At 73.3% G+C, this 55,611-nt stretch carries 54 protein-coding genes, 1 tRNA gene and 2 pseudogenes (1 of these 57 only partly in view); 35 read left to right on the top strand and 22 right to left on the bottom strand.

The genetic code is table 11. The features are described from left to right. The 3 genes from tmk to ACWFR1_RS26535 form a co-directional block, all read left to right on the top strand. Positions 1-1,841 carry the 3' portion of a dTMP kinase gene (gene tmk, locus ACWFR1_RS26545; protein ID WP_453555252.1) on the top strand. Its footprint begins 1,489 nt before the window's first position, so only the last 1,841 of its 3,330 coding nucleotides appear in the window; its start codon lies off the left edge, out of view; the stop codon is at positions 1,839-1,841. A gap of 77 nt (positions 1,842-1,918) precedes the next feature. Continuing rightward, the gene (locus tag ACWFR1_RS26540) at positions 1,919-2,764 is read left to right on the top strand and encodes an ABC transporter ATP-binding protein (protein ID WP_453555250.1); all 846 of its coding nucleotides are present in this window, start codon (positions 1,919-1,921) and stop codon (positions 2,762-2,764) included. Next, a complete protein-coding gene (locus ACWFR1_RS26535) occupies positions 2,761-5,226 on the top strand; it encodes an FtsX-like permease family protein (protein WP_453555248.1) in 2,466 nt (821 codons plus the stop codon). Before ACWFR1_RS26540 ends, ACWFR1_RS26535 begins: the two co-directional genes overlap by 4 nt. 108 nt (positions 5,227-5,334) lie before the next feature. On the opposite strand, the gene ACWFR1_RS26530 is transcribed toward ACWFR1_RS26535, so the two are convergent. Both ACWFR1_RS26530 and ACWFR1_RS26525 read right to left on the bottom strand, forming a co-directional pair. After that, the gene (locus ACWFR1_RS26530; RefSeq protein WP_453555246.1) at positions 5,335-5,979 is read right to left on the bottom strand and encodes a LuxR C-terminal-related transcriptional regulator; all 645 of its coding nucleotides are present in this window, start codon (positions 5,977-5,979) and stop codon (positions 5,335-5,337) included. Further along, complete coding sequence (locus ACWFR1_RS26525) at positions 5,967-7,253, bottom strand: sensor domain-containing protein (protein WP_453555244.1); 1,287 nt, start codon at positions 7,251-7,253, stop codon at positions 5,967-5,969. Before ACWFR1_RS26525 ends, ACWFR1_RS26530 begins: the two co-directional genes overlap by 13 nt. A gap of 154 nt (positions 7,254-7,407) precedes the next feature. Between ACWFR1_RS26525 and ACWFR1_RS26520 the strand changes: the two genes are divergently transcribed. The 6 genes from ACWFR1_RS26520 to ACWFR1_RS26495 all read left to right on the top strand — a co-directional run bounded on the left by ACWFR1_RS26520 (position 7,408) and on the right by ACWFR1_RS26495 (position 11,975). Continuing rightward, positions 7,408-7,593 (top strand): hypothetical protein, encoded by a 186-nt coding sequence (locus tag ACWFR1_RS26520; protein WP_453555242.1) that lies wholly within the window; start codon positions 7,408-7,410, stop codon positions 7,591-7,593. A gap of 67 nt (positions 7,594-7,660) precedes the next feature. Beyond that, on the top strand, positions 7,661-8,863 hold the full coding sequence (locus ACWFR1_RS26515; RefSeq protein ID WP_453555240.1) for a DNA polymerase III subunit delta': 1,203 nt from the start codon (positions 7,661-7,663) through the stop codon (positions 8,861-8,863). 85 nt (positions 8,864-8,948) lie between these two features. Continuing rightward, on the top strand, positions 8,949-10,511 hold the full coding sequence (locus tag ACWFR1_RS26510) for an alpha/beta hydrolase (RefSeq protein WP_453555238.1): 1,563 nt from the start codon (positions 8,949-8,951) through the stop codon (positions 10,509-10,511). 85 nt (positions 10,512-10,596) lie between these two features. Beyond that, positions 10,597-10,670 (top strand) — tRNA-Thr (locus ACWFR1_RS26505). 280 nt (positions 10,671-10,950) lie between these two features. Further along, positions 10,951-11,229, top strand: coding sequence for a 4'-phosphopantetheinyl transferase family protein (locus tag ACWFR1_RS26500; RefSeq protein ID WP_453555236.1), 279 nt, complete (start codon positions 10,951-10,953; stop codon positions 11,227-11,229). A 122-nt stretch (positions 11,230-11,351) separates the two neighbouring features. After that, on the top strand, positions 11,352-11,975 hold the full coding sequence (locus ACWFR1_RS26495) for a pyridoxamine 5'-phosphate oxidase family protein (RefSeq protein ID WP_453555277.1): 624 nt from the start codon (positions 11,352-11,354) through the stop codon (positions 11,973-11,975). Between the two features lie 44 nt (positions 11,976-12,019). Here the strand turns inward: ACWFR1_RS26495 and ACWFR1_RS26490 are convergent, their stop codons facing one another. Both ACWFR1_RS26490 and ACWFR1_RS26485 read right to left on the bottom strand, forming a co-directional pair. Next, on the bottom strand, positions 12,020-13,084 hold the full coding sequence (locus tag ACWFR1_RS26490) for a sigma factor-like helix-turn-helix DNA-binding protein (RefSeq protein WP_453555235.1): 1,065 nt from the start codon (positions 13,082-13,084) through the stop codon (positions 12,020-12,022). 55 nt (positions 13,085-13,139) lie between these two features. Further along, positions 13,140-13,532, bottom strand: coding sequence for a DUF6479 family protein (locus tag ACWFR1_RS26485; protein ID WP_453555233.1), 393 nt, complete (start codon positions 13,530-13,532; stop codon positions 13,140-13,142). A gap of 154 nt (positions 13,533-13,686) precedes the next feature. Here ACWFR1_RS26485 and ACWFR1_RS26480 point away from each other — a divergent pair. Together ACWFR1_RS26480 and ACWFR1_RS26475 are read left to right on the top strand one after the other, a co-directional pair. Continuing rightward, positions 13,687-14,191 (top strand): annotated as a pseudogene (locus ACWFR1_RS26480) (SigE family RNA polymerase sigma factor). Positions 14,192-14,259: 68 nt separating this feature from the next. Continuing rightward, entirely contained in the window at positions 14,260-15,576 is a 1,317-nt protein-coding gene (locus ACWFR1_RS26475) for a hypothetical protein (protein WP_453555231.1), read from the top strand. 117 nt (positions 15,577-15,693) lie between these two features. On the opposite strand, the gene ACWFR1_RS26470 is transcribed toward ACWFR1_RS26475, so the two are convergent. From ACWFR1_RS26470 to ACWFR1_RS26460, 3 genes are all read right to left on the bottom strand, one after another. Continuing rightward, the gene (locus ACWFR1_RS26470; protein ID WP_453555229.1) at positions 15,694-17,385 is read right to left on the bottom strand and encodes a bifunctional 3'-5' exonuclease/DNA polymerase; all 1,692 of its coding nucleotides are present in this window, start codon (positions 17,383-17,385) and stop codon (positions 15,694-15,696) included. Between the two features lie 66 nt (positions 17,386-17,451). After that, on the bottom strand, positions 17,452-17,937 hold the full coding sequence (locus ACWFR1_RS26465) for a LuxR C-terminal-related transcriptional regulator (RefSeq protein WP_453555227.1): 486 nt from the start codon (positions 17,935-17,937) through the stop codon (positions 17,452-17,454). After that, the gene (locus ACWFR1_RS26460; RefSeq protein WP_453555225.1) at positions 17,895-18,695 is read right to left on the bottom strand and encodes a hypothetical protein; all 801 of its coding nucleotides are present in this window, start codon (positions 18,693-18,695) and stop codon (positions 17,895-17,897) included. The genes ACWFR1_RS26465 and ACWFR1_RS26460 overlap by 43 nt, the downstream gene beginning before the upstream one ends. Positions 18,696-18,851: 156 nt before the next feature. Between ACWFR1_RS26460 and ACWFR1_RS26455 the strand changes: the two genes are divergently transcribed. Beyond that, the gene (locus ACWFR1_RS26455) at positions 18,852-19,781 is read left to right on the top strand and encodes an NADP-dependent oxidoreductase (RefSeq protein ID WP_453555223.1); all 930 of its coding nucleotides are present in this window, start codon (positions 18,852-18,854) and stop codon (positions 19,779-19,781) included. A 106-nt stretch (positions 19,782-19,887) separates the two neighbouring features. Beyond that, a complete protein-coding gene (locus ACWFR1_RS26450) occupies positions 19,888-20,460 on the top strand; it encodes a GNAT family N-acetyltransferase (protein ID WP_453555275.1) in 573 nt (190 codons plus the stop codon). 220 nt (positions 20,461-20,680) lie between these two features. On the opposite strand, the gene ACWFR1_RS26445 is transcribed toward ACWFR1_RS26450, so the two are convergent. Together ACWFR1_RS26445 and ACWFR1_RS26440 are read right to left on the bottom strand one after the other, a co-directional pair. Then, entirely contained in the window at positions 20,681-22,798 is a 2,118-nt protein-coding gene (locus ACWFR1_RS26445; protein ID WP_453555221.1) for an FtsX-like permease family protein, read from the bottom strand. Between the two features lie 242 nt (positions 22,799-23,040). Continuing rightward, positions 23,041-23,772 (bottom strand): annotated as a pseudogene (locus ACWFR1_RS26440) (ABC transporter ATP-binding protein); the annotation flags it as partial. A 237-nt stretch (positions 23,773-24,009) separates the two neighbouring features. On the opposite strand from ACWFR1_RS26440, the gene ACWFR1_RS26435 reads away from it, so the two are divergent. From ACWFR1_RS26435 to ACWFR1_RS26425, 3 genes are read left to right on the top strand one after another with little or no spacing between them, the layout of a single operon-like run. Continuing rightward, entirely contained in the window at positions 24,010-24,138 is a 129-nt protein-coding gene (locus tag ACWFR1_RS26435) for a hypothetical protein (protein WP_453555219.1), read from the top strand. Then, positions 24,135-25,256 (top strand): DUF2786 domain-containing protein, encoded by a 1,122-nt coding sequence (locus tag ACWFR1_RS26430; RefSeq protein WP_453555217.1) that lies wholly within the window; start codon positions 24,135-24,137, stop codon positions 25,254-25,256. Before ACWFR1_RS26435 ends, ACWFR1_RS26430 begins: the two co-directional genes overlap by 4 nt. Positions 25,257-25,316: 60 nt before the next feature. Continuing rightward, entirely contained in the window at positions 25,317-27,383 is a 2,067-nt protein-coding gene (locus ACWFR1_RS26425; protein ID WP_453555215.1) for an FUSC family protein, read from the top strand. Positions 27,384-27,506: 123 nt separating this feature from the next. On the opposite strand, the gene rpsN is transcribed toward ACWFR1_RS26425, so the two are convergent. Both rpsN and rpmB read right to left on the bottom strand, forming a co-directional pair. Next, a complete protein-coding gene (gene rpsN, locus ACWFR1_RS26420; RefSeq protein ID WP_453555213.1) occupies positions 27,507-27,812 on the bottom strand; it encodes a 30S ribosomal protein S14 in 306 nt (101 codons plus the stop codon). Continuing rightward, the gene (rpmB, locus tag ACWFR1_RS26415; protein WP_453555211.1) at positions 27,812-28,048 is read right to left on the bottom strand and encodes a 50S ribosomal protein L28; all 237 of its coding nucleotides are present in this window, start codon (positions 28,046-28,048) and stop codon (positions 27,812-27,814) included. Before rpmB ends, rpsN begins: the two co-directional genes overlap by 1 nt. Positions 28,049-28,122: 74 nt before the next feature. Between rpmB and rpmG the strand changes: the two genes are divergently transcribed. The 5 genes from rpmG to ACWFR1_RS26390 all read left to right on the top strand — a co-directional run bounded on the left by rpmG (position 28,123) and on the right by ACWFR1_RS26390 (position 30,284). After that, positions 28,123-28,287 (top strand): 50S ribosomal protein L33, encoded by a 165-nt coding sequence (rpmG, locus tag ACWFR1_RS26410; RefSeq protein ID WP_024758461.1) that lies wholly within the window; start codon positions 28,123-28,125, stop codon positions 28,285-28,287. Between the two features lie 6 nt (positions 28,288-28,293). Next, positions 28,294-28,548: a type B 50S ribosomal protein L31 gene (locus ACWFR1_RS26405; protein WP_453555209.1), complete on the top strand. Its 255-nt coding sequence runs from the start codon at positions 28,294-28,296 to the stop codon at positions 28,546-28,548. Further along, positions 28,548-29,681: a CobW family GTP-binding protein gene (locus ACWFR1_RS26400; protein WP_453555207.1), complete on the top strand. Its 1,134-nt coding sequence runs from the start codon at positions 28,548-28,550 to the stop codon at positions 29,679-29,681. Before ACWFR1_RS26405 ends, ACWFR1_RS26400 begins: the two co-directional genes overlap by 1 nt. Positions 29,682-29,684: 3 nt before the next feature. Then, a complete protein-coding gene (gene rpsR / locus ACWFR1_RS26395) occupies positions 29,685-29,924 on the top strand; it encodes a 30S ribosomal protein S18 (RefSeq protein ID WP_453555205.1) in 240 nt (79 codons plus the stop codon). 147 nt (positions 29,925-30,071) lie between these two features. Continuing rightward, positions 30,072-30,284: a DUF397 domain-containing protein gene (locus ACWFR1_RS26390; RefSeq protein ID WP_453555273.1), complete on the top strand. Its 213-nt coding sequence runs from the start codon at positions 30,072-30,074 to the stop codon at positions 30,282-30,284. Positions 30,285-30,488: 204 nt separating this feature from the next. Here the strand turns inward: ACWFR1_RS26390 and ACWFR1_RS26385 are convergent, their stop codons facing one another. Next, positions 30,489-30,989: an ATP-binding protein gene (locus ACWFR1_RS26385; protein WP_453555203.1), complete on the bottom strand. Its 501-nt coding sequence runs from the start codon at positions 30,987-30,989 to the stop codon at positions 30,489-30,491. A gap of 341 nt (positions 30,990-31,330) precedes the next feature. Here ACWFR1_RS26385 and ACWFR1_RS26380 point away from each other — a divergent pair, with 341 nt between their 5' ends. The 7 genes from ACWFR1_RS26380 to ACWFR1_RS26350 all read left to right on the top strand — a co-directional run bounded on the left by ACWFR1_RS26380 (position 31,331) and on the right by ACWFR1_RS26350 (position 38,396). After that, on the top strand, positions 31,331-32,203 hold the full coding sequence (locus ACWFR1_RS26380; RefSeq protein WP_359674972.1) for a helix-turn-helix domain-containing protein: 873 nt from the start codon (positions 31,331-31,333) through the stop codon (positions 32,201-32,203). A gap of 62 nt (positions 32,204-32,265) precedes the next feature. Beyond that, on the top strand, positions 32,266-33,723 hold the full coding sequence (locus ACWFR1_RS26375) for an aldehyde dehydrogenase family protein (protein ID WP_453555201.1): 1,458 nt from the start codon (positions 32,266-32,268) through the stop codon (positions 33,721-33,723). A gap of 131 nt (positions 33,724-33,854) precedes the next feature. Beyond that, positions 33,855-34,397, top strand: a complete 543-nt coding sequence (locus ACWFR1_RS26370) for a DinB family protein (RefSeq protein WP_453555199.1) — start codon at positions 33,855-33,857, stop codon at positions 34,395-34,397. Positions 34,398-34,489: 92 nt separating this feature from the next. Further along, positions 34,490-35,200, top strand: coding sequence for a PadR family transcriptional regulator (locus ACWFR1_RS26365; RefSeq protein WP_453555197.1), 711 nt, complete (start codon positions 34,490-34,492; stop codon positions 35,198-35,200). Between the two features lie 91 nt (positions 35,201-35,291). Continuing rightward, positions 35,292-36,263 (top strand): ATP-binding cassette domain-containing protein, encoded by a 972-nt coding sequence (locus tag ACWFR1_RS26360; protein WP_453555195.1) that lies wholly within the window; start codon positions 35,292-35,294, stop codon positions 36,261-36,263. Beyond that, complete coding sequence (locus ACWFR1_RS26355; protein ID WP_453555193.1) at positions 36,260-37,024, top strand: ABC transporter permease; 765 nt, start codon at positions 36,260-36,262, stop codon at positions 37,022-37,024. The genes ACWFR1_RS26360 and ACWFR1_RS26355 overlap by 4 nt, the downstream gene beginning before the upstream one ends. A 289-nt stretch (positions 37,025-37,313) precedes the next feature. Beyond that, a complete protein-coding gene (locus tag ACWFR1_RS26350) occupies positions 37,314-38,396 on the top strand; it encodes a WD40/YVTN/BNR-like repeat-containing protein (protein ID WP_453555191.1) in 1,083 nt (360 codons plus the stop codon). 70 nt (positions 38,397-38,466) lie between these two features. Here the strand turns inward: ACWFR1_RS26350 and ACWFR1_RS26345 are convergent, their stop codons facing one another. The 3 genes from ACWFR1_RS26345 to ACWFR1_RS26335 all read right to left on the bottom strand — a co-directional run bounded on the left by ACWFR1_RS26345 (position 38,467) and on the right by ACWFR1_RS26335 (position 41,792). Continuing rightward, the gene (locus ACWFR1_RS26345; protein WP_453555189.1) at positions 38,467-39,885 is read right to left on the bottom strand and encodes a glutamate decarboxylase; all 1,419 of its coding nucleotides are present in this window, start codon (positions 39,883-39,885) and stop codon (positions 38,467-38,469) included. A gap of 153 nt (positions 39,886-40,038) precedes the next feature. Further along, positions 40,039-41,328: an ion channel protein gene (locus ACWFR1_RS26340; protein ID WP_453555187.1), complete on the bottom strand. Its 1,290-nt coding sequence runs from the start codon at positions 41,326-41,328 to the stop codon at positions 40,039-40,041. A 95-nt stretch (positions 41,329-41,423) separates the two neighbouring features. Further along, a complete protein-coding gene (locus ACWFR1_RS26335) occupies positions 41,424-41,792 on the bottom strand; it encodes a YbjQ family protein (protein ID WP_453555185.1) in 369 nt (122 codons plus the stop codon). A 150-nt stretch (positions 41,793-41,942) separates the two neighbouring features. Here ACWFR1_RS26335 and ACWFR1_RS26330 point away from each other — a divergent pair, with 150 nt between their 5' ends. Next, positions 41,943-42,671, top strand: coding sequence for a DedA family protein (locus ACWFR1_RS26330; protein ID WP_453555183.1), 729 nt, complete (start codon positions 41,943-41,945; stop codon positions 42,669-42,671). A 98-nt stretch (positions 42,672-42,769) separates the two neighbouring features. Here ACWFR1_RS26330 and ACWFR1_RS26325 read toward each other — a convergent pair whose 3' ends face one another. Together ACWFR1_RS26325 and ACWFR1_RS26320 are read right to left on the bottom strand one after the other, a co-directional pair. Beyond that, positions 42,770-44,446, bottom strand: coding sequence for a threonine/serine exporter family protein (locus tag ACWFR1_RS26325; RefSeq protein ID WP_453555181.1), 1,677 nt, complete (start codon positions 44,444-44,446; stop codon positions 42,770-42,772). Positions 44,447-44,567: 121 nt separating this feature from the next. Continuing rightward, positions 44,568-45,059, bottom strand: coding sequence for an inorganic diphosphatase (locus ACWFR1_RS26320; RefSeq protein ID WP_024758444.1), 492 nt, complete (start codon positions 45,057-45,059; stop codon positions 44,568-44,570). Between the two features lie 103 nt (positions 45,060-45,162). Between ACWFR1_RS26320 and dacB the strand changes: the two genes are divergently transcribed. From dacB to folE, 6 genes are all read left to right on the top strand, one after another. After that, entirely contained in the window at positions 45,163-46,614 is a 1,452-nt protein-coding gene (gene dacB / locus ACWFR1_RS26315) for a D-alanyl-D-alanine carboxypeptidase/D-alanyl-D-alanine endopeptidase (protein ID WP_453555179.1), read from the top strand. Positions 46,615-46,695: 81 nt separating this feature from the next. After that, positions 46,696-47,835, top strand: coding sequence for a zinc-dependent metalloprotease (locus tag ACWFR1_RS26310; RefSeq protein WP_453555177.1), 1,140 nt, complete (start codon positions 46,696-46,698; stop codon positions 47,833-47,835). Between the two features lie 207 nt (positions 47,836-48,042). Continuing rightward, positions 48,043-49,062, top strand: a complete 1,020-nt coding sequence (gene tilS / locus ACWFR1_RS26305) for a tRNA lysidine(34) synthetase TilS (protein ID WP_453555175.1) — start codon at positions 48,043-48,045, stop codon at positions 49,060-49,062. Between the two features lie 41 nt (positions 49,063-49,103). Beyond that, complete coding sequence (gene hpt, locus ACWFR1_RS26300) at positions 49,104-49,643, top strand: hypoxanthine phosphoribosyltransferase (protein ID WP_030219931.1); 540 nt, start codon at positions 49,104-49,106, stop codon at positions 49,641-49,643. Between the two features lie 203 nt (positions 49,644-49,846). Further along, positions 49,847-51,865: an ATP-dependent zinc metalloprotease FtsH gene (gene ftsH / locus ACWFR1_RS26295; protein WP_453555173.1), complete on the top strand. Its 2,019-nt coding sequence runs from the start codon at positions 49,847-49,849 to the stop codon at positions 51,863-51,865. 98 nt (positions 51,866-51,963) lie between these two features. Further along, positions 51,964-52,569 carry a GTP cyclohydrolase I FolE gene (gene folE / locus ACWFR1_RS26290; RefSeq protein WP_453555172.1) on the top strand — a complete coding sequence of 202 codons (606 nt, stop codon included), beginning with the start codon at positions 51,964-51,966 and terminating at the stop codon, positions 52,567-52,569. Between the two features lie 22 nt (positions 52,570-52,591). Here folE and ACWFR1_RS26285 read toward each other — a convergent pair whose 3' ends face one another. From ACWFR1_RS26285 to folP, 5 genes are all read right to left on the bottom strand, one after another. Then, positions 52,592-53,083, bottom strand: coding sequence for a DUF3180 domain-containing protein (locus tag ACWFR1_RS26285; protein ID WP_453555170.1), 492 nt, complete (start codon positions 53,081-53,083; stop codon positions 52,592-52,594). Positions 53,084-53,144: 61 nt separating this feature from the next. After that, a complete protein-coding gene (folK, locus tag ACWFR1_RS26280) occupies positions 53,145-53,744 on the bottom strand; it encodes a 2-amino-4-hydroxy-6-hydroxymethyldihydropteridine diphosphokinase (protein WP_453555168.1) in 600 nt (199 codons plus the stop codon). Then, the gene (gene folB / locus ACWFR1_RS26275; protein WP_017240053.1) at positions 53,741-54,100 is read right to left on the bottom strand and encodes a dihydroneopterin aldolase; all 360 of its coding nucleotides are present in this window, start codon (positions 54,098-54,100) and stop codon (positions 53,741-53,743) included. The genes folK and folB overlap by 4 nt, the downstream gene beginning before the upstream one ends. A 120-nt stretch (positions 54,101-54,220) precedes the next feature. Then, a complete protein-coding gene (locus tag ACWFR1_RS26270; protein ID WP_453555165.1) occupies positions 54,221-54,700 on the bottom strand; it encodes a nuclear transport factor 2 family protein in 480 nt (159 codons plus the stop codon). Further along, positions 54,697-55,557, bottom strand: a complete 861-nt coding sequence (gene folP / locus ACWFR1_RS26265; protein ID WP_453555163.1) for a dihydropteroate synthase — start codon at positions 55,555-55,557, stop codon at positions 54,697-54,699. Before folP ends, ACWFR1_RS26270 begins: the two co-directional genes overlap by 4 nt. Positions 55,558-55,611: the final 54 nt, after the last annotated feature.

Genomic DNA, 55,611 nt, shown 5'->3' with positions numbered 1-55,611 from the left:
GCGACGCGCTGCGCGGCTCCGACCCGGCCCAGGCGCCCTCCCCGACCGGCTTCTTCATCGCCCTGGAGGGCGGCGACGGCGCCGGGAAGTCGACCCAGGTCCAGGCGCTCGCCGAGTGGATCCGGGCGAAGGGCCACGAGGTCGTCGTCACCCGCGAGCCCGGTGCCACCCCGATCGGCAAGCGGCTCCGCTCGATCCTCCTCGACGTGTCGTCGGCGGGGCTCTCGAACCGCGCCGAGGCCCTGCTGTACGCGGCCGACCGCGCCGAGCACGTCGACTCCCTGGTCCGGCCCGCCCTGGAGCGGGGCGCGATCGTCCTCTCCGACCGGTACATCGACTCGTCCGTGGCCTACCAGGGCGCGGGCCGCGACCTGTCCCCGACCGAGATCGCCCGTATCTCGCGCTGGGCGACGGACGGGCTCGTCCCGCACCTCACCGTCGTCCTCGACGTCTCCCCGGCGACGGCCCGCGAGCGCTTCACCGAAGCGCCGGACCGGCTGGAGTCCGAGCCGCCGGAGTTCCACGCGCGCGTGCGGGCCGGTTTCCTCGCCCTCGCGGCCGCCGACCCGAGCCGCTACCTCGTCGTCGACGCCGGTCAGGAGCCCGAGGCCGTCACCACCGTCGTACGCCACCGGCTCGACCGGATGCTGCCGCTCTCCGAGGCCGAGGTGAAGGCCGCCGAGGAGGCCCGCCGGAAGGCCGAGGAGGAGGCGCGGCGCCTGGCGGAGGAAGAGGCAGCCCGCAAGGCCGAGGAGGAGCGCCTGGAGCGCGAGCGGCAGGCGCAGCTCGCCAAGCTCCGCGCCGAGGAGGAGGAGCGCAAGCGGCGCGAGGAGGAAGAGGCGCGCCGCCTGGAGGCCGAACGGCAGGCGGAGGAGGCCCGTCGCGAGGCCGAGGAGGCCCGGGTCGCCGCCGAGCTGGCGGCCGAGGAGGAGCGCAAGCGCCTCGCCGCCGAGGAGAAGGCCCGCCAGGAGGAGCAGGAGCGGATCCGCAAGGAGGCCGAGGAGGAGGCGCGGCTGCGGGCCGAGGCGGAGGAACGCCGCCTGGAGAAGCAGCGCAAGGCCGAGGAGGCCCTGCTGCGGGCCGAGGAGGCCCGCCGGATGGCCGAGGCAGCCGCCGCGGCGAAGGCCGCGGAGGAAGCCGCGGTGCAGGCCGCGGCGGAGAAGGTCGCCGCGGAGGCTGCCGCGAAGGCGGCGGCGGAGAAGGCCGCGGCCGAGCGTGCCGCCGCGGAGCAGGCCGCCGCTCAGCGCGCCGCCGCGGCGGAGGCGGCCGCGGCGAGGGCCGCCGAGGAGAAGCGGGCCGCGGCGGAGAAGCGTGCGGTGGCCGAGCAGCGGGCGGCGGCCGAGCGGGCCGCTCGGGCCACTCGGATGTCGGCGAACGAGGTCACCGTGCCGACGCCGATCGTGAAGCCGGATGCCAAGGCCGCCGGCGAGACCGAATCACCCACGGTCTCGCCCGACGAGGTCACCGTGGCCACGCCGATCGTGAAGCCGCCGGAGGCCGAGACGGCCGTCCTGCCGCAGATCCGGGACCCGCGCGCCGTCGACGAGACCGCCGTCCTGCCTCCCGTACGGGACACCAGGACGTCCGACCCCGTCGACCGGGTGCCGCAGGGCATCTTCCGCGACGAGCGGACGCAGCCTCGGTCGAGGCCGCAGGCCCCGTCGCAGCCCCACGGTGCGAACGACCGGACCCGTGAGCTGCCTCAGCTCGACGAGAACGGGCAGCCGCGCCGCCGCTCGGACTGGGCGGAGGAGACCCCGCTCGACGATCTGCCGACCCTCGCGGACGAACTGTTCGGCCCGCACGACGACGACGAGAACGACGGCCGCCGTCGCCGTTGAGGGTGTAGCCAGCTCCACCCTCAACCCGGCAGCCAGCTCCATACCGCCGTGACCTGCGGTTTTCTAGCGTTGTCGGCATGATGACGACAGCGGTGACGGAGAGCTCGGGGAGTACGGCGAGCGGTGGTGCCGCGCTCGCTCTGGACGGGGTGACCCGGACGTACGGAGGGTCCGGAGGGGCGCGTGGGTCCGGAGGGGCGCGTGGGTCCCGTGGGTCCCGTGGCGGAGTGCCCGCGCTCGACGGGGTGAGCCTCGTCGTGCCGCGGGGGCGTTTCGTGGCGGTGATGGGCCGGTCGGGCTCCGGGAAGTCCACGCTGCTGCGGTGCGCGGCGGGCCTCGAACGGCCCACGTCGGGCACGGTACGGATCGGGGGCACCGACCTCGCCACCCTGAAGGCGCCCGGGCTCACCCGCCTGCGGCGCGACCGCGTCGGCTTCGTCTTCCAGTCGCTGAACCTCGTGTCCGCCCTGAACGTGCGGGAGAACGTCACCCTGCCGCTGCTGCTCGCGGGTGCCCGCGAAGGCCGGGAGCTCGACGACCGCGCCCTGGCCGGTCTCGCGGCCGTGGGGCTCGCCGACCGGGCCGAGGACGCGCCGGACAACCTCTCCGGCGGCCAGCGGCAGCGGGTGGCGATCGCGCGGGCCCTCGTCAACGAACCCGAGGTCGTCTTCGCCGACGAGCCGACCGCCGCGCTGGACCCGGTCACCGCCGCCGGGGTCCTCGCCCTGCTGCGGCGCGCGGTGGACGAGCGCGGCCGGACCGTCGTCCTCGTCACCCATGACCCGGTGGCGGCGGCGTGGACGGACGAGGCGGTGTTCCTGGAGCGCGGCCGGCTGGTCGGCCGCCTCGACCGGCCGGACGAGGCCGGGGTACGGGCCGCCCTCGGCGCGCCGGCCGGGCAGCACCTGGCGGTGGCGCGATGAGCGCGGCGGTCGGCAATCCGGCGGTGAGGCTTCTCGCCGCACGGTCGCTGCGGGCCCACCGCAAGGCGTGGACGGCCGTGTTCGCGGCCGTCGCCGTCACCTCCGCGCTGCTCGGCGCGCTCGCCCTCGCCATCGGTTCGGTCGGACTCGGCCACGCGCGCGTGGAGCGGTACGAGGCGGCGCCCGTCGTCGTCGCCGGCGACCAGGAGGTCAGCTGGACCACCGATCCGTGGGGCAGCGAGCCGACGACCGTCTCTGCCGGGCTGACCGAGCGTGTACGGATCCCGCGTGCGGCCGTCGACGTCCTGCGCGCGGTCCCGGGCGTCCGGGCCGCGATCCCGGACGACACCTTCGTCGTACGGGAGCCGGGTGGCGGCCCCCGGTCCGGGGCGTACACCGGGCGGTCCTGGGAAGCCGCCGCGCTCGCGCCGTACGAGCTGCTCGACGGGCGGGAGCCCCGTACGGGCGGAGAGGTCGTCGCGGGAGGCGGAGGTGGAGGCGGAGGTGGAGGCGGGGCCGGGACCGGTGCCGGATCCGGGGTCCGGGTCGGGGACACCGTGGGCGGGCGGACCGTCGTCGGTGTGGCCGACGGGCCCGCCGCCCTGTACGTCACCGCGGGGGAGGCGCGGCAGCTCGCCGGGCACCCGGGCGCGTACGACGCCGTCGGGGTCCTCGCCGAGCCCGGCATCCCCGCGGACACCCTCCACGCGCGCGTGCGGGCCGCTCTGGACAGCGCCGGGCTCAAGGACACCGCGTCGGGACAGCCCCTGCGGGCGCTCACCGGCGACGGCCGGGGCGGCGCCGAGCAGCTCGCCGCGCCGCCCGCGCGCGCCGAGCTGCTCGAACTCCTCGCGGCCGTCTCCGGAACGCTCCTCCTCATCGCCGTTCTCGTCCTCTCCTCGCTCGTCGCGCAGGCGCTCGGTCAGCGCGGCCCCGAGCGCGAACTGCTGCTCGCGGTCGGCGCGACACCCCGTCAGATGCGGGCCGCCGCCGGGCGGGAGGTGACCCGGGTGGCGGGCGCGGCGGCTGTGCTGGGCGCGGCGGCGGCCGTACCGGCGTTCCTGGCCGCGTGGTCGCTGCTGAAGGGCCGTACCGGAGTCGTACCGGAGGGGCTCGTCCTGCCCACCCCGCCCTGGCTGTTCGCCGCCTCGCTCGTCGTCGCCGCGGTCGTGGTGGGCCTCGCCCGGCTCGTCGTCCTCTTCTCGACCCGCCGGTCGGGCGGCCGGGGGAAGGGACGCGCGCGCCGCGTCAGCGGGCTCGTCCTGCTCGTCCTGGGCGCGGGCGCGGCCGTCACCGCCACGACGCAGGGCGGCGAGGCGGCCGGTGCCGCCGCCGGCGCGGCCACGGTGACGCTGGTCTCCGGGTGCGCGCTGCTCGGGCCGTGGATCGCGCGGGGCGCGATGCGGATCCTGGAAGGGCCGTTCCGTCGACTCGGCGGGGCGCCCGGGCGGCTCACGGCAGCCGGTGCGACCGCGCACTCGCGGCGGATCGGTGCGGCCCTCACCCCGGTCGTCCTCGTCACCTCCTTCGCGCTGGTGCAGCTCGCCGCGGGAGCGACCACGGGCCTGGCGGCCGAGGCGCAGGCGAGGTCGGCGACCACCGCCGACCTCGCGGTCTCCGGCACGACGGCGGAGCGCGTACGGAAGCTGCCGGGCGTGACCGCGGCGACGGACGTGCTGCGGTCGACGGTCGTCCTGGCCCGCACGGAGGCCGGTTCGCCGCGCCTCGACCGGCTCCCGGTCCTCGGCGTGGACGCCGACGGCCTGCGGGGCACGCTCGACCCGGGCGTGGTCGCGGGTGACCTGGCCGGACTCGCCGGGCGCGGGACGGTCGCGGTCGGCGCGGACATGGCGGACTCGCTGGACGCGCGGCCCGGTTCGACGGTGGCCCTGCGCCTCGGCGACGGCACGGAGAAGCGGCTGCGGGTGGTGGCGGTGTACGCGCACTCGCTCGCCCTCGGCGAGTTCCTGCTGCCGAAGGCCGAACTGGCCCCGCACATGACCGACCCGTACCCCGCGCGCGTGCTGGCGGCGACGAAGGGCGACCCCGCCGGCTCCGCCGTCGTGCCGGAACAGGTGACGACGGCCGGGGCCGAGCTGAACGGGATCGTGTCGGCGGTGGTCGTCACCGCGATCGGCGCGCTCACCCTCCTCTCTGTCCTCAGCACTCTCACCCTGATCGGCGCGGGACGGCGCGGCGAGCTCGCGCTGCTGCGCCAGGTGGGCGCCTCGGCCGGTCAGGTGCGCCGGATGCTCGGACTGGAGGCCGGGTTCCTGACGGCCACGGGGCTGCTCCTCGGGGGCCTGGTGGCCGCGCTGCCGCTGACCGCCTTCGCCTGGGCCCTGACGGGCGGCCTGCCGTATCTGCCGCCCGCGCAGGCCGCGCTGATCGCGGGGACGGTGGTGGTCACGGTGGCGGCGGGGGTGTTCCTGCCGGTGGCGGGACGGCGGGGGAGGGGGTGAAGGGGGCCGGGGGCCGCGTGGGGGAGCTGAGCCACCCCAGGCGACTCGGCCATCTCACGGGCCTCGGCTGGCTCAGGCACCTCAGGCACCTCAGGCGCCTCAGCCGCCTCAGGCGTTGAGGTACGCGAGCACGGCGAGGACCCGGCGGTGGCCGCCGCTGTCGCTCGGCGGCAGGCCGAGCTTCGCGAAGACGTTCCCGATGTGTTTGTGCACGGCCCGCTCGGTGACCACCATCGAGCGGGCGATCGTGGCGTTGTCGTGGCCCTGGGCCATCAGTTCCAGGACCTCGCGCTCGCGCGGGGTGAGCGAGTCCAGCGGGTCGTCGCGGCGGCGGGCCAGCAGCTCGGCGACGACCTCCGGGTCCAGGGCCGTACCGCCGGCCGCGACCCGCTCCAGGGCGTCCAGGAACTCGTCGACCCGCCCGATCCTGTCCTTCAGGAGGTAGCCGACGCCCCGGGCGCCGCCGCCGAGGAGCTCGGCCGCGTACGTCTCCTCCACGTACTGGGAGAGGACGAGCACCGGAAGGCCGGGCAGCTCCTCGCGGGCCGCGAGCGCCGCCCGCAGCCCCTCGTCGCGGAAGCCGGGCGGCATCCGCACATCGAGGACGGCCACATCAGGGCGGTGCTCCACGAGCATCGGCAGGATCTCGGGGCCGGTGGCCGCGACCCCGGCGACCTCGTGGCCGGAGGAGGACAGCAGCAGCACCAGGCCCTCCCTGAGGAGGGCGTTGTCCTCGGCGATCACCACACGCACGGAAGCTCCACTTCGATCACGGTCGGGCCCCCTGGGGGGCTGGTCAGTCGTACGGTGCCGTCGAGCGCGGCGACCCGGCGGCGCATGCCCGTCAGGCCGGAGCCGCCCCGCTCGCCCGCCTCGGCCCCGCCGCGGCCCTCGTCCCGGACGAGGACGCGCAGACCGGCGGGGCGGCGGACGAGGGCGACGGAGGCGCGGGCGGCGCCGCTGTGCTTGGCGGCGTTGGTGAGGGCTTCGGCGACGACGAAGTACGCGGCGGCCTCGACGGCGGCGGGCGCGCGGGGGCCTTCGGGGCGCTGTCGGGCGGTGCGGGAGTCGACGGGGCGGGGTCGGGCGGTGCGGGAGTCGACGGGGCTGGGTCCGGCGGCGCGGCGGTCGGCGTAGTCCGCGCCGTCGTCCTGCCCGTCCAAGCCGTCCACCGACACCTCCACCTCCAGGCCGCTGCTCGCGGCGAGGGCCCTGACCGCCCCGGTGAGGCCGCGGTCGGTGAGGATCGGCGGGTGGATGCCGCGGACGACGTGCCGCAGCTCGGTCAGCGCCTCCTCGGCCTGGTCCTGGGCGTCGTCGAGCAGCTTGCGCGCGGTCGCGGGATCGGAGTCGTACGCCCGTCTGGCCAGGCCGATCCGCATGGAGAGGGCGACCAGCCGGGCCTGCGCGCCGTCGTGCAGGTCGCGTTCGATCCGTCGCAGCTCGGCGCCGTGCGCGGCGACCGCGCCCGCCCGGGTGGCGGTCAGCTGCTCGACACGGGCGGCGAGCACGGCGTCCCGGGCGGCGGACGGGGCCGGGGTGAGCAGCGCGCGCGACCAGTCGGCCTCCAGGTCGGCGAGCCTGCCGATCAGCGGCAGCACCAGCGGGCGGTGCCCCGCGAGCCCCGCCCACACGCCGTCGACCACCACCGCGCACACCCACACCACGAGCGAGGCGCACCACAGGAGCACGCCGTAGACGGCGTGCGCGGCGGCCCAGATCAGATCGCGGTGCGTGCCGGGGTCGATGACGGCGGTCCGCACGCGCGCGGGGAGGGGGCCTTCCAGCGGAAGGTACGCCTCCGGGACGGGCGTACCGGTTCTGGCGGCGGTACGGATCCGGTCCCGGCCCGCGAGCACGCGCAGCAGCAGCACGCTCTCGGGGAGGACGGCGGCGCCGATGACGGTGAGGGTGAGGACGGCGGTGAAGAGGACGACGCCGGCCATCAGCTGACAGAGCACGGCGAGCGCGGCCCCGGTCAGAAGATGCCACCAGGCCCGGGCCGCTTCCTTGATCGCCTCGCGCATCCCGCCAGGTTAGGCGGTGGCTCCTCGGCGGCACGGTGGTGCAGGCTCCACCATCGGTCCGGGTGCGGGCACCGCTGTGCGGCGACGGGGGCAGGACGAAGATCGAATCAGCACCTCGCGACGTCCCACGACCCCCACACCCCTGGAGATTCCCATGCGGTTCCTGCTCTGGCTGCTGCTCACGGCGGGCGTCCTCGCCAACGCCTACGTCAACACCTTCGCCGGCTGGACCGGCGCCGCGCACGTCACGGCGAGCGTCTGCTCGGGGGCGCTCGTGCTCGGTTCCGCGGTCGGCCTGTGGCTGACCCGCACCGGTGACGGGACCCGCGGCGCGGCCTGACGTCCGGTCGGCGGGGGTTGTCAGCGCACTGCCCCACAATGGAGGGCGTACCTGAGGAGGGGCAGACATGGCCGTATGGGACGACCTGGTCGGACAGGCGAAGGTCGAGGAACAGCTCGCGGCCGCCGCGCGCGACGCCGACGCGCTCGTGACCGCCCATGCCGCCGGAGCGCCCGCCCCCGAGGCGTCGAAGATGACCCACGCCTGGCTGTTCACCGGCCCGCCGGGTTCCGGGCGGGCGACGGCGGCGCGGGCGTTCGCCGCCGCGCTGCAGTGCGTGAGCCCCGACCGGGCCATGGGCGGGGTCCCGGGCTGCGGATTCTGCGACGGCTGCCACACGACGCTCGTCGGCACCCACGCGGACGTGGAGATCGTCCGTACGGACCTGCTGTCCATCGGTGTGAAGGAGACCCGCGAGCTCGTCCGGCGCGCCCAGCTCTCGCCGGCGGGCGGCCGGTGGCAGGTCATCGTCCTGGAGGACGCCGACCGGCTCACCGAGGGCGCGGGGAACGTGCTGCTGAAGGCCGTCGAGGAGCCCGCGCCGCGCACGGTCTGGCTGCTCTGCGCGCCCTCCCTGGAGGACGTGCTGCCGACGATCCGTTCCCGCTGCCGCCATCTGACCCTGCGGACGCCGCCGGTGGAGGCGGTGGCCGACGTGCTCGTGCGGCGCGACGGCATCGAGCCGGCGGCGGCGCAGGCCGCGGCCCGCGCGACCCAGGGGCACATCGACCGCGCCCGGCGGCTCGCCACGGACGAGCGGGCCCGGGCGCGCAGAGCCGTCGTCCTCAAGCTGCCGCTGCGGGTCGGGGACGTCGGCGGCTGCCTCAAGGCCGCGCAGGAGCTGGTCGACGCGGCGGCCGAGGACGCGAAGCAGGTCGCGGAGGAGGTCGACGTCAAGGAGACCGAGGACATGAAGGCGGCGCTCGGCGGGGGACAGGGCGGGCGGATGCCGCGCGGTACCGCCGGTGCGATGAAGGAGCTGGAGGAGCGGCAGAAGCGGCGCAAGACGCGTACCCAGCGCGACAGCCTGGACCTCGCGCTCACCGACCTCACCGGCTTCTACCGTGACGTCCTCGCGCTCCAGCTCCGCTCGCGCTCGGCCATCGCCAACGTGGACGTGCGGGACGCGCTGGAGCGGATCGCCGGGGACACGACCCCGGAGCGGACGCTGCGCCGCATCGAGGCGATCCTGGCCTGCCGGAACGCCCTCGACAGGAACGTGTCACCGCTGCTCGCGGTGGAGGCGATGACGATGGCGCTCCGCGACTAGGGCGTGTCTGACGAGCTGTGGACGTTGTCCACAGGCATCCCGGACGATTGGACACGTTCCGTACTCGTGCGGATACGCTCCGGGGATGGACTCCAGGCGTTTGCTCCGTACGTCCGCCACAGCCCTCGCGGCCGCCGGACTGATCCTCTCCGGTTGCACGGGCGGAAGCGACGCCGCCGCGTCCCGTACGACGACATCGGCCGCCCGCGCCTCCGGCTCGGCCTCGGCCGCGCCCGAGGGCGAGGCGCTGAAGAGGTACTACGGACAGCGGCCGAAGTGGCGGGACTGCGGTGTGGCGGGCTTCCAGTGCGCGACGCTGCTCGCCCCGCTCGACTACGCGAAGCCGGACGGCGGTGACGTCGAGCTGGCGGTCTCGCGGATCCGGGCGACCGGCCCGGGGAAGCGGCTCGGTTCGCTCCTGGTCAACCCCGGCGGGCCCGGCGGATCGGCCGTCGGCTACCTCCAGGGGTACGCGGGCATCGGCTACCCCGCACCCGTCCGCGCCCGCTACGACATGGTGGCCGTCGACCCGCGCGGGGTCGCCCGCAGTGAGCCGGTCGAGTGCCTGACGGGCCCGCGGATGGACGCGTACACGCAGGTGGACCAGACGCCCGACGACGCGGCGGAGACCAACGCGCTGAGCGCGGCCTTCAAGGAGTTCGCGGCGGCCTGCGAGAAGCGCTCGGGGAAGATCCTGCCGCACGTCTCCACGGTCGAGACGGCCCGGGACATGGACATCCTGCGGGCGGTGCTCGGCGACGAGAAGCTCTCCTACGTGGGGGCGTCGTACGGCACGTTCCTCGGCGCCACCTACGCCGAGCTCTTCCCCGGCCGTGTCGGCCGCCTGGTCCTCGACGGGGCGATGGACCCGTCCCTGTCCGCGCTCGACCTCAACCGCGACCAGACCGCCGGCTTCGAGACGGCCTTCCGGGCCTTCGCCGCCGACTGCGTCCGGAAGCCGGACTGCCCGCTCGGCACGGAGTCGGTCGCGGCGGCCGGCGAGGCGCTGCGGGCGTTCTTCCGCGACGTGGACGCGAAGCCGGTGCCGACGGGCGAGAGTCGCGAGCTCGGCGAGTCCCTGGCGACGACGGGCGTGATCGCGGCGATGTACGACGAGGGCGCCTGGCCCCAGCTGCGGGAGGCCCTCACCCGGGCGATCGGCGGCGAGGGCTCGGCCCTGCTGGCCCTGGCCGACAGCTACTACGAGCGGGAGGCGGACGGCACGTACGCCAACCTGATGCCCGCCAACGCCGCCGTGAACTGCCTCGACCTGCCGGCCGCCTACGCCGGTCCCGCAGAGGCCGAGAAGGCGGTCCCGTCCTTCGAGAAGGCCTCCCCGGTCTTCGGCGAGGGCCTCGCCTGGGCGGCCCTGAACTGCACCTACTGGCCCGAGCGGCCCACCGGCAGCCCCCACCGCATCACCGCCGACGGAGCCGCCCCGATCCTCGTCGTCGGCACCACCCGCGACCCGGCCACCCCGTACAAGTGGGCCCGCTCCCTGGCCGACCAGCTCTCCTCCGGAACCCTCCTGACCTACGAGGGCGACGGCCACACGGCGTACGGCCGGGGCAGCGACTGTGTCGACACGGCCATCAACGCGTACCTCCTGGAAGGCACTCCTCCGCAAGACGGAAAGCGCTGCTCATAGCCATGATCCGGAGGTGGTCGGAGCACCCCCGGAAACTGTGTAGACTTGGCGGCGCTGCTGCACCCAACATGGGTCTGCACGGCAAGCCGCCTTAGCTCAGCTGGCCAGAGCAACGCACTCGTAATGCGTAGGTCTCGGGTTCGAATCCCGAAGGCGGCTCGGAATTACCCCAGGACTCACTCGCCGTGACCTGGGGTTTTTTCATGCCCGGGCGGTGCGCGTCGCGTGTCGGGAACGCCGTGGGAACGGCTTGCGTGAGCGATGCGTGAGCGGAGGGGCTGGCAGCCCCTCTTCGCGGCCTTCTTGGCCTTGGCCTCCTTCTTTCGCTTGGCTTTCGCCTTCTGGGCCTTCTGGGCCTTCTGGGCCTTCTTTGCCTCCTTGGCAGCCGGATCGGCGGGAGGCCCGGCGGCCGTACCTACCCGACCGTCCCGACCTGGGCGTGAGCCTCTCGCATTCCTCCGGCTGGGTCGCCGCGGCCGTCGGCAGGAACCGCGACGTCGGAGTCGACGTACAGACCCCGGCGCCCGTGGGCGACCGCCTGCTGCGTTTCTGCTGCTCGCCCGACGACGCCGACGCGCTGTCCGCGCTGCCCGAGGCCCGGCGCAGACGCGAGCTCGCGAGCGGCGGGTGTTCCGACAGGTGGGCGCCGGTGGCGGTGGCGGATCGTGAGCCCGTAGAACACCAGGACAACCGGTCGGGGAACGAGAGGGCAGCATGAGCGCCACTGAAGAAGCCGTGGAAGCCGTGGAAGCTGAAGAAGGCGTGGAAGCCGTGGGAGCCGGCGGCGAAGCGGCGGGCGGCGGGTACCTGGGCGTCACCGAGCGGACCCGGCTGCGGCGGATGCGGGACAAGGGCAGTCACCGGCGGGCCGATCTGGACGCCGTGCTCGCCGCCGGCTTCCTCTGCCACCTCGGGGTGCCCGTCGACGGGACGACGATGGTCGTGCCCACCGTGTACGGCGTGGACGGCGACCGGATCTACCTCCACGGCTCGGTCGCCAGCCGCAGTCTGGTCCAGTCCCCCGACACCACCGTCTGCGTCACGGTCACGCATGTCGACGGTCTCGTCCTCGCCCGTTCCGTCTTCGAGCACAGTGTCAACTACCGCTGCGCGATGATCTACGGCATACCGCGGATCGTGACCGATCCGGACGAGAAGCTCCGCGGGCTGCGGGCGCTCACCGAGCAGAGCTCGCCGGGGCAGTGGGAGTACGTGCGGAAGCCCAGCCGCAAGGAGCTCGCCGCGACCTCCGTCCTCGCGCTCGACCTCACCGAGGCCTCGGTGAAGATCAGCAGCGGGCCGCCGGACGACGGTGAGTCCGAGGACGCGGCGCTCGGGCTGTGGGCGGGTGTCCTGCCCATCGTGACCACCTTCGGCGAGCCGGTCACCGACCCCGTCCTGCCGGAGGGCTTCGCCCCGCCCGCGCATGTCGCCGAGCGCGCCGGGCGCGTGCTGGGGGAGTGACGGCGTTCAGGTCGCGGCGGTGTTCTCCGCCAGGGCCTGGACGGTCAGGCGGCGGCGGTGTTCTCCGCCAGGTCCTGGACGGTCAGGCGGCCGAGGTGGCCCTCGTCCGCCAGGACGTCGACCGAGGTGACCCGGCCGTCGAGCACGGTGAAGGAGAAGACCGTGTCCGGCCGTCCGCCGCGGGTCAGGGCCAGGCCCGCCGCCCCGTCCACCAGGGCCGGGCGGGCCTTCCGGGCTCGCGCGGCGAGGGCCGGCGCCACCGCCCCCGCCCCGTGCGCGGGCCGGACCCCCGCCCGTACGGCGGAGGGGTCGGCCCGCAGCGCCACGTCCGGGTCGAGGAGCGCGCGCAGCGCCTCGGAGTCCCCGGCCCGCGAGGCCGCCAGGCAGGCGGCGACGGTCTCCCGTTGGCGTGCCGGGTCGGGTGCTGGCATCTCCTCGCTGCCTCGCACCCGCTGCCGGGCGTGGGCGGCGAGCTGACGGGCGGCGGCCGGGGTGCGTTCCAGGGCGCGGGCGATCTCCTCGTACGGGAGGTCGAACAGGTCGTGGAGGACGAAGGCGAGCCGCTCGGGCGGGGTGAGCGCGTCCAGGGCCGTCATGAGGGCGGTATCGGGGTCCGCCGGGTCGTGACGGACGGGGTCCGAGGGGTCCCAGGGATCCCAGGGGGCTGTCCGACGGGTCTCGCGAGCGCGGAGTCGTGCCAGGCAGATCCGGGCCAGGGCGTCGAGCACCTGCCCGCCGGTGACGGGCGGCCGGGCCGTCTCCCGTACGGGGACGGGGGCGGCCCGTACGGACGCCCCTGCCGACTCCCGTACGGACGCCCCTGCCGACTCCCGTACGGACTCCCCTGACGACTCGCGTACGGACTCCCCTGACGACTCGCGTACGGACGCCCCTGCCGACTCGCGTACGGACGCCCCTGCCGACTCGCGTACGGACTTCTCCGCCGGCTCGCGTACGGACGCGCGCACCGCCTCCCGCACCGCTTCCCGTACGGCGTCCCGCACCGCCTCCTCGGCCTCGTCGGGCGAGCCGAGCATCCGGTACGCGACGGCCTTCAGGCGCGGCTCGCGCTCCTCCGCGCGAGCCGCGAGGACCTCGTCGTCATCCACCGGTCGTGACCTCCGTGAGGGCGGCTCAGGGCCTGTACCGCGAACCGGGCGCCGACTAGTCGCCGTGGCCCGTGCCGCCGCTGCCGAAGCCGCCGCTGGAGATCCCGCCCCACTTGCGCTTCTCCTCGCTCGGCGGGTCCGGCGAGGTCTCGGTGCCCGAGGTGCCGGAGTCCTTGAGCTGGTAGGGCATGAGGCGGTGTTCGCCGTCGGTGTGCGGCATCTCCGCCGGCCTGCGGTACTCGGACATCTCGCCGGGCGGCCGTTCGGTCTCCGGCCGGTGCGGCTGTTCCTCCGGTTTCGGGGGCGCGGGCTCGCGGTTGCGGATCCGGTAGCCGAGCCAGAACGCGCCGATGAGGACGGCGACGAGGACGAGCCCGCCGAGGACCTGTCCCAGGCCTGCCTGCCAAACTCCAGCGGCCAGGACGTCTGCTGCGCCGAGAGTGTTCATACTTCAGGATTACCCGATTCCGCTTTTGGGACCCGTCGGGCGGGGGACCACCTCAAGGATTTCGTCGGCGATCCGCTGAAACATTTCCTCACCTCCGTCGCGTCAATGAGGTGTACGGCGACCACGCCACGTGACCGCGACAGAAGGGAGGGGCATGAGAAAGTCCCGCGCGGACGAGTTCCTGGAGTTCGCCTCCGCACGCACGGGGCACCTGTTCCGCATGCCTGCTGACCAGCGGCGACACCCACCTCGCCGAGGACCTCACGCAGGAGACGCTCGGCCGGATGTACGCCCTGTGGGGCCGCATGGCACGGATCGGCAACCCCGCCGCGTACGCCCAGACCGTGCTCGTCCGCACGTTCCTCAGCCACCAGCGGCGCCGCTCCGCCACGGAGCGCCCCCTCGGCGAGCTGCCCGACCGCGCCCCCGAGAACGGCGAGGACCCGGCACTCCGGATCGCGCTGCTCGACGCGCTGGCCGGGCTCGCGCCCAAGGACCGGGCGGTCGTGGTGCTGCGGTACTGGGAGGACCGCAGCATCGAGGAGACCGCCGACGCCCTGCACGTCAGCTCCGCGGCGGTCCGCACCCGCTCCGTACGGGCACTGGCCAAGCTGCGGGAACGGCTCGGCGGCAGCATCGCCGAGTTCGCCACGCGCTGACCCGCACGCCTCCGCTCCTCCCCCTCCATCAGACTTCTCACCCACGAACCGGAAACGGTGGTTTCGGCATGCCTCAGAACGAACGTTCCCCGCACGAGGGCTTCGAGGAAGAGCTCGGCTCGGTCCTGCGCAGCACGGGCGAAGCCTTCTCCGTCGACGGTCGGCAGGAACTCGTCTCCGGTGGACTCACCCGCGGCCGGCGCCGCCTGGCGCGCCGCCGCCTCGCGGTGACCGGCGGCGCCCTCGCGCTCGCCGCCGTCGGCATCGGCGGTGTGTACGGCGGGTCGCTGCTCGGCACCGGCGGCAAGTCGACAGCCGCCGATGTGGCCGCGGCCCCCAAGCCGACCACCGCCACCGCCGAGCCCACGCCGCTGAGCCCGGAGGAGAAGCGGCGCCAGGAGATGAAGATCCGGGAGGCGCAGCTCCCGGTCAAGGACATCGCGGCCGTCCTCCAGTCCAACACCCCCGCGGGGACGTGGCAGTTCGAGAACCTGGACGGCATGGGCCAGCACGCCCTCGGGATCTACGACGACGGCAACGGCAAGGCCTCCGTCTCCGTCGGTTTCCAGCGCGCCGCCCCGGGCGACGGCGAGGCCGGCTCGGGCCAGGTCACGTGCCCGAGCAAGGTCCACGTCGACTTCGACAGCTGCGACGAGGACAAGCTGCCGGGCGGTGGCCGGCTGATGGTCATCCAGGGGTACGAGTACCCCGACCGGCGCGAGGAGACCAAGAACTGGCGGGCGGTCCTGCTCACCAAGGACGGCTTCCTGATCAACGCGAGCGAGTACAACGCCGCCGCCGAGAAGGGCGCCGCGATCAGCCGCGAGAACCCGCCCTTCACCGCCGCCCAGCTGAAGGCCATCGTCACCGCCGACGACTGGGGGCCGCTGCTCGCGCGGCTGCCCGCGCTCCCGAAGACGGACACCTCCCCGGAATCGGCCTCCCGGGCACCCAAGGAGGCGAGCGGTCCCGCCATCCAGGCCACCCTGCGCGGCCTCCTGCCCGAGGGCCTTCAGGTGACGGACAAGGGCGGCGACTCCGGCTACGGCTTCATGGTCGTCGACGACGGCAAGGGGAAGAGCCTTCTGGAGATCAACGTCCAGCCGAACATGGGCGACGTGGCCGGCCACATCGCCGCCGGCGGCACCACCCTGCCCGACGGCCGCATGGTCAAGCTCACCCAGCAGGCCGGGGAGAAGGGCGGCGCCGGTGTCGTCTGGTGGAACGTCGACACCATCACCCCCGAGGGCTTCCGGGTCGTCGTCTCCGCCTTCAACACCGGTGCGCAGCACGACGACGCCACGCGCGCCGAGCCCGCGCTGACGATGGAGCAGCTGAAGACGCTCGCGCTGAGCCCGAGGTGGCAGACGCTGCCCTCGAACTGACACCAGGGCGAACGGGGGAGGGGGAGAAGGGGTGGTGGGCCGCGGGCCGCCACCCCCTTCTTCTTCCCCGTCTGCTTGGCGTCCGCGTACCGCTCTGTTCGGCGTCCCCGTACCGCTCTACTTGGCGTCCGCGTACCGCTCGACCGTCGCCGTCGTGAACGGGAACCGCACCGGCGTCTCCCCGAACGCGATCCGCCCCGCCTCGTCCCCGGCCTCCCTGATCGCGGCCGTGACCGCCTCCGCCTCCTCCGCCGGGCAGTGCACGATCACCTCGTCGTGCTGGAAGAAGACCAGCTCCGCCCGCATCCCCCGGAGGGAGCGCCGCAGCGCCGCCAGCATCAGCAGCGCCCAGTCGGCGGCGCTGCCCTGCACGACGAAGTTACGGGTGAACCGGCCGCGCGCCCGGGCGTTCCCCGAGGCGTACCCCGGGACGAACTCTCCGTCCTCCGACGCCGGTTCGCCGCCCTCCTGGGGCAGTCCCGCCTCGTCGTCGTCACCCGCGCCGACCGCCTTCGGGCTGGTCCTGCCGAGCCAGGTCCGGACGAGCCGGCCCTCCTCGCCCGCCTTCGCCGCGTCGTCGACATAGGCCACCGCGCGCGGGAAGCGGCGCCGCAGCGCCGCCAGGTTCTTCAGGCCGTCGCCGCTGGTCTGCCCGTAGATCGCGCCGAGCAGCGCGATCTTGGCGTGGTCGCGGTCGCCGGAGAAGGCCCGGTCCGACAGCCGTCTGTACAGGTCGTCGGGGTGGCCCGCGACCTCCATCAGGCCCGGATCCCGGGAGATCGCGGCGAGGACCCGCGGCTCCATCTGGTCGGCGTCGGCGACGACGAGCCGCCAGCCCTCGTCGGCGACCACCGCCCGCCGGATCACCTTCGGGATCTGCAGCGCCCCGCCGCCGTTGGTCGTCCAGCGCCCGCTGACCGTGCCGCCCGGCAGGTACTCGGGCCGGAAACGGCCGTCGCGGACCCAGTCGGCCAGCCAGGACCAGCCGTGCGCCGTCCAGATCCGGTAGAGCTTCTTGTACGCGATCAGCGGCTTCACCGCCGGGTGGTCGATCTCCTCCAGCTCCCAGCGGCGGGTCGACTTCAGCCGGATGCCGGCCTGCTGGAAGGCCTTCACCACATCGGCGGGCAGATCCGGCCGGACCCGCCGCCCGAACGCCGCGGACACCTCGTCCGCGAGCTCGGCGAGACGGCGCGGCTCGCCCCCGCCCGCGTACCGCTCGCCGAGCAGTTCGTGCAGCAGGTCCCGGTGCACGTCCGCCCGCCACGGCAGCCCGGCCTTGTGCATCTCGGCGGCGACCAGCATCCCCGCCGACTCGGCGGCCGTGAGCAGCCGCATCCTGCCCGGGTGCTCGGCCCGGTCGTGGCGGGCGAGCTGCTCCGCGTAGACCGCGAGGAGCCCCTCGAAGGGCAGGGAGACGACGGGCCTCGGCTCGAAGAGCGAGTCCTGCGAACCGGGCTCGGCGCTGCGCTGCGGCGGATCGGGCGGTACGGGAGCGTTCCGCAGGCGCGCCCAGGCCGCCGCCGCCGAACGCGGCTCCCCGAGCCGTCCCTCGTGCCCGAGGAGGAGCTGCTCGGCGTCCTCCATGTCGTAGCACCGCTCGACCCGTACCCCGGCGGCGAGCAGCCGGGGATACACCTCGGCCGTCGACCGCCACACCCAGCGGGCCACGTCGGGCCGGTCCCGCACGGCCGCCACCAGGTCCGGCTCGCGCCGCACCTCCCCGGCGGGCAGCCCGTCCCGGCCGAGGGGCACGAGCAGCGCTCCGTCCCCCTCCGCCTCGGCGGCCAGCGCCCACCTCTCGCTCATGGGTGCGAGTCTGGCACCCGCCACTGACAGCGCCCGTGAGGCAGGCCGGGACCGGTGCTCCCGCGCCTACGCCGCCGCGTGGAACAGCGCCGCGGCCTCGCCGCGCGAGCCGACGTCCAGCTTGTTCAGGATGTTCGCCACGTGGAACTTCACCGTCGACTCGCTGATGTGGAGCTCCTCCGCGATCCGCCGGTTCCGGTGCCCGAGCGCCAGGTGCCGCAGCACCTCCACCTCCCGCTCGCCGAGCCCGGTCAGCGGGTGCGCCGCCTCGACCGGCGCCTCCGGGGTCGCCAGCGGGACGACCGCCGTGATCGTCGTGCCCCAGCCCGGCACCGCGTCCATGTCGAGCCGCCCGCCGAGCACCTCCAGACGGTCCCGGATGCTGCCCGCGCCCAGGTCGCAGGGGGCCAGGGCGCCCGCCCCGTCGTCCCGCACCGAGGCCCTCAGCTCGTGCTCGGTGAGCTGCCAGCCGACGTGGACCCGGCGCACCGAGTCCTGCTCCAGGACGATCAGGAGCAGCGCCCGGACGATCGCCCGTGCGCTGTGCGCCACGTCCGCCGCGAGCGAGCGGTCCGGTCCGGCGCGCCCAGGTCGAGCCGGACCGCGCTGTGCCGCAGCATCGGCCGCAGCTCGCCGGCGAGCCGCTCGAAGGCGTCGCCGGCGGGCTCCTCCGCGACCTGCCGGTCCCGGCGCTGCTCCGCCCGCATCTCGATCAGCGCGGTGGCGGCCAGGTCGGTCGCGGTCGTCCGGGCCGTCGTGTCGTCGAGGGCCCGGCTGCGCAGCACCCCGAGGACACCGGAGAGCGCCGCCGCGTGCGCGGTCGACAGCTCCGCGATGACCCGGGCCCGGGTGTCGGCCGCCGCGCGCGAACGGGCCAGGGCCCCCGGCAGGGCCTCCGCCGCGAACCGGTCGAAGTGGCTGGTCACCAGGTGCCACAGGGCCTGCGCGACGGCCAGTCCGGCCGCGTCCGCCGGGGCGGCGCCGTCCTCCCGTACGAGCACGAGGACCGACCCGCGCCGGGTCGCGTCGCTCTTCACGGCGACGACCTCGCGCTCACGCCCGCCGATCGTCGCGACGCCCTGCCAGGGGCTCCCGGGGACGCCCGCCAGGAGCAGCGGCGTCAGTTCGGCGGCGGTCAGCCCCGCCGAACCGCCGAGGGCCTTGAAGGGGGAGTGCGCGCAGTGGGTGGAGAGTTCGGCGGCGTCCTCGTGCGGGATCAGCGGGGCGAGGGCGGCCGAGACCTTGGGGAGAATCTCGCCGAGCGGCTGCCGGAGGATCTCGTACGCGGAGGTCAGGGTGAGCGCGTCCATGCGATGCAGCGTAGTCGGCGGAGGGGCGGGCCCGGCCGGTCTTTCGGCCAGGTGGGACTGGCCGTTGGGAGGGCGGGGAGGGGAGGGTGTCGGGCGCAGGCTGGAGCACGTCGAGGAACGAACAAGAGACGTGAACGGGCAGCGCTGGAGGCTGACATGGAAGCGATCGTGTACGAGGAGTTCGGCGGCCATGACGTGCTGCGGCACGAGTCCGGGGTCGCGGTGCCGGAGCCGGGGCCCGGCGAGGTCCGGGTCAAGGTGGCGGCCGTGGGCGTCAACCCCGTCGACTGGAAGCGGCGTCACGGCTGGGTCGAGGCGTTCTACCCGACGACCTTCCCCGCCGTCCCCGGCCTGGAGTTCGCCGGCACCGTCGACGCGCTCGGCGAGGGCGTCACCGACCTGGCCGTCGGCGACGAGGTCCTCGGCTGGACGAAGACCGGCGCCTACGCCCAGTACGCCATCGCCGGCACGGTCGCTCCCAAGCCCGCCGGGCTCTCCTGGGAGGCCGCCGCGAGCCTGCCGGTGGCCGGGGAGACGGCCCAGCGGGTCCTGGACCTGATCGGGGCGCGGCGGGGCGAGACGCTCTTCCTGCACGGGGCGGCGGGTGTCGTCGGCTCGGTGGCCGTCCAGCTCGCCGTCGCGGCCGGGATCACGGTCGTCGGCAGCGCGTCGGAGTCCAACCACGCCTACCTCAGGGAGCTCGGCGCGACCCCGGTGGCGTACGGGGACGGTCTGGCCGACCGTGTCAGGGCCGCCGCGCCGGACGGCGTCGACGCGGTCTTCGACGCGGCCGGGCACGGCGTGCTGCCGGTCGCGATCGAGCTCCTGGGCGGGGAGGGGATCGCGGACAAGCGGCGGATCGCGACGATCGCGGCGACGGACGCGGCGGAGTACGGGATCGCCTTCTCCGGCGTCAGCGGCGCCCCGGACGCCGTACGCGCCGTGCTCACGGCCCAGGCCCGGCAGGCGGTGGAGGGCACCCTCGCGGTCCGGCTCGCCGACACGCTTCCCCTGAAGGAGGCGGCCCGGGCCCAGGAGCTGAGCGAATCGGGCCACGTGCGGGGCAAGTTGGTCCTGGTCCCGTAAGGGTGTCGCGCCCCGCCCGAATGTCGGTGGAGGCTGTCGGCGGAGGGTGAGACGATCCGTCCGCCGTGAGGCCAGGATCCGACCGTGGAAGGCGACGACGACGATGATGTACGCGATACCGCTGGGAGACGACGGCGCGGAGCTGCGCCCGCTCGAACCGTGGCAGGCCGAGGAGTTCCTGGCGCACATGGACCGGGGGCGGGAGTTCATCGGCGCCCGCAACGGCCTTCCCGACGTCGTGACCGACCTGGAGTCGAGCCGGGCCTTCCTCCGGCTGTACGCGGAGAAGGTGGCGGCCGACACGGGCCGGATCTGCGGCATCTGGTCCGGGGAGGGGACGCTCGTCGGCGCCGTCATCCTCCGGACGCTGGACACCGCGAGCGGCAGGGCCGAGGCGGGCTGCTGGCTGGAACCGGCCGGGGTCGGCAAGGGCCTGGTGACCCGGGCCGCGCGGGCGCTCATCGACTGGGCGATCGAGGTGCGGGGGATCCGCCGCGTGGAGTGGGTGGTCTCCTCCGTCAACGAGCCGAGCATCGCCGTCGCCCGGCGCCTCGGCATGACCCGGGACGGCGTCCTGCGCGAGAGCTACGCCTACCGGGGCGAGGTGTACGACGAGGAGGTCTGGTCGGTCCTCGCGCCGGAGTGGCGGGCGGCGAAGCCGGCGGACTCGGCTCCGTAGGGCTCCCTCGGGGTCGGTAGGGGCTCTACGCGCGCGTGCGCTCCGAAAGGCTCAGTGGGGCTCTACGCGCGCGTGCGCTCCGAAAGGCTCAGTGGGGCTCTCCGCGCGTGCGCTCCGCAGGCTCTACGCGCGCGTGGAACCCGACTGCCCGCCCGCGCGCGTGGAGGGGCGGTGACCCGGCTCCGACCCATGTCACCGCCCCGTGTCCCACCATCGCCGCTCAGCGCGTGAGCCGCCACGCGGGCAGGGCCGACGCGGCGACCGCGACCGTCGCGCACACCGCCGCCGCCGCGCCGACCGTGGCCCAGGGCAGGACCAGGGCCACCGGCGCCGAGAGCGAGGCCAGGCCCGCCCCCAGGGTGCCGAGGACGGCCGCCGTCACCGCGAGACCGAGCACGGCTCCGATCGCGGTGGCGAGCACCGCCTCGCCCGTGACCACCCGCAGGATCTGGGCCCGGGTGGCGCCGGCCAGCCGGAGGGAGGCCAGCTCCCCGCCGCGTACGGAGGTCGCCATCAGGAGCGTGTTGGCGAGGCCGATCACCGTGTAGACGAGGGCGATGCCGAGGACCAGGATCAGGCCGAGCCGGGTCTGCGGACCGCTCGCCGGACGGTCGGCCGCCGCCCACGCGTCGGCGGTCCTGACGGTCCCCCCGCTCGCCGCCAGGGCCCGCGCCGCCGCCGCGCCGCCGCCGCGCGCCTCGATCCGGTCGAGCGGGGCGCCCGGGGCGTGCGCCCGGGTGACGTACGGTCCGTTGTCGCCGGTCCCGAGCGCGAGGACGGCTACGATCCGGAGCCGTACGGGACCGCTCCCGTCCGCGCGCCAGATCTCGACGCTCTCGCCGACCCGGTGCCGCTCGAACTCCTCGTTGACGACGATCGACCGGTCGTCGAGATCCCGCAGGTCCCCCGCGACCAGGGGCAGCCGGGCCAGCTCGGCGAAGGCCGCCGGGTCGGCGACCGCCCGCGCCCCGTACTTCACGACGGCCTCGCCCCCGTCCCGTACGAAGAGCGAGGTCGACGCGGTGGGGGAGAGAACGGCGCCCGCCGGAACTCCGGCCGTCACCGGCTTCAAGCCTGCCCCGCTCACCACGTACTGAGCGGCCGTCTGCTCCCGAGCCTCGACGCCCCTGGTCCGCGTGACGCTCGCCGCCGACCCGAAGAGCGTCCCGGCGAGCGCCACGGTCACGAGGACGGGCGCGGCGACGGCGGCGGTCCGGCGTACGGAGGCGGCGCTGTTCTCCCGTACGAGCGTCCCCACCGCCCCGCGCGGCCGCAGCAGTCGCGCCACGGGCCGGACCAGGAGCGGGGAGAGCAGGGCGACGCCGCCGATCAGGAGCATCGGGAGGGTCGTGTACGTCTTCCGCTTCAGCAGCTCCGACGGTTCGGTGACGCCCGTCCAGGCGAGCAGCCCGAGCCCCGTGAGCAGCAGTCCCGTGCCGAGCAGGGCCCGGCCGAGCGGCAGGACGTCGGTGTCGACGTCCGCCTCGCGCAGTGCGGCCGTCGGGCCGACCTTCCCGGCCCGGCGGGACGCGGCGACGGCCCCGGCGAGGGCGACGGTCAGGCCCGTCCAGAAGGCGAGGTGGAAGGGCCAGACGGCGTCGCCGACGGCGAACCACTCGGGTGCGAGGCCGCCGTCGACGAGCGTCCGGGCCAGCAGGGGCGCGCCGGCGGCGCCGAGCGCGCAGCCGGTGGCGGAGGCGAGTACACCGAGCACGGTCGCCTCGGCGAGGAGCATCCGCCGGACCTGCCCGGGGGTGGCTCCGGCGGTGCGGAGCAGGCCGAACTCGCGGCGCCGCAGGGCGACGGCGAAGGCGAAGGTGGAGGCGACGACGAAGACGGAGACGAAGGCGGTGACGCCGCCGGTGGTGCCGAGGAGGGCGTTCAGGCCGACGAGGGCCTGGGCGTCCCGCTCGGGGTCGGGATCGGCGCGCCGTCGTTCGTCGCCGGTGAGGACCTGGGCGCGGTCGCCGACCAGGGCACGGACCTCGGCGGCGGGGGCGTCGACGCCGACGGCGTCGGGACCGCCGGAGGTGGTGAGGGGCCACCGGTTGCCGAGCTCGCGGAGCAGTTCTTTGTCCACAGGCTGTGGACGGTCGAGCCGCTGCGACACGGGGACGGTGTCGGGCCCGCGCCGCACGTCGAGCGTCAGCCGGTCCTGACCCTGCACGACGACGGGCGAGGAGGCGAACCGCTGGGGAGAACGCTCGGGCGCGTGAAAGGTGGCGGAGAGGCCGAGGCCCGTCGTCGTGAGCAGCCCGACGCCGAGGGCGAGGGCGAGGAATCCGCCGAGGAAGGAGGCCCAGCGGGCCCGGATACCGCTGAGGACGACGATCAGCATGCGAGGCTCCTCGCGGGGGTCGCGGGGGTCGCGGGGGTCGCGGGGGTCGCGGGGCTCGCGGGGCTCGCGGGGCTCGCGGGGCTCGCAGGGCTCGCAGGGCTCGCAGGGCTCGCAGGGCTCGCAGGGCTCGCAGGGCTCGCAGGGCTCGCGGGGCTCGCAGGGCCAGCAGGGCCAGCAGGGCCAGCAGGGCCAGCAGGGCCAGCAGGGCCACCGGGGCCACCGGGGCTCGCAGGGGTCACCGACGCCTCAAGTCCCGCCATCCGGGCCGCGACCGACTCCACCGTCGGCGCCGTCAGTTTGCCCGCGAGGCGGCCGTCGACCAGGAACACCACCCGGTCCGCGCGCGCCGCCGCCACCGGGTCGTGGGTGACCATGACGATCGTCTGGCCGTCCTCGTCGACGAGCCGGCGCAGCATGGCCAGCACCTCACGGCTCGTCGTCGAGTCGAGCGCGCCCGTCGGCTCGTCGCCGAAGAGGACGGCCGGCCGGGTGATCAACGCCCGCGCGATCGCAACCCGTTGCTGCTGCCCGCCGGAGAGCTCGCCTGGCCGGTGCCGCTCCCGCCCGGCGAGCCCGACGCGGGCGAGCGCCTCCCTCACCTCCGTACGGGACGGGCGGTGGCCGGCGAGACGGAGCGGCAGGGCGACGTTCTGCGCGGCCGTCAGGCTGGGCAGCAGGTTGAACGACTGGAAGACGAAGCCGATGCGGTCCCGCCGCAGCAGGGTCAGCCGCCGCTCGCTCAGCCCCTCCAGGGCGGTGCCGCCCACCTCCACGCTCCCGGACGTGGGCCGGTCGAGCCCGGCCGCGCACTGGAGCAGCGTGGACTTGCCGGAGCCCGAGGGGCCCATGACGGCGGTGAAGGTCCCGGCGGTGAAGTCGAGGTCGACGCCGTCGAGTGCGCGGACGTCTCGGTGGTGGCGGGCGAGCCCTCGGAGCCGTACGGCGGTCGTGTTCGTGTCCGTGGTCGTCGTCATGGCTCAAGCGAACCGTTTCCGCCCCCGCCGATCACGACCACTGCCGGGCGTCCAGGGGGTAGGGCCAGGCCTACCCCTCGCGTAGGGCGGTGTCGTGCTCCCCGTACCCGGCGGCGGCATGAGCCCCCCGGGGACCTGGGACGGTGACGGCCGGGACCGCTGAGACCATCGTGGGGTGAGAGTGAAGACGGCGGAAGGAGGCGCATCGATGTCCGAAGGGCACACACCCCGCCGCAGGTGGAGTACGCGCTGACCGAGACCGGCCACAGCATGACGCACCTGATCAAGCAGCTGATCGACTGGTCGCCCGACCACCGTGCGGTGATCGCCCGGTCGCGCGAGGAATGGGACACGAGGACGGCGTGAGCAGCACCACCACCATCGACAAGGCCTTCGAGGCGCTGTACGCGAGGGACGACGACTCGCTCGACACGGCGGCCTCGCTCCTCGCCGCCGACCGCGGCGCGGACGCGGAACTGACCCGGCGCGGCGAGGAGTTCGTCCGGACGCTGTGGGGGAGGGGCTGGCAGCCGGCGGACCTGATCCGTACGGCCCGCCGCGAGCTCTCCGACGAGCACGTCCGCCTCCTCTCGGCCCTGATCAGGGCCGAGACGGCCGGTTACGAGCGGCTGCCCCACCGGTGGCAGGCCCAGCTCGACGAGCTGGAGCCCGGCACCGTCCGGCCGGCCGACCGCTTCTCGTACGCGACGACCGTCCTGGAGCTGTACCGCATCCTGGTCAGGCTGCCGAGGCTCGACGCCGTCGGCCCGGTCCCGGGGGAGGTGCTGCCGCCGGCGACCGCCGGGGAGCCGCGCATGCTCGGCCGGATCAGGGCGCTGCTCGCGAAGGCGGAGGCGACCGGCTACCCGGAGGAGGCGGAGGCGCTCACGGCCAAGGCCCAGGAGCTGATGGCGCGGCACAGCCTGGACGAGGCGACGCTCGCGGCGGGCGCCCCGTCGCCCGAGACGCCCGGCGCGATCCGGATCGGCGTGGAGCCGCCGTACGAGCAGGCGAAGGCGATCCTGCTGGACGCGGTGGCGACGGCGAACCACTGCCGGGCGGTGTGGAACGAGGCGTACGGCTTCTCCACGGTGGTCGGCTTCGAGGCGGACCTCGACCCGGTGGAGCTGCTGTACACGTCGCTGCTCGTGCAGGGGACGGCGGCGATGACGCGGGCGGAGGCGGAGCAGCGGGCCGGCGGCCGCAAGCGCACGAAGTCCTTCCGCCAGTCCTTCCTCCTCGCCTACGCCAACCGGCTGGGCACCCGCCTCTCGGCGACGTCCCGCCGGGTCGCGGCCGAGGCCCCGACGCTCCTCCCGGCCCTCGCCTCCCGCGACCTCGCGGTCACGGCCCGCACGGACGAGCTCTTCCCGGAGACCCGGGCGACCAGGGTCCGCGCGGCCTGGGACGAGGACGGCTGGAACCACGGCGCGACGGCGGCGGACAAGGCCGGTCTCCACCCGAACCGCCGCCACCTGCCCTAGCTAGGAGGGCGACGGTGTGAAATGCCCGGTTGATGGCGGTTCGCGGATACGCTCGGGGTCATGAGTTGGCTCCGGGCCCTGAAGGAGACCACCCGCTCGGGGCTCACCGTCGAGCGGCGACGGCTCGAACCCGCCATCGCCGCCCGCGGCGCTCTCGGACTCGCCCTCGTCGTCGGGCTCTCCCTCGCCCTCTTCGGCCCCGCTGTCGCCGTCTCCTCCGCCTTCGGAGCCTTCCAGGCCGCCATCGCCACCTTCCAGCGTTCCTGGCGCCCCCGCCCCACCCTCGCCCTCGCCTCCGGCGCCAGCCTCGCCGTGTCGACGTTCCTCGGCTACGTCACCGGCGCGGGCGCCCATCCGGTCCTCTTCCTCGCCTTGCTGCTGATCTGGACGTTCCTCTCGGGTCTCGCCTGGGCCGCCGGCCCCACCGCCGGCATCATCGCCTCCTCCAACGTGGCGATGATGCTCGTGACGGTCACCCTCCCCACCTCCGTCGCCGCCGCCGCGGGCCACGCCGCCATGATCTTCGCCGGCGGTGTCGTCCAGGCCGCCCTCGTCGTCCTCCTCCCCGTCAGACGCTGGGGCGCCCAGCGTGACGCCCTCGCGGACGCGCTCGCCGCCGAGGCGGACTATGCCCGCCGCCTCCGGCACGACCCGGTCGCCCCCTTCGACCCCGTACCGCTCATGACGGCCCGCAGTGCCGCCGCCGTGACGCCCCGCCAGGCCCGCAGCCGCCCGGCGGAGCTGCACGGCGCGCGGGGGCTCGCCGAGCGGATCCGCCCGGTCCTCGCCTCCCTCGCGGACCCGGCCGTCGGCGTGCCCGAGGAGGGCCCGCAACGGGACCGCGTGCGCGAGCTGCTCGCCGCCGCGGGCGCCGTCCTCGACGCCGCCGCGCACGCCATCCGGCACGGCGAGCCGGTCGCCCTCCCCCCGGCGGCCGTCGCCGCCCTCCGCACCCCCGACACGGGCGCGATCCTCTCCGGCCCGCCGCGCCGCGCCGCCGTCCGCCTCGCCGCGCTCCTCGGCGACGTCGTCGAGACGGCGGAGCCCCGGACGGAGACGACGACCACGGACGAGGCCCGCACCCGGCCCACGATGGTCCGGCTCGCGCCGATCGTCCTCGCGAAGATGCGCGCCGAGCTGCGCCCCGACTCGCCGGTCCTGCGCCACGCCGTCCGCGTCTCGGCGGTCACCGCCGCCGGCTACCTCCTCGGTACCTGGCTCCCCTTCGGCCACGGCTACTGGGCGCCGATGGCCTCCGTCATGGTGATGCGGCCGGACTTCTCGCAGACGTACGCCCGCTCGGTGGCCCGCTTCGGCGGCACGCTCGTCGGCGTGGCGCTCGCGACGGCGGTCGTCCGGACGGCCCAGCCGGGCGTGTACCTGTCCGCCGCGCTCGCCGTCCTGTGCGCCTTCGGGATGTACCTGCTGATGCGCACGGGGTACGCGGTCAGTCAGGTCTGCGTCGCCGCGTACGTCGTCTTCCTGCTCGGCATGGACGGCGCCGGCCTCACGCAGACGGTCCGCGAGCGGGTGCTGCTGACCCTCCTCGGCGGCCTGCTCGCCATGCTCGCGTACGCCGTCTACCCGGCCTGGGAGACGCCCCGGCTGCGCGGCCGCCTCGCCGACTGGCTGACGGCGGCCGGCCGGTACGCCGCCGCCGTAGCCGCCCGGTACGCCGAACCCGCCGGCCAGTCCTGCCCCGACGTCCGGGAGGCGCTCCTCGCCACCCGGGCCGCCCGCGTGGCCTGGCAGGAGGCGGTGGCCCGCGCGACCCACGAGCCGGTACGCCACCGCGGGCTCTCGCACGCGACGGCGGAGGAGGCCGGGCACGCCCTGGCGGAGTTCGGCCGGGCGGCCATGCTCCTGGAGGCGCACCTGCCGGACCGCGGCGCTGTGCCCCTGCCCGCCGCCGCGACCCTCGCGGAGGCCCTGCACCGGTCGACGGAGCGGGGCGCGAAGGACGTACGGGAGCGGAGGGAACCGCGCTGGGACGACCTCCGGGAGACCGTCGCCGCCTGGTCGGCCGCCCCGCCGGACCACTTCCTCCTCGACAAGGGCGCCGGGCTGCTCCTCGGCGCCCTGGACGACCTCACGGAGGCGCTGACGGACGCCGCTCCGGCGCGCTAGAACTCCGGACGCCAACCGGCCGACCGGCCCGCTGACGGGGCCGACTGACGCGCCGGCCGACCGGCCGACCACACGGCCAGGCGCCGGGCCGACCGCCGACCGCCGACCGCCGGGCGCCGCCCGTCACCACGACGCCTTGCGCACCCCCGGCAGGAGGCCCGCGTGCGCCGCACCCCTCATCCGGACCCGGGACATCCCGAACTTCCGCAGGTGGCCCCGGGGCCTGCCGTCCACCGCGTCCCGGTTCCGTACCCGGGTGGCGCTCGCGTCGCGGGGCTGGCGGGCGAGTTCCCGTACCGCCGCCTCGCGGTCCGCGGCCGGGGTGGAGGGGCGGCGGACGAGTTCCTTCAGCTCGGCCCGCCGCTCGGCGTACCGCGCCACGACCGCCTTCCGCCGCTCGTTGCGTGCGATCTTGCTGCGCTTGGCCATCAGACCTTCACCCCGCGCGCCCGGATGCGGGCCACGGCGGCCTCGACGCCGATCGTGTCGACGGTCTTGATCGCGCGGGCGCTGAGCGTGAGCCGGACGTACCGGCCCTCGCCGGCCAGCCAGTACCGCTTGCTCTGGACGTTGGGGTCGAAGCGGCGCGAGGTGCGCCGGTGGGAGTGCGAGATCCGGTTGCCGAATCCGGGCCGCGCGCCGGTCAGCTGGCAGTGGGCGGACAAGGGTGACCTACCTCTCCGTAGGGGTTTCGGCTTCTCATTGGAAATGGGAACCATTTTCATTTACTCTACACACCATGGCCCGCAACGAACTCCGCCCCGTCATCAAGCTCCGGTCCACCGCCGGCACCGGATTCACCTACGTCACCCGCAAGAACCGCCGCAACGACCCCGACCGCCTCACCCTGCGCAAGTTCGACCCGGTCGTCCGCGCGCACGTCGACTTCCGAGAGGAGCGCTGAGCCCGCATGAAGCCCGGCATCCACCCCCCGTACGAACCCGTCGTCTTCCGCGACAAGGCGGGCGGCTTCGCCTTCCTCACCCGCTCCACGCTCAGCAGTGACAGGACAGTGGAGTGGGAGGACGGGCGCACGTACCCCGTCGTCGACGTCGAGATCTCCTCGGCGAGCCACCCCTTCTACACCGGCACCGCGCGCGTGCTCGACACCGCCGGCCGCGTCGAGCGCTTCGAGAAGCGGTACGGACGGCGCGAGGCCCGCTGATGCTCACCGTCGCCCTCGTCGGAGGTCTGCACTCCGACGCCCGCCGCGCTGCCGTGGACCGGCTCCTGGCCGACGTCCCCGGCAGCGTGGCGCTCCACCACGACCTCGCGACGGCCCCGGAGACCGGGACCGTCGCCCGTACCGTCCGGGACGCCACCGGAGTCCTGTCCGCGGGCGACACCCCGCTCGTCAACGACTGCGCCTGCTGCGCCCTGCGCGAGGACCTCGTCCCCGAGCTGGAGCGGCTCCGCGACTCCGGGCTCACCCGGCTCGCGGTCGTCGAGCTCTGGGACTCCGTCGAGCCCAAGGCGATGGCCGAGGTCGTCGCCGCCGCCGGTTTCCCCATCGGCGCCGTCGTGACCGCCGTCGACCCGGCGCTCCTCCTGCCGTACCTCGGCAACGGCGACGACCTCGCCGACGTCGGGCTCGCCGCGGCCGCCACCGACCGGCGTACCGTCGCCGACACCTGGGCGCGCCAGCTGGAGTACGCGCCCGTCCTCGCCGTCGTCGAGGGCGCCGAGATCGAGGCCGACTCCGAGGACCTGGCCCTGCTCGACCAGCTCCACCCCACCGCCCGCCGGATCCCCGTCGAGGAGGGCGGCCTCGCCGGCGCGGTCTTCGCCGGCTTCGACGTGGAGGCCGCGGCCGCCGCCCAGCACCCGGCCTGCGCGCTGCTCCCGCAGGAGGCCGACGAGCACGGGGTCGCCACCTACGTCTGGCGCCACCACCGGCCCTTCCACCCCGAGCGGCTCTACGCCGCGCTGGAGGACCTGACCTGCGCCGCCGCCCGCAGCCGCGGCCGCTTCTACCTGGCCGACCGGCCCGACACCCTGCTCGCGTGGGACGCGGCGGGCGGCGCGCTCTGCGTGGAGAGCGCCGGCCCCTGGCTCGCCTCGCTGCCCGACGCCGCCTGGGAGATGGTCCCGCCGGTACGGCGGGCAGCCGCGGCCCTCGACTGGCATCCCGAGCACGGCGACCGCTGCCAGCACCTGGTCTTCACCTCGCCCGGCCTGGACCGCGACGGCCTGGCCGAGCTCCTCGGCTCCTGCCTGCTCACGGACACCGAGTACGCCGCCGGGCGCGAGTCCTGGAAGCGGCTCGGCTCCGACTTCGACACCCTCCTGGAGGTCTGACCCATGCCCCCGAAGCCCCCGCGCAAGCCGGTGCGTACGCGACCCAACCCCCTGTACCGCGACGGCGTCACCTCCATCGACTACAAGGACACGGACCTGCTGCGGAAGTTCGTCTCGGACCGGGGGAAGATCAGGAGCCGTAGGGTGACCCGGGTGAGCGCGCAGCAGCAGCGGCAGATCGCCAGGGCGGTGAAGAACGCCCGTGAGATGGCACTTCTGCCGTACTCCTCGGTAGCACGCTGAGTCGCGTAGCCGCTACGCCACCCCCCGTGCACGTGCATCTGCTCATGCATTGGTATATGAACACAGCTATGATCCGAGGAAGTTGACACCTGCACCAAGCAACTCGGGGAGCTACCAGTGCATCATGCGCATCACGCGTACAACGGCATGGCGGCCACGGAGCTGCGAGGCGTCGTCTGGCAGAAGAGCAGGCACAGCAACTCCCAGGGATCCTGCGTGGAGTTCGCGAAACTTCCGGGGGGAAACGTTGCCGTACGCAATTCGCGCCACCCCGACGGACCCGCGCTCGTCTACACGCCGGCGGAGATAGAGGCGCTCCTGCTCGGCGTCAAGGACGGGGAGTTCGACCACTTCGTGTGAGCCCGGTGTCGCGAGAGGCGTGTGTGCTGCGAGATGCATGAGTGCCACCAGGGACATGTGTGTCACGAGAGCCATGAGGAAGGGCCCCGGCGGATACCACCGGGGCCCTTCATTCGTCATCGGCCGTGGACGCGTACTCGCACCCGTCCGTGGACGCGTACTCGCACCCGTCCTCGCACCCGTCCGTGCACCCGTACCGCCCGCCTACTGCTCCGGGCCGACCCGGAACAGCGCCCACACGACCTTGCCCCGGAGTGTCCCGGCGAGCGGGTGCCAGCCCCAGCTGTCGCTGAACGAATCCACCAGGAAGAGGCCACGGCCCGACTCGGCGGCGAAGTCCTCCTCGCCGGCGCGTACCTCCGGGCTCTCCCCGCTCGGGTCGCGCACGGCGCACACGAGGCGCGAGGCCCAGCGCATGAGGTGCAGTCTCACCGGTGGGTTCTGGCCGTCTTCCGGGGCCGCGTCGGTGGGCACCGCGTGCCGCAGCGCGTTGGTGACGAGCTCGGAGACGACCAGGGCGACGTCGTCGAACCGGTCGGTCATCTCCCAGCGGTCGAGCGTCGCGCTGGTGAACTTCCGGGCCCCGCGCACGGCTTCGTACCGGGCGGGCAGGGCGCAGGAGGCGGAGGTGGAGACGGCGCCGGGATCGATCGGCGGAAGGCCCTGCCTTAACGGCTCGAGCACGGTCGATCCATTCGTCCCCATGCGAGGCACTCCCGGGAATCGCGACTGTGGTGCGACAACACGACAACACGAACGAGCACGCGGCTGCGCGAGGTCCATGGTTCCGAATGCGACCACTGGATGCAAGGGCAGATGCACGTGCACGCGCCGGACCTGTCCGTCCCTGTGGTGAATCTGTGCATATCTCCTGCGGGTTGACGGGCGAATCGGCGCGTCCCGGCCCCCGATCCGCCCCCGATCCTTCGAGCAGGTGCCCGGAAGTCGCCCCCTTTCCGTAATCGAATGTGTACGCGCTGAAGCGTTTGGTGGCAGAATCCGGGGCTCGACGGGGGCTCGACACCGTATTGGGGAGGCTGAGAGCCGTGACCGCAGGCGAATCCGGCGGAGCGAGCGGGAGCGTGGTCCGGCGCATCCTGCTGGGCTCCCAGCTGAGGAGGTTGCGCGAGTCGCGCGGGATCACCCGCGAGGCGGCCGGCTACTCGATCCGCGCGTCCGAATCCAAGATCAGCCGCATGGAGTTGGGACGGGTGAGCTTCAAGGCGAGAGACATCGAGGATCTGCTCACGCTCTACGGAGTCGGCGACGAGACCGAGCGCGGCGCGCTCCTCGGACTCGCCCGTGAGGCCAACGTCACCGGCTGGTGGCACAGCTTCGGCGACGTCCTGCCCGGCTGGTTCCCCACGTACATCGGTCTCGAAGGCGCCGCCTCCCTCATCCGCGTCTACGAAGTCCAGTTCGTGCACGGCCTGTTGCAGACCGAGGCGTACGCCCAGGCCGTCGTCACCCGGGGCATGCCCGAGGCGCCGCGCGCCGAGATCGACCGCCGTGTCGCCCTGCGTCTGGAGCGCCAGAAGGTCCTCGTCTCCGAGCGTGCCCCGCAGTTCCACGCCGTCCTCGACGAGGCCGCGCTGCGCCGCCCCTACGGCGACCGCGCCGTCATGCGGGGCCAGTTGAAGCATCTGATCGAGATCTCCGAGCACCCCGGGGTCACCCTCCAGGTCATGCCCTTCAGCTTCGGCGGTCACGCCGGCGAGAGCGGCGCCTTCACGATGCTGAGCTTCCCCGAGTCCGACCTCTCCGACATCGTCTACCTGGAGCAGCTCACCAGCGCCCTCTACGTCGACAAGCGCGAGGAGGTCGCCCAGTACCAGCGCGTGATGGAGCGACTCCAGAAGGACAGTCCGGATCCGGCCGAAAGCCGGGACCTTCTCCGGGGACTCCTCCAACTCTCCTGACACATCAGTACGATGACGCCACATCAGTCTGATCGCGGGTAGCGGGTAGAGGGGTCTCCACCATGTCGCACTTCACCGACCTGGCCCACCAGTACATCGACGGCGAGTGGAAGCCGGGCAGCGGCTCGTGGGACATCATCGACTTCAATCCGTACACCGGGGAGAAGCTCGCGTCGATCACCATCGCCACCGTCGACGAGGTCGACCGCGCCTACCGGGCCGCCGAGCGCGCGCAGGCCGAGTGGGCCTCGACCAACCCGTACACGCGCCGGCTCGTCTTCGAGCGCGCGCTGCGGATCGTCGAGGACCGTGAGGCGGAGATCGCCGAGACGATCGTCGCCGAGCTGGGCGGCACCCGCCTCAAGGCCGCCTTCGAGCTGCACCTCGCCAAGGAGTTCCTGCGCGAGGCGGTCCAGCTGGCGCTGCGCCCCGAGGGGCGCATCCTGCCGTCCCCGGTCGACGGCAAGGAGAACCGCGTCTACCGCCTTCCGGTCGGTGTCGTCGGCGTCATCTCCCCCTTCAACTTCCCCTTCCTCCTCTCGATCAAGTCGGTCGCCCCGGCGCTCGCCCTCGGCAACGCGGTCGTCCTCAAGCCCCACCAGAACACCCCGATCTGCGGCGGCACGCTCGTCGCCAAGGTCCTGGAGGAGGCCGGGCTCCCGGCGGGCCTGCTGAACGTCGTCGTCACCGACATCGCGGAGATCGGCGACGCGCTCCTCACCCACCCCGTCCCGAAGGTCATCTCCTTCACCGGCTCCGACAAGGTCGGCCGCCACGTCGCCACGGTCTGCGCGCAGAACTTCAAGCACGCCGTCCTCGAACTCGGGGGCAACAGTGCCCTGATCGTCCTCGACGACGCCGACGTCGACTACGCGGTGGACGCGGCCGTCTTCAGCCGCTTCGTGCACCAGGGCCAGGTCTGCATGGCCGCCAACCGCATCCTGGTGGACCGCCGCCTGGAGGCGGAGTTCACCGAGAAGTTCGTGGCGAAGGTGAAGACCCTGCGCGTCGGCGACCCGGCCGACCCCGCCACCCACATCGGCCCGCTGATCAACTCCCAGCAGGCGGAGGCCGTCTCCTCGATCGTCGACCAGACGGTCGCGGCCGGCGCGACGGCCCTGCTGCACGGCTCGGTCGACGGGAGCCTCGTCTCCCCGTCCGTCCTGGCGGGCATCCCGGCCGACTCGCCCGTGCTGACCCAGGAGATCTTCGGCCCCGTCGCGCTCATCGTGCCGTTCGACGGCGAGGAGGAGGCCGTACGGATCGCCAACGACACCCCGTACGGGCTGAGCGGCGCGGTCCACACCGGGGACGTCGAGCGGGGTGTACGGGTCGCCCAGCGCATCCACACCGGCATGATCCACATCAACGACGGCACCGTGCACGACGAGCCGATCGTTCCCTTCGGCGGCGAGAAGCACTCGGGTATCGGCCGGCTCAACGGCGACGCGATGGTGGACGCCTTCACCACGCAGAAGTGGATCTCGATCCAGCACGGCCGGAGTCGGTTCCCCTTCTGATCCCGGGTCGCCGCTCACCTGTGTTGAGGACAGAAACTGTCCGCAAGGGTCCGTAGCTTGATGGGTGTCGGGAAGGAAGGCCCAAGGCCTCCCCCGGCACCCATCGGCGTAGACGTACGGAAGGATCCACCATGGTCGCTCTCGTTCCCACCGAGGCCCACGGCGACGAGCGCGGCGCGCTCCTCAACTTCATCGAGGCGCAGCGCGCCGCGATCCGGCGAGCGCTCCTCGGGCTCACGGAGGAGCAGGCCGCGAGCCGCCCCAGCGCCAGCGAACTGACCCTGTCCGGGCTGCTCAAGCACGTCGCCGAGGTGGAGCTGAACTGGCTCCGCCTCGCGCAGCAGCGCGAGAACGAGAAGCAGCGCACCGAGGAGACCTGGAACGAGGGCTTCCGGCTCGTCGGGGACGAGACGGTCCCGCAGATCATGGAGTTCTGGGCGGGCGTCGCCAAGGAGACCGAGGACTTCGCCCGCTCGGTGCCGAGCCTGGACGACACCTTCCCGCTGCCCGAGGCGCCCTGGTTCCCGAAGGACGGCCGGGTGTCGGTCCGCTGGATGCTGCTCCACCTCGTCCAGGAGGCCGGGCGGCACGCCGGGCACGCGGACGTCATCCGCGAGTCCCTGGACGGCAAGAGCTCCTTCGACCTGATCAAGGAGGAGCAGGGCTGGGGGTGACCGCGCCGCGCGGACCCCGGCTTGCGGTCCGCGCGCCGGTGTGCCCTCGTATCCTGCGTACCCTGGTCAAAATTGACTAGGGAGGTACGTGGATGTCGGCGATCCGACTGCTCGTCCTGGGTGCGGTGAAGCAGCACGGCCGCGCCCACGGCTACCAGGTGCGCAACGACCTCGAGTTCTGGGGCGCGCACGAATGGTCCAACGCCAAGCCCGGCTCGATCTATCACGCGCTCAAGCAGATGGCGAAGCAGGGACTGCTGCACGCCCATGAGATGGCGCCGAGCGCGGTCGGCGGGCCGCCACGCGTCGAGTACGAGCTGACGGAGCGGGGCGCCGAGGAGTACTTCGCGCTGCTCCGCGAGGCCCTGACCACGTACGACCAGAAGATGGACGTCCTGTCGGCGGGCATCGGCTTCATCGTGGACCTCCCCCGGGCGGAGGCGGCGGAGCTGCTGCGCCGGCGGGTGCGGGCGCTCGACGAGTGGCGGGACGCCGTCACCGGGTACTACACCCCGGAGGGCGGCCCGGGGCAGCTCGGACACATCGGCGAGATCATGCACCTCTGGGTGCACTCGGCGGACGCGGGCAAGGAGTGGACGCTCGGCCTGATCGAGCGGATCGAGGGCGGGGCGTACGTGTTCGCGGGTGAGGGTGATCCCTTCGTGGGCGTACTCGCCGAGGGCGAGGAGAACCCGTTCGCGACGGGGCCGGGGGAGGACCCTGCCGGGGATTCCGTCGCGGATTCCGCCGAGGACGCCGCCGGGGAGTCTGCCGAGGACGCCGCCGGGGATTCCGTCGACTAATCAAGCTTGACTAGAGGCTCGCGAGGGCATAACTTCCTCCGTCGGTGGCAAGTGGTCAAATTTGACTACGGTGTTTTCGGGAGGAACTGGGATGAACACGGAATCGATCCTCGTGGAGGGCGCACGGAAGCGGTACGGCGAGAAGGACGCCCTGGCCGGGCTCGACCTCGCCGTCGCCCGCGGCACGGTCCACGGCCTGCTCGGCCCCAACGGCGCGGGAAAGACCACCACCGTACGGATCCTGGCCACCCTGCTGCGCCACGACGAGGGCCTGGTGCGGGTCGCGGGCCACGACGTAAGGACCGAGGCCCGGGAGGTGCGCCGGCGGATCGGGCTGCTCGGGCAGCACGCGGCCCTCGACGAGGAGCTGGGCGGCCGGCAGAACCTGGAGATGTTCGGCAGGCTCCACCACCTGGGCGCGCGGGGCGCCGGGGCGCGGGCCGACGAGCTCCTGGAGCGCTTCGGCCTCACGGACACCGGCCGCAAGCCGGTCAGGCAGTACAGCGGCGGCATGCGGCGGCGGCTCGACCTGGCCGCCTCGCTGATCACCGAACCCGAGGTGCTCTTCCTCGACGAGCCGACGACCGGGCTCGACCCGCGCGGTCGCGGCGAGGTGTGGGAATCGGTGCGCTCCCTGGTCGGCGGGGGCACGACGGTCCTGCTCACGACGCAGTACCTGGAGGAGGCCGACCGGCTCGCCGACCGGATCTCGGTCGTGGACCGGGGCCGGGTCGTCGCCGACGGCACGGCCGACGAGCTCAAGGCGAGGGTCGGTGCCGACCGCATCGACGTGGTCGTACGGGACGCGGCACGGCTCGACGAGGCGGCCGCGCTGCTGCCGGCGGCCCGGGCGGAGGTGAGCGTGGACGCCGACCGGCGGCTCCTGAGTGCGCCGGTGGCGGACCGGATGGCCTCGCTGACCGAGACCGTGCGGGCCCTCGGGGAGGCGGGGATCGAGGCGGAGGACATCGCGCTGCGACGGCCGACGCTGGACGAGGCCTTCCTGCGGCTGACGGAGCGGGAGCCCGGCCGGGCGAAGGAGACGAAGGAGATGGCGGCATGAGCGTGGCGTACGTGGTGAGCGACTGCTGGACGATGACCCGCCGCGAACTGGCCCACTGGGCGCGGCAGCCCGTACAGGTCCTGGTCGGGCTCGTGTTCCCGGTGATGATGCTGCTGATGTTCGGCTACCTCGTCGGCGGCGGGAGCGCCGTCGACGGCGACTACGTCGACTATCTGGTGCCGGGGATGCTCACGCTGACCATGGTCTTCGGGCTCGAAGGCACCATGACGGCGGTGACGCGGGACCTGAACAAGGGGGTGATCGACCGGTTCCGGTCGATGCCGATGACCGACGGCGCGGTCCTGGTCGGGCGGGCGGCCGCCGACATGCTCCAGTCGGCGGCGGGGCTGCTCGTGATGGTGGGCGTGGGGTACGCGATCGGCTGGCGGGCGCACGGCGGCGCCGGAACGTTTCTGGGGGCGCTGGGGCTGCTGCTCCTGCTGCGCTTCGCGATGCTGTGGATCGGGATCTTCCTCGCCCTGGTCGCGGGGCGGGCGGAGCTGGTGCAGGCGGTGCAGATCCTGGTCTGGCCCGTCGGCTTCCTCTCCAACGCCTTCGCCTCGCCGGACTCGATGCCGGGCTGGCTCGGCACGGTCGTGGAGTGGAACCCGATGTCGGCGACCGCGACGGCGGTACGCGAACTCTTCGGCAGTCCGGGCGGCGAGCCGGGGCACGTCGGGGCGGCGGTGGTGTGGCCGCTGGTGCTGCTCGCGGTCTTCTTCCCGCTGGCGGTGCGGAGGTTCGGGCGGCTCGGAAAGTAGGGGCGCGGAGGTGGGAACCCGAAGGCGGCGAGCGGTGTATTGAAAGCAGCGGTTCACCGCGAACCGCCCTAGGGGCAAGGGGGATCGTGCGATGCGCAGGCTCGTGGGAGCGGCCGGCGCCGTCGTGGCGCTGGTGTTGGTGGTATTGACGGGTTGTACGGGAGCGGGAGGGGGCCCGGGAGGAACAGGGGCGGGAACGGGAGCGGGAGCGGGAGGGGGCGGGGATGATCGCGCGCCGGGGGCCGGGGCTTCAGGGGGTCCGGCTTCGCCCTCCCCGCGTCCGCCGGGGGTGGTCGGGGCGCCGCCCCGGCTGCCGTCCTCGGCCGGGCTGCCCGGCTCGGCGCACAGTCTGGGACTGGCGCGCGACGGCAGCGGGTTCGCCCTGCTCGCCGAGTGCGTGAGTGTTCCGGCGGCGCCGGAGAGCGGCTTCTGCCGGCAGCACGTGGCCGTGCGGGACGCCGGGGCGAAGGAGTGGGTGCGACGGCGGTCGCCGCTGCCCGAGATACGGATGCCGGAGGGTTCCTCGGCGAATCTGCTGGTCCTCGGGCCGGGCCGGGCGCTCGTCGAGGACGGCGGCGCGGGGCCGGACGCCCGGACCTGGTTCACCCGGGACGGCGGCCGGAGTTGGCGGGAGGGCGACCGGCGTACGGTCGGCACGACCCCGGAGATACCGGCGGGGGCGGTCCTCACCACGGACTGCGCGGTGCCCGCCGGGGCCCTGCCGGACGACTGCGACCGGAAGCGCCTCGTCGTGGTCTCGCCGCAGGACGGGCGGCGCAGGGCGCTTGCCCGGGTGCCGCTCCTCGGGGCGCAGCCGCGTCCGGCGGAGCAGCCGGAGCCCGACGGGTCCTGGTGGGTCTCGGGGGCGGATCCGCTCTCCGGGCGGGCGGCGGTCGCGGTCTCCCGGGACGCGGGCCGGAGTTGGACGGTGAGCCGGCTGCCGAGCCCGGCGGCGGGGCCCGCGTGGTTCACGGCGGTGGCGGTCGGCCCGGACGCGGTGTACGCGGCGGAGATGGGGGAGCTTGCGGGCGGCGCGCCCGTCAAGAACCCGATGCGGGCGCTGCACCGCTCCGTGGACGGGGGCCGGACGTGGCAGCGCATGTGGACGACGGGGGCCGAGGCGGAGCCCCGGACGCTGCTGGGGCTGCCGGTCCCGGGGCCCGGCGGCCGGGTGGAGATCGGCGGGGAGCTGTCGGGGTACGGGAGCGTGGACGGCGGGCGTACCTTCGTCCGGCTCGGCGACGGCTCGCACTACATCCGTCGCACCCCGCTGGGACTGCTGCGGGAGACGGCCCCCTGTCAGTTCGCGCTGACGGTGGACGGGGTGCGGTGGTCGGAGTTCCTGCTGGCCTGCGAGGACGAGGGCCGCTGAGGCCCCCGTCCGGGCGTCGGGCGTCCGGGAGCCCGGGTTTCCGGGTGTCCGGGCTTCCGGGCTCGCAGGCTCAGTGGTGGAAGGAGGTCGCCGCGTCCTTGTCGTGGGTGAACGGATGGGGCTGGCTCCGGAGTTCGGGAAGCAGCCGCTTCAGGTCCTCGACGAACAGCCCGGCGAGGTCGGCCGAGAAGCCGTTGCGGCAGACCACGCGCAGGACGGACAGGTCCTCGCGGTCCGCGGGGAAGGTGTAGGCGGGGACGAGCCAGCCCCGTTCGCGCAGCCGCCGGGAGACGTCGAAGACGTCGAAGGAGGTGACGTCGGGCACGGTGGTGAAGGCGAAGACGGGCAGCTGGTCGCCTCGGGTGAGGAGCCGGAAGTCGCCCATGGCCTCGATGTGTTCGGCGAGTCCCCTGGCGACGTCCCGGGAGGTCCGCTGCACCGCCCGGTAGCCCTCCCTGCCGAGCCTGAGGAAGGTGTAGTACTGCGCGACGACCTGGGCGCCCGGCCGGGAGAAGTTGAGGGCGAAGGTGGGCATGTCGCCGCCCAGGTAGTTGACGCGGAAGACGAGGTCCTCGGGGAGTTCGGCGGGCGAGCGCCACAGCGCCCAGCCGACGCCGGGGTAGACCAGGCCGTACTTGTGACCGGAGGTGTTGACCGAGGAGACGCGGGGGAGGCGGAAGTCCCAGACGAGGTCCTCGTCGAGGAAGGGGGCGACCATGGCGCCGGAGGCTCCGTCGACATGGACGGGGACGTCGATGCCGGTGCGTTCCTGGAGGGCGTCCAGGGCGGCGCAGATCTCGGCGACCGGTTCGTAGGAGCCGTCGAAGGTGGAGCCGAGGACGGCGACGACCCCGATGGTGTTCTCGTCGCAGAGCGCGGCGGCGGACTCGGCGTCGAGGTGGAAGCGGTCGCCCTCCATGGGGACGAGCCGGGCCTCGACCTCCCAGAAGTTGCAGAACTTCTCCCAGCAGACCTGGACGTTGACGCCCATCACCAGGTTGGGGCGGGCGCTGCCCGGGTAGCGGTCGGCGTTCCGCTTGGCCCAGCGGCGCTTGAGGGCCAGGCCGGCGAGCATGCAGGCCTCGCTGGAGCCGGTGGTGGAGCAGCCGATGGCCGTCGCCGGGTCGGGGGCGTTCCACAGGTCGGCGAGCATGGCGACGCAGCGCCGCTCCAGTTCGGCGGTGCGCGGGTACTCGTCCTTGTCGATCATGTTCTTGTCGCGGCACTCGCTCATCAGGACACCGGCCTGGGGCTCCATCCAGGTGGTGACGAAGGTGGCGAGGTTGAGCCGGGAGTTGCCGTCGAGCATCAGCTCGTCGTGGACGATCTGATAGGCGCTCATCGGGGGCAGCGGCCGGTCAGGGAGGCGGTGGCGCGGCGGGGCCTCGGTCATGCCGCCGACCGGGTCGGCCTCCCCGAAGAAGGGGTTGAGCGCGAGCCGGCGCTCGTGGTCGGGCGGGGAGGCGTCGGGACCCTGGTGCAACGGCATGGGGGGACTCCTTCTGTGCGGTGGACGGTCCGGTGGGACGGTCCGGTGGGACGGCCCGATGGGACGGCCCGATGGGACGGCCCGATGGGGCTCGGAGGGGCTTCGGTGGACTTCGGTGGGGGTGGGGCCGCCGGGGCTCGGCGGGGCGAGGGGTCAGCGCAGGGCTTTGCCCTGGTGGTCGAGTTCGAGCTGGGGGCGGCCGGTGACGATCAGCCAGGCCGGGAGGGACGCCAGGCAGAGGACGGCGAGCATCGCGGGGGAGGGGGCGAGGACGGCGCCGGTGAAGAGGCTGATCCAGCCCTGTCGGGTGGTGGCGAGCAGGACGCCGAGGACGGCGGAGGAGACGGCGACGGCGGGGTGGACCTCGGGGACGAGCGCCTGGGCGAGGAGACCGAAGGCGACGCCGATGAAGACGGCGGGGAAGATCCGGCCGCCCCGGAAGCCGCAGGAGGCGGCGACGACGAGGGCGAGGAGTTTGACGACGGCCATCCTGGCCAGTTCGCCGGAGGACCAGGCGCCGATCGAGGAGGTGAGCTCCTTGGCCTCCTCCAGGCCCTTGAAGAGGGTCAGGTGCCCGCCGAGGGCGCCCAGGAGGCCGAGGACGAGGCCGCCGAGGGGAAGCATCAGCATCGGGTGCCGCAGCCGGTGGAAGGCGGCGTGGACGTACGGGAAGAGGTAGCAGCAGGCCAGCCCGAAGACCGCCGCGGCGGAGGCGATGATCAGGGAGGCGAGGAGGTCGCCCCAGCCGGGGTCGGTCAGCGGCGGCAGTCCCATGTCGAAGCTGGGCTCGGCGAGCAGCTGGGTGGTCATCGCCCCCGCACCGGCGGCGACGAGCGGGGCGAAGAGCCGGTCCCAGAGGGAGCCGCGGCTCGGCTGCGCGGTCAGGGCCTCGGAGATCACGAGGGCGGCGGCCACCGGCGTACCGAAGAGGGCGCCGATGGTGGCGGCCGAGGCCAGGGAGACCCAGGCGGCCCCGGGCAGCGAGGGCTGGACCCTGCGGCCGAGCCAGTAGGCGAGGGCGATGTTCGCCGCGATGATCGGGTTCTCGGGGCCGAGGCTGACGCCGCCGGCCAGCCCGAGCGCGCTCGCCAGCAGCAGACCCGGTACGACCGCGGGGGAGAGCGGCGCCCCGCCGAGGCCCTCGGACGCCGGGTCGGGACCGGCGTGCCCCGGCACCTTCCAGACGACGAGACCCACGGCGACACCGGTCGCCGTGAGCATGATGATCATCCAGAGGGAGGAGTACCCACCGATGCCGAGCGCGTCCGGCAGGTCGTTCCAGAGGACGCCCTGGAACTCCTCGGAGACGAAGCTGATCCCCAGGAACAGCAGGGCGGCCCCCACACCGACCACGAGCGCGGGCAGGGCCTGGGGCAGCAGGACCTTGAGGGGGGTCTCCGCGGGGGAGGGGGACTGCGCGGGCGGAGCATGATCAGTGGCCACCGCCCCACCATAAATGGGCAAATGCCGTACAACATCCCGAAATTCGGGCTAAACGGACGTACGTGCCCGCACCCGGGCCCGCGCGTCACGTCACCTCAGACGCGTGGCGAGATCACCACGGCCGTGCCGTAGGCACAGACCTCCGTGCCCACGTCCGCCGCCTCCGTCACGTCGAAGCGGAACATCAGCACGGCGTTCGCACCGCGCGCCTGGGCCTGCTCCACCAGTCGTTCCATCGCCTGGTTGCGGGTCTGCACCAGCGTCTTCGTCAGACCCTTCAGCTCACCGCCGATCATCGACTTCAGCCCCGCGCCGATCTGGCTGCCCAGATGGCGCGAGCGCACGGTGAGCCCGAAGACCTCACCGATGACCTGCCGGACCTCAAAACCCGGCACGTCGTTCGTCGTGACGACCAGCACGTCAGGGTGCGGCCCCTGGCCGCCTCCGTACTCCTCGATGCCCATCGGATGCACCTCCTGAGCCCCAAGACTCGGGCCGGAGGGCCCGCTCCGCATCCCGTGGGATCCGGGTGGAACCGGTCGCGCCCCGCCCGCGTTGATAGCTTGGGGCCAGCCGTCCCCCATGCCCCCACCGACCGCAGGAGCCCGGAACCCGTGAACACGCTTGCCCTCGGACCGAGCTGGCTGGACCCCGACTTCCTGATCGACACCTTTGGGCCGATCGGCGTCCTGGCCATCGTCTTCGCCGAGTCCGGCCTCCTCATCGGGTTCTTCCTGCCCGGCGACTCGCTGCTCTTCACCACCGGCCTGCTGATCACGACCGGCAAGCTGGACATGCCGCTGTGGCTGATGTGCACGCTGATCGTGGCCGCGGCGGTCATCGGCGACCAGGTCGGATACCTCTTCGGGCGCAAGGTCGGCCCGGCCCTCTTCAAGCGCCCCGACTCCAAGCTCTTCAAGCAGGAGAACGTCGAGAAGGCGCACGAGTTCTTCGAGAAGCACGGCCCGAAGTCGTTGATCCTGGCCCGCTTCGTCCCCATCGTCCGGACGTTCACGCCGATCATCGCCGGCGTCAGCCGCATGAACTACCGCCAGTTCATCACGTTCAACATCATCGGCGGTCTGCTGTGGGGCGCGGGCGTGACCCTGCTCGGCGCCTCCCTCGGCAAGATCGACTTCGTGCACCGGCACATCGAGATGATCCTCGTCGGGATCGTCCTGCTCTCGGTGGTCCCGATCGTGATCGAGTACCTCCGGGCCCGCTCCCAGTCGAAGAAGGCGCAGGCCGAGGGCGACCACGACGCCCACGACGACCACGGCGACCACGACGCCCCCGGCACCCCGAACCCCCAGTCGCCCCGCGGCCGGCACGCCAAGCGCTGACCCCGGACACGACCGACGCACCGAAGGGGCCCCGCACACCGTGCGGGGCCCCTTCGCGTATCCGACGGACAGAGGCAGCGGCCGGACGCACAGGCGCCCTAGAAACCCCTGGTCCGCTTGGCCGCGCGGCGGGCGGCCGCGGCACCCGGCGCCTGCATGAAGAGCCGCGCCAGCTCGCCTCCCAGGTTCACCCCGATCGCGATCGCCAGGGCCAGCGCCGACGCCTTCGCCAGCGAGGCGAAGCCCTGGTCCAGGTTGTTCTGGGCGATGGCGAGCACCCCGAAGTACGTCGCCGAACCCGGCAGCAGCGGCCCGATCGCCGCCGTCACGTACGGCAGCGACGACGTGTGGCGGTAGCGGGCGATCAACTGCCCGAAGAGCCCCACCAGACCCGCCGCCACGGCCGTCGCCATCACCGCCGAGCCCCCCGCCGTCACCGCGATCGACGCGTAGATCACCCACGCCACCCCGCCGTTCAGCGTCGCGAAGAGCACCGTCGCCCGCGACTGCTGCAAAAGGATCGCGAAGGTCGCGCACAGCACCATCGACGCCAGGATCTGCGTCACCGGCCGCTCCACCGCCTTCAGCGCCCCCTCGGGGTTCAGCTGCGCGTCGAACTGCACGGCCACGTACAGCACCGACAGCACGCCCACCACGATCGCGACGAAGAAGTACGCGACCTCCAGGAGCCGGGCCGAGGCCGTGATGTAGAAACCGGTCAGACCGTCCTGCACGGCCGCCACCAGCGCCCGCCCCGGAATCAGCGCGAACAGCCCACCGGTGATCACCGCCGAGGGCCGCAGGTCCGCGTGGAGCAGCGTCAGGAGCACCCCCATCGCCGCCGGCGGCATCGCCGCCACCAGGAACTGGTAGAACTCCGGCAGCCCGCGCCCCGCGCACAGCCACGCGAGCCGGTCACCGAGCACCGCGCCGAGCGCCGCCACCAGGAAGACCGTCGGGCCACCACCCAGCAGCACCGAGGCCGCACCGGCCAGCACACCCGCCGCCGCCGTCAGCACCCACCCCGGATACGGATGCCGGTTCCGCCGTATCTCCGCGAGCCGCCGGTACGCCTCCTCGGGCGTCACCTCGTGCGCCCGGTCGTTGATGTCGGCGAGCAGCGTGTAGACCGCCGCCAGCCGCGTGTAGTCCGTACCCCGCCGCCGTACCGTCCGGTTCGCCGTGATCGGGTCGTCCACGAGCGACGGCTGGTACGTGACGGAGAGCAGGGTGAACGTCACCGTCGGCTCGACCCGGTCCAGACCGTACGAGCGGCAGATCACGAACATCGCCGCCTCGACGTCCTCCGCACCCTCGCCGCCCGCGAGCAGCAGCTCGCCGATACGCAGCGTCAGGTCGAGGACACGCGGCACCGAAGGCCCCGCCTCGTCCTCCTTGCGCACCGCCTCCGGCACCGGCCGGTCACCCACCGGCAGCCGCAGCATGGTCCGCATCTGGTCCTGCCACGGGGCGTTCTGCGGCAACCGCACCTGGGGCACCCCGTACGCCGGGGTGAACGCGGGCGGAGAGTCATGCGCGGGGGCCGCCGAGTACCCGGCAGGCGGCACGAACGCCGAGCCCTCCTGCTCGGCCGGCGGCTCCGCCGTCAGCCCCGGCGGAAGCGCGAACTCCGAGGTCGGATGCTCCTCCTCCGACGGCGCGGGCTGCTCGACCCCGGCCGGCGGCACGAACGCGCTCCGCGCCTCGTCCGACTGCGGCTTCCGGTCCTCCGGGCTGTCGTCCGGACCGTTCTTCGAGCCGTCCGGCTCCGCCACAACGCTCTCCGCCTCACTCCCTAGGGAATCGTGGATTCCAGTATGGGCGTGCGACGGACGTACGAAAGGCGGTGCACCCCAAGAGGTGCACCGCCTTCACACGATCACAGAGGCCACGGCCTCAGTGGCCGCCCTGCTCCTTGGCGCGCGCGTAGGACTTCTCGATCTCTTCCTCGGCCTCGGCGCGGCCGACCCAGTCGGCACCCTCGACCGACTTGCCCGGCTCCAGGTCCTTGTAGACCTCGAAGAAGTGCTGGATCTCCAGGCGGTCGAACTCCGCCACGTGGTGGATGTCCCGCAGGTGCTCCATGCGCGGGTCGGTGGCCGGGACGCACAGCAGCTTGTCGTCGCCGCCCGCCTCGTCCGTCATGCGGAACATGCCGATGGCGCGGCACTTGATCAGGCAGCCCGGGAACGTGGGCTCGTCCAGGATGACGAGCGCGTCCAGCGGGTCGCCGTCCTCGCCGAGGGTGTTCTCGACGTAGCCGTAGTCGGTCGGGTAGGCCGTCGACGTGAAGAGACGACGGTCCAGGCGGATGCGACCCGTCTCGTGGTCGACCTCGTACTTGTTCCGCGATCCCTTCGGGATCTCGATGAGAACGTCGAACTCCACGGGTGGCTCCTCCTGAATCAACACAAGTGAATGCTCGCGACGACGCGCGGTGATTAAGTGTCCCTCACGGACGACCGTGATCGCGAAAGGGGCTGGTCATCTCATGCCGGAGCCGAGGATGTGGCAGCTCACGGCGGGCTCCGCCGCCCTCGGTCTCGCCCTGGCCGCCGTGGCGGTGACCGCGGCAGGCCCGTGGGACTCGGGTCAGCGTACGGCCGAGCGGACCCGCGCCGCCGCCCCCGCGAAGGGTGGCGCGCATCACGCCCCGCCCCCCGCCCCCGCCGCGCCCCGCCGCCCAGCGCCCGCCCCCAGCGCCCCCGGCGTCCTCCCCGCGCTGCACACCCCGGCCGCCGCCGAGCACCCCGCCGGCCGCCCCGCGGACCTCGCCGCCACCCTCGTACCGCTCCTCGCCGACCCCGGCCTCGGCCCGCTCCGCACGGCCTCCGTCGTCGACACCGCCACCGGCATCCAGCTGTACGGGGAAGGCGCCACGACGCCCATGACCCCCGCCTCCACCGTCAAGATCGCCACCGTCGCCGCCGCGCTCTCCGCCCTCGGCCCCGACCACCGCATCCCCACCACCGTCACCGCCTCCACCGACGGCCGCACCGTCACCCTCACCGGCGGCGGCGACCCCACCCTCGACCCGGCCCGCCTCAGGACGCTCGCGGCCGACACCGCCCGCGCCCTCAAGACCCGCGGCCACACCGCCCCCGTACGGCTCACCTACGACACGAGCCTCTACCGGGGCCCCGCGCTCCACCCCATCGGCCCCAACGAGAACCTCGCCCCCGTCACCGCCCTCATGACCAGCGAGGGACGCCTCGACCGGAGCGACAGCGGCCCCGCGCCCCGCACCGCCGACCCGGCCGGCGACACCGCCACCGCCTTCGCCCGCCTCCTCACCGGCGCCGGCGTGAAGATCACTGGCGAGCCCGCGCCCGCGCCCGCTCCGAAGGCCGCCGGCGCCCCGGACCAGGCCGCCCCGAAGACCGCCCCCCTCGCCCGTACGGACTCCGCCCCCCTCGCCGACCTCGCCGAGCGCACCCTCACCCACAGCGACAACGACCTCGCCGAGGCCCTCGCCCGCCAGACCGCCCTCGCCCGCAAGCAGCCCGCCAGCTTCGAAGGCGCCGGGAAGGCCGTACGCGACGAACTCGCCGAACTCGGCCTCCCCCTCGCCGGCGCCCGCTTCGCCGACGGCAGCGGACTCGACCGCCGCGACCGCGTCTCGGCCGCACTCCTCACCGGGCTCCTCACCCGCGCGGCCGACCCCGCGCACCCCACCCTCCGCCCGGTCCTCACCGGCCTGCCCGTCGGCGGCTTCACCGGCACCCTCGCCGGCCGCTTCGACACCGCACCCGCCACCGCCGGCGCCGGACTCGTCCGCGCCAAGACCGGCACCCTCACGGGCGTCAACACCCTCGCCGGCACCGTCGTCACCCCCGACGGACGGCTCCTCGCCTTCGCGTTCCTCGCCGGCCGCACCCTCTCCCCGTACGAGGCACAGCCCGCCCTCGACCGGCTCTCCGCAGCCCTCGCCGCCCGGAGCTGACCCCGCCGGCACCACGCCCCCCACGCGTCCGACCCGCCCCGAACCCGCACCGATCGAGCCCCGAGACCGTACGGTTGACGCATGACGAGCATCGGTGGCGCAGGCACATCCGGGATGGTCGACTGGAACCTCGCGGTCGCGACCGCGACCCGCCTCGTGCGGCCCGGACCCGAAGTCAGCCGCGACGAGGCCCGCGAGGTCGTCGCGGAACTCCGCAAGCACGCCAAGGCCTCCGAACAACACGTCCGCGCCTACACCCGGATGCTCCCCGAAGGCGCCGACGTCCACGACACCCCCGTCCTCGTCGTCGACCGCGCCGGCTGGATCAAGGCCAACGTCGCCGGCTTCCGCGAACTCCTCACCCCGCTCCTCGGCAAGATGCAGGACCGCCGCTCGGCCACCCCCGGAAACGCCGTCCTCGGCGCCGTCGGCGGCAAGGTCACCGGCGTCGAGCTCGGCATGCTCCTGTCCTTCCTCGCCTCCCGCATCCTCGGCCAGTACGAGACCTTCGCCCCCGCCACCCGCGAACTCCCCGCGGGCGCCAACGGCGGCGGACGCCTCCTCCTCGTCGCCCCCAACATCGTCCACGTCGAACGCGAACTCGACGTCTCACCTCACGACTTCCGGCTGTGGGTCTGCCTCCACGAGGAGACCCACCGCACCCAGTTCACCGCCGTCCCCTGGCTCCGCGACCACCTCCAGGGCGAGATCCAGTCGTTCCTCGCCGCCACCGACGTCGACCCCGGCACCGTCGTCGAACGCCTCCGCGAAGCCGCCCAGGCCCTCGCCGGCGGCCGCCCCGAGGGCGAGGCGGGCGAACCCGCCCCCTCCCTCGTCGAAATCGTCCAGACCCCCGAGCAGCGCGAGATCCTCGGCCGCCTCACCGCCGTCATGTCCCTGCTCGAAGGCCACGCCGACTACGTCATGGACGGCGTCGGCCCCCAGGTCGTCCCCTCCGTCGCCGAGATCCGGGAGAAGTTCCAGCAGCGACGCGCCCGCGGCGCCTCCCGCCTCGACCTCGCCCTCCGCAAGCTCCTCGGCCTCGACGCCAAACTCCGCCAGTACCGCGACGGCGAACGCTTCGTCCGCGCCGTCGTCGACCAGGTCGGCATGGACGGCTTCAACCGCGTGTGGACCTCCCCCAACACGCTCCCCACCAAGTCCGAGATCGCCGCCCCCGCCGACTGGATCGCGAGGGTGCACCGTAAGGCAGACTCCTGAGACAGGTGCGGCGGACGGCGCGGCAACACGGGAGAACAACCCGCCAATCACCCATCCGAGGGACCCTGACCACGGGGTGAGGCGTGCAATGCTCGGGTAACGGCCGGGTTTCTGTCACCATCGACGCACTCTGAGTGACCGAACCCCCCTTTCCGACCGTTAAGACTCCGACCGAGGCACCCCACCCCATCACGAAGGGCACCGGACATGGGTCCCCATCCTGCGGTCGCGGCGATACGCCTGGCGGTCCGCCGCGTACTCCACGACGTCCTCACCGAGCACCAGACCGACCCCACCACCGCACACGACGGACGCGAACCCCTCGTCCTCGTCGCCTGCTCCGGAGGCGCCGACTCGATGGCGCTCGCCTCCGCACTCGCCTTCGAGACCCGCAAACTCCCCGTACGCGCCGGCGGCATCACCGTCGACCACGGCCTCCAGGACGGCTCCGACACCCGGGCCACCGAGGTCGCCGGACGCATGACCGCCCTCGGCCTCACCCCCGCCGAGGCCGTCACCGTCACCGTCGGCCGCGAAGGCGGACCCGAGGCCGCCGCCCGCGACGCGCGCTACGCCGCCCTCGACGCCGCCGCCGAGCGCCACGGCGCCGCCGCGATCCTCCTCGGCCACACCCGCGACGACCAGGCGGAGACCGTCCTCCTCGGCCTCGCCCGCGGCTCCGGCATCCGCTCCCTCTCCGGCATGGCCGCCGTCTCCGGCGCCGCCCGCCGCTACCGCCGCCCCTTCCTCCACCTCGACCGCCACACCATCCGCAAGGCCTGCGTCGCACAGGAACTCGCCGTCTGGGACGACCCCCACAACAGCGACCCCGCGTACACCCGGTCCCGACTCCGCCACGAGGGCCTCCCCGCCCTCGAGAAGGCCCTCGGCAAGGGCGTCGTCGAAGCCCTCGCCCGGACGGCCCAGCTCTCCCGCGACGACGCCGACGCCCTCGACACCTGGGCCGCCGACGCCGAGACCGCCGTACGCGACGAGGCAGGCACCCTCGAGTGCGCCAAGCTCTCCGGCCTGCCCCCCGCCGTACGCCGCCGCGTCCTGCGCCGCGCCGTCATCGCCGAGGGCGCCCCCGCCGGCTCCCTCTTCGCCCGCCACATCGAGGAAGTCGACCGGCTCATCACCGGCTGGCGCGGCCAAGGGGCCATCAACCTGCCCGGACGAGTCGAAGCCCGCCGCCAGGGTGGCAGACTGGTCATCCGGCAAGGCTGACGCACGCTGCAACGAAAGTGACCCGGGTGAACGAGAAGGACATGGGCACCGACCTCCAGTCGGTGCTCATCACCAAGGAAGAGATCGACGCCAAGCTGGCAGAGCTGGCCGCGAAGATCGACGCGGAATACGCGGGCAAGGACCTGCTCATCGTCGGCGTCCTCAAGGGCGCGGTGATGGTGATGGCGGACCTGGCTCGCGCCCTGTCCACCCCCGTCACCATGGACTGGATGGCCGTCTCCTCCTACGGCGCCGGCACCCAGTCCTCCGGCGTCGTCAGGATCCTCAAGGACCTCGACACCGACATCAAGGGCAAGCACGTCCTGATCGTCGAGGACATCATCGACTCCGGCCTGACCCTGTCCTGGCTGCTGTCGAACCTCGGCTCCCGCGAGCCCGCCTCCCTGGAGGTCTGCACCCTCCTCCGGAAGCCCGAGGCCGCCAAGGTCGCGATCGACGTCAAGTGGATCGGCTTCGACATTCCCAACGAGTTCGTCGTCGGCTACGGCCTCGACTACGCGGAGAAGTACCGGAACCTCCCGTTCGTCGGCACGCTCGCCCCGCACGTCTACGGCGGCTGATCACCCCCCGATCACCCGGCTGAACTCCCGGCCGTACGGGGAACCCGCACCGCCTTCCCCCCGTTGAACCACGGGAAGGCGGTCGCGGGCGACGATGCTGAGGTACCGTCCGAAGAACAGCTTTTTCACATAGCAGCACTCATGCAGCTCACAGCAGCATTTTCCTACGGGCAGGAGGGACGGAGCGTTCTCGCTCCGTATGGATGGACGTGAAGCGATACTTCCGTGGGCCGGTCATGTGGATCGTGCTGGCCGTCCTCGCCGTGGTCGTGCTGATGCAGGTCGTCGGCTCGTCCGAGGGCTACGAGACGGTGGACACCGGCAAGGTCGTCCAGGCGATCGACAAGAACCAGGTCAAGCAGGCAAAGGTCACCACCGGTGACGAGCAGATCATCAAGATCGAGCTCATCGACGGTCAGAAGATCGACAAGAGCAGCAAGGTCCAGGCCAGCTACATCGGCAGCCAGGGCGTGGACATCGCGGACAAGCTGCAGGAGAAGTTCGAGGCCGGGCAGATCGAGAAGGGCTACACCGTCTCCCCGACGAAGCAGTCGCCCTTCGTCTCGATCCTGCTCTCCCTCCTCCCCTTCGTCCTCATCGTGGTCGTCTTCCTCTTCCTGATGAACCAGATGCAGGGCGGCGGCTCCCGCGTCATGCAGTTCGGCAAGTCCAAGGCGAAGCTCATCACCAAGGACACGCCCAAGACCACCTTCGCCGACGTCGCAGGCTCGGACGAGGCCGTCGAGGAACTCCACGAGATCAAGGAATTCCTCCAGGAGCCCGCGAAGTTCCAGGCCGTCGGCGCCAAGATCCCGAAGGGCGTCCTGCTCTACGGCCCGCCCGGAACCGGCAAGACGCTCCTCGCGCGCGCCGTCGCCGGCGAGGCCGGCGTGCCGTTCTACTCGATCTCCGGCTCCGACTTCGTCGAGATGTTCGTCGGCGTCGGCGCCTCCCGCGTCCGCGACCTCTTCGAGCAGGCCAAGGCCAACGCACCGGCCATCGTCTTCGTCGACGAGATCGACGCCGTCGGACGCCACCGCGGCGCCGGCCTCGGCGGCGGTCACGACGAGCGCGAGCAGACCCTCAACCAGCTGCTCGTCGAGATGGACGGCTTCGACGTCAAGGGTGGCGTCATCCTGATCGCCGCCACCAACCGTCCCGACATCCTCGACCCCGCCCTCCTGCGCCCCGGCCGCTTCGACCGGCAGATCGCCGTCGACCGTCCGGACATGCTGGGCCGTCTGGAGATCCTCAAGGTCCACCAGAAGGGCAAGCCGGTCGCGCCCGACGTCGACCTCGGCGCCGTCGCCCGACGCACCCCCGGCTTCACCGGCGCGGACCTCTCCAACGTCCTCAACGAGGCGGCGCTCCTCACCGCCCGCGGCGACCAGAAGCTGATCGACAACAGCGCGCTGGACGAGGCGATCGACCGCGTGGTCGCGGGCCCGCAGAAGCGGACCCGGATCATGTCGGACAAGGAGAAGAAGATCACCGCGTACCACGAGGGCGGTCACGCCCTGGTCGCGGCGGCCTCACCGAACTCCGACCCCGTCCACAAGATCACCATCCTGTCCCGCGGCCGTGCCCTGGGCTACACGATGGTGCTCCCGGAAGAGGACAAGTACTCGACCACGCGCAACGAGATGCTCGACCAGCTCGCCTACATGCTGGGCGGGCGCGCGGCCGAGGAGCTCGTCTTCCACGACCCGACCACGGGCGCGGCGAACGACATCGAGAAGGCCACGGCCACGGCGCGAGCCATGGTTACGCAGTACGGCATGACCGAGCGTCTCGGCGCGATCAAGTTCGGCGGCGACAACACCGAGCCGTTCCTCGGGCGCGAGATGTCGCACCCGCGGGACTACTCGGAAGAGGTCGCGGCGCTGGTCGACGAAGAGGTCAAGAAGCTCATCGAGACCGCGCACAACGAGGCCTGGGAGATCCTCGTCGAGAACCGTGACCTTCTCGACAACCTGGTCCTCGCCCTCCTCGAGAAGGAGACGCTGGGCAAGGAGGAGATCGCCGAGATCTTCGCCCCCATCGTCAAGCGCCCGGCCCGCCCGGCCTGGACCGGCTCCTCCCGCCGTACCCCGTCCACGCGTCCGCCGGTGCTCTCCCCCAAGGAGCTCGCCCTGACGAACAGCGCGAACGGCACGGCGACCCCGTCGGTCGACACCACGAAGGGCATCGAGATCGCCCCGGTGGACACCCCCGAGGACTGACGGTCCCGGCGACCCGGAATGGCTGCCGCGCCCCCACAGGTTTTAGCCTGTGGGGGCGCGGCATTTCGCGCACTTCAGAGACGGAACGAGGCACAGAGATGACCGACCCGGTGACGCTGGACGGCGAGGGCACGATCGGCGTATTCGACGAGAAGCGCGCCGAGAACGCCGTACGAGAGCTCCTCATCGCGGTCGGCGAGGACCCGGACCGCGAGGGCCTGCGGGAGACGCCCGGGCGTGTGGCGCGGGCGTACAAGGAGATATTCGCGGGTCTGTGGCAGACGCCCGAGGATGTCCTGACGACCACGTTCGACATCGGCCACGACGAGATGGTGCTGGTCAAGGACATTGAGGTGTACTCGACATGTGAGCACCACCTCGTCCCGTTCCGCGGGGTCGCCCACGTGGGGTACATCCCGTCCACGACGGGCAAGATCACCGGGCTGTCGAAGCTGGCCCGGCTCGTCGACGTCTACGCCCGCCGCCCCCAGGTGCAGGAACGACTCACCACACAGGTGGCGGACTCGCTCATGGAGATCCTGGAGCCGCGCGGAGTCATCGTGGTCTTCGAGTGCGAGCACATGTGCATGTCGATGCGAGGCATCCGCAAGCCCGGCGCCAAGACCATCACCTCGGCCGTCCGCGGCCAGCTGCGGGACCCCGCGACCCGAGCCGAGGCGATGAGCCTCATCATGGCGCGCTGACGCGCCACGACGGAGGGACGCTTCAGACCCGGGCCTTGCCCGGGTCTTCGTCGTTGTTCTCCGGGTCTTCCGGGAGTTTGCAGACGTGCTCCAGGAAGAGTGCCGCCGCGATGACGCCGATGCCCGCGGCCACCGCGAGGGCCGCGTAGAGGGCCTGGTCGCGGCGGGCCGGGATGTCGAGGAAGCCGAGGAGGTAGACGCCCGTGCCGCCGTACATGCCGGCGACGAGGGCGGCCACCAGGGCGCTCGCCTGGCCGAAGACCACCGCGCGGGCCGCCATCAGGGGCTCGACGCCCTTCGCGCCGGGGCGGCGCTCGCGCTGGGCCTTGAGACGGCTGCGGATCGAGAGGGCGGTCGCGGTGAGGACGACCGCGATCACGGCGAGGACGATCGGTGCGGCGATCGGCACGCTGGGGAGGGTGCCGACGGAGTCCCACAGGCGGGCGCCGCCCCAGGAGAGGATGCCTGCCGCGAGGAACAGTCCGGCGAGCACCTTCAGCCGCAGTTGTTTCACCGGGTGTCCTTCACGTGGTCGTCGGTCGTGGTCGTGGGCGGTCTGCCACGAAGCGTAACGACTACTCGGGCAGACGGAGTTCCAGGTCGACACGGGGAGTGACGCCCGCGCTGCCGAGGGCGGCGAGGAGGGCGGCGACCGGGCCGCGCCCGGGGAGCTGGGCCTCGGGGTCCATGTCGTGCCAGGGGGCGAGGACGAAGGCGCGCTCGTGGGCGCGGGGGTGCGGGAGCGTGAGGACGGGGTCGTCGGAGACCACGTCGGCGTACGTGATGATGTCGACGTCGATGGTGCGGGAGCCCCAGCGCTCCTCGCGGACGCGGTGGAAGGCCTCCTCGACGGCGTGGGCCCGCTCCAGGAGGGAGGAGGGCGGCAGGGTCGTCTTCAGGAGCGCGACCGCGTTGAGGTACGAGGGCTGGCTGCCGGGCTCGACGCCCCAGGGCTCCGTCTCGTACACGGGGGAGACGGCCTTGACCCGGAGGCCCGGGGTGTCCGCGAGGGCGTCGACGGCCCCCTGGAGGGTCTCCAGGCGGTTGCCGAGGTTGGCGCCGAGGGCGATGACGGCCCAGCGGGGGTTGGAGAGCGTCGTGTCGGCCGCGTCGACGGTGGCGACGACGGAGGCCGGTACGGGCTGGACGGTGGGGTCGCTCTGCGTCGGCTTCATCGTCGGCTCCGGGTGATCGTGATGGTCACGTCGTCGAAGGGCACGGTGATGGGTGCGTCCGGTTTGTGGACGACGACTTCCACCTCCTGGACCCCGGCGTGGCTGAGGCACTGCTGGGCGATGCGCTCGGCGAGGGTCTCGATGAGGTCGACGGGTTCTCCCTGGACGACGTCGACGACTTCCTCGGCGACGATGCCGTAGTGGACGGTCTTCGCCAGGTCGTCGTCGGCGGCGGCCGGGCGGGTGTCCAGGCCGAGGACCAGGTCCACGATGAAGGTCTGGCCCTCCTCGCGCTCCTTGGGGAAGACGCCGTGGTGGCCTCGGGCCTTGAGGCCGCGCAGCGCGACACGATCCACGCGAATCACTCCTGCTGTCGTAGTTCGGGTGGCCACGCAGCCGGTTGCGGACGGCCGGGTGTCCACTTCGAATCTACCTGCGGGGACCGACAGCGCTTGCCCTCGGGGGCCATGGGCGGGTCAGGCGGGGGGTTCCGTGCCGTCGATCCCGGGGCCTTCGGCGTCCGTCTCGTCGTTGTCGGTAAGGACGGGGGAGGCGTGGTGGGACCAGATCTTCCAGCCGTCCGGTGTGCTGCGGAACACATTGGTGGCGACGACGAGCTGGCCGACGAGGGGGCCGAGCTCGGCGCCGTCCTCGGCGGGGCCGCCGCTGAGGATGTTCTCGGTGCAGGTGACGACGGCGGTGCCGCCGGCCAGGGAGATCCTGAAGTCGGTGAGGAAGAACTGGATGTACTCGGTGTTCGCCATGATCAGGGCGTACGAGCGGAGTACCTCGCCGCGGCCGGTGAGGACGGGCCAGCCGGGGTGGACGCAGGTGATGGGGGTGGCGCCGTCGTCGAGCCAGAGGGCGGAGACGGCTTCGAAGTCGCCGGTCTCCATCGCCTCGTAGAAGGCGGTGTTGGCGGCTTCGACGGCTGATCGGTCCGTGGTGCGGCTCACGCGGCTCCCTCGACGGCCCTGGCGACGCGTACGGCGTCGGCGGTGGCCCTGACCTCGTGGACGCGGACGGCCCAGGCGCCCTCGTGGGCGGCGATGGCGGAGACGGCGGCGGTGGCGGCGTCGCGCTCGCGTGCGGGGGGCGGGGTGGAGCCGTCGCGGGTGAGGACGTGGCCGAGGAAGCGTTTGCGGGAGGCGGCGACCAGGAGGGGCCGGCCGAGGGCGCGGAGCTCGGGGAGGTGGGCGACGAGGGCCAGGTCGTGGGGGGCGAGCTTGGCGAAGCCGAGGCCGGGGTCGACGACGATGCGCTCGGGGGCGATGCCGCCGGTGACGACGGCGTCCAGGCGGGTGCGGAGTTCCGCGACGACCTCGGCGACGACGTCGTCGTACACGGCGAGGCTGTTCATGTCCTGGCTGAAGCCGCGCCAGTGCATGACGACGAAGGGGACTTCGGCGGCGGCGACGGCGGGGACCATGCCGGGGTCGGCGAGTCCGCCGCTGACGTCGTTGACGAGGACGGCTCCGGCCGCGACGGCGCGGGCGGCGACGGCGGCGCGCATGGTGTCGACGGAGACGGTGACGCCTTCGGCGGCGAGTCCGCGGACGACGGGGACGACGCGGCGGAGCTCTTCCTCCTCGTCGACGCGGGTGGCGCCGGGGCGGGTGGACTCGCCGCCGACGTCGACGAGGTCGGCGCCCTGGGCGACGAGGTCGAGGCCGTGTTTGACGGCGGCCGTGGTGTCGAACCAGCGGCCGCCGTCGGAGAAGGAGTCGGGGGTCACGTTGACCACGCCCATGACCGCGCAGCGGTCCCACTCCGGCAGGCCCTGGGCCGTGCCCCGGTCGATCGTCGTACTCATGTGTCCAGCGTAGGGGGTGTCGTGTGGATCAGGCCGGACCCCGCGAGCCCGGCC

The sequence above is a fragment of the Streptomyces sp. NPDC055103 genome (assembly GCF_053607625.1).
The sequence above is the reverse complement of the archived record's forward strand: the minus strand, read 5'-3'. Positions and strand labels throughout refer to the sequence as shown.

Bases quoted from the DNA above. Each gene is read 5' to 3' on its own strand.
- ACWFR1_RS26460 (WP_453555225.1), bottom strand. From the start codon at position 18,695: ATGGACGCGCTCACCCTGACCTCCGCGTACGAGATCCTCCGGCAGCCG.
- ACWFR1_RS26365 (WP_453555197.1), top strand. From the start codon at position 34,490: ATGTCGGCGATCCGACTGCTCGTCCTGGGTGCGGTGAAGCAGCACGGC.
- ftsH (WP_453555173.1), top strand. From the start codon at position 49,847: ATGGACGTGAAGCGATACTTCCGTGGGCCGGTCATGTGGATCGTGCTG.
- ACWFR1_RS26495 (WP_453555277.1), top strand. From the start codon at position 11,352: ATGCGGGACAAGGGCAGTCACCGGCGGGCCGATCTGGACGCCGTGCTC.
- ACWFR1_RS26455 (WP_453555223.1), top strand. From the start codon at position 18,852: ATGGAAGCGATCGTGTACGAGGAGTTCGGCGGCCATGACGTGCTGCGG.
- ACWFR1_RS26355 (WP_453555193.1), top strand. From the start codon at position 36,260: ATGAGCGTGGCGTACGTGGTGAGCGACTGCTGGACGATGACCCGCCGC.
- folK (WP_453555168.1), bottom strand. From the start codon at position 53,744: ATGAAGCCGACGCAGAGCGACCCCACCGTCCAGCCCGTACCGGCCTCC.
- ACWFR1_RS26360 (WP_453555195.1), top strand. From the start codon at position 35,292: ATGAACACGGAATCGATCCTCGTGGAGGGCGCACGGAAGCGGTACGGC.
- ACWFR1_RS26535 (WP_453555248.1), top strand. From the start codon at position 2,761: ATGAGCGCGGCGGTCGGCAATCCGGCGGTGAGGCTTCTCGCCGCACGG.
- folP (WP_453555163.1), bottom strand. From the start codon at position 55,557: ATGAGTACGACGATCGACCGGGGCACGGCCCAGGGCCTGCCGGAGTGG.
- ACWFR1_RS26520 (WP_453555242.1), top strand. From the start codon at position 7,408: ATGCGGTTCCTGCTCTGGCTGCTGCTCACGGCGGGCGTCCTCGCCAAC.
- ACWFR1_RS26385 (WP_453555203.1), bottom strand. From the start codon at position 30,989: ATGGGGACGAATGGATCGACCGTGCTCGAGCCGTTAAGGCAGGGCCTT.
- ACWFR1_RS26310 (WP_453555177.1), top strand. From the start codon at position 46,696: ATGACGAGCATCGGTGGCGCAGGCACATCCGGGATGGTCGACTGGAAC.
- ACWFR1_RS26345 (WP_453555189.1), bottom strand. From the start codon at position 39,885: ATGCCGTTGCACCAGGGTCCCGACGCCTCCCCGCCCGACCACGAGCGC.
- ACWFR1_RS26390 (WP_453555273.1), top strand. From the start codon at position 30,072: ATGGCGGCCACGGAGCTGCGAGGCGTCGTCTGGCAGAAGAGCAGGCAC.
- rpsN (WP_453555213.1), bottom strand. From the start codon at position 27,812: ATGGCCAAGCGCAGCAAGATCGCACGCAACGAGCGGCGGAAGGCGGTC.
- ACWFR1_RS26515 (WP_453555240.1), top strand. From the start codon at position 7,661: ATGGCCGTATGGGACGACCTGGTCGGACAGGCGAAGGTCGAGGAACAG.
- ACWFR1_RS26405 (WP_453555209.1), top strand. From the start codon at position 28,294: ATGAAGCCCGGCATCCACCCCCCGTACGAACCCGTCGTCTTCCGCGAC.
- ACWFR1_RS26445 (WP_453555221.1), bottom strand. From the start codon at position 22,798: ATGCTGATCGTCGTCCTCAGCGGTATCCGGGCCCGCTGGGCCTCCTTC.
- ACWFR1_RS26450 (WP_453555275.1), top strand. From the start codon at position 19,888: ATGTACGCGATACCGCTGGGAGACGACGGCGCGGAGCTGCGCCCGCTC.
- ACWFR1_RS26510 (WP_453555238.1), top strand. From the start codon at position 8,949: ATGGACTCCAGGCGTTTGCTCCGTACGTCCGCCACAGCCCTCGCGGCC.
- ACWFR1_RS26400 (WP_453555207.1), top strand. From the start codon at position 28,548: ATGCTCACCGTCGCCCTCGTCGGAGGTCTGCACTCCGACGCCCGCCGC.
- dacB (WP_453555179.1), top strand. From the start codon at position 45,163: ATGCCGGAGCCGAGGATGTGGCAGCTCACGGCGGGCTCCGCCGCCCTC.
- ACWFR1_RS26335 (WP_453555185.1), bottom strand. From the start codon at position 41,792: ATGGGCATCGAGGAGTACGGAGGCGGCCAGGGGCCGCACCCTGACGTG.
- ACWFR1_RS26375 (WP_453555201.1), top strand. From the start codon at position 32,266: ATGTCGCACTTCACCGACCTGGCCCACCAGTACATCGACGGCGAGTGG.
- ACWFR1_RS26540 (WP_453555250.1), top strand. From the start codon at position 1,919: ATGATGACGACAGCGGTGACGGAGAGCTCGGGGAGTACGGCGAGCGGT.
- rpsR (WP_453555205.1), top strand. From the start codon at position 29,685: ATGCCCCCGAAGCCCCCGCGCAAGCCGGTGCGTACGCGACCCAACCCC.
- rpmG (WP_024758461.1), top strand. From the start codon at position 28,123: ATGGCCCGCAACGAACTCCGCCCCGTCATCAAGCTCCGGTCCACCGCC.
- hpt (WP_030219931.1), top strand. From the start codon at position 49,104: ATGGGCACCGACCTCCAGTCGGTGCTCATCACCAAGGAAGAGATCGAC.
- ACWFR1_RS26525 (WP_453555244.1), bottom strand. From the start codon at position 7,253: ATGCGCGAGGCGATCAAGGAAGCGGCCCGGGCCTGGTGGCATCTTCTG.
- ACWFR1_RS26370 (WP_453555199.1), top strand. From the start codon at position 33,855: ATGGTCGCTCTCGTTCCCACCGAGGCCCACGGCGACGAGCGCGGCGCG.
- tilS (WP_453555175.1), top strand. From the start codon at position 48,043: ATGGGTCCCCATCCTGCGGTCGCGGCGATACGCCTGGCGGTCCGCCGC.
- ACWFR1_RS26470 (WP_453555229.1), bottom strand. From the start codon at position 17,385: ATGAGCGAGAGGTGGGCGCTGGCCGCCGAGGCGGAGGGGGACGGAGCG.
- folE (WP_453555172.1), top strand. From the start codon at position 51,964: ATGACCGACCCGGTGACGCTGGACGGCGAGGGCACGATCGGCGTATTC.
- ACWFR1_RS26485 (WP_453555233.1), bottom strand. From the start codon at position 13,532: ATGAACACTCTCGGCGCAGCAGACGTCCTGGCCGCTGGAGTTTGGCAG.
- ACWFR1_RS26475 (WP_453555231.1), top strand. From the start codon at position 14,260: ATGCCTCAGAACGAACGTTCCCCGCACGAGGGCTTCGAGGAAGAGCTC.
- ACWFR1_RS26425 (WP_453555215.1), top strand. From the start codon at position 25,317: ATGAGTTGGCTCCGGGCCCTGAAGGAGACCACCCGCTCGGGGCTCACC.